Source organism: Actinomadura sp. KC06 (genome assembly GCF_004348735.1).
Taxonomy (GTDB): Bacteria; Actinomycetota; Actinomycetes; order Streptosporangiales; family Streptosporangiaceae; genus Spirillospora.
The window spans coordinates 1-57,671 of record NZ_SMKT01000026.1 but is presented as its reverse complement, the minus strand read 5'-3'; the positions used below and the strand labels follow the sequence as shown (position 1 = coordinate 57,671).

At 70.0% G+C, this 57,671-nt stretch carries 48 protein-coding genes (1 of these 48 running past the window's edge); 24 read left to right on the top strand and 24 right to left on the bottom strand.

Annotated elements, in window-relative coordinates:
- Positions 1–216, top strand: the final stretch of a protein-coding gene (locus tag E1287_RS11520; protein ID WP_131964875.1) for a class I SAM-dependent methyltransferase. Its footprint begins 477 nt before the window's first position; the window shows 216 of its 693 coding nt (coding positions 478–693); the start codon falls outside the window, past its left edge; it ends in the stop codon at positions 214–216.
- A gap of 3 nt (positions 217–219) precedes the next feature.
- On the opposite strand, the gene E1287_RS11515 is transcribed toward E1287_RS11520, so the two are convergent.
- Positions 220–1,494 carry an alpha-amylase family protein gene (locus E1287_RS11515; RefSeq protein WP_131964874.1) on the bottom strand — a complete coding sequence of 425 codons (1,275 nt, stop codon included), beginning with the start codon at positions 1,492–1,494 and terminating at the stop codon, positions 220–222.
- 52 nt (positions 1,495–1,546) lie between these two features.
- Positions 1,547–2,710 (bottom strand): lactate 2-monooxygenase, encoded by a 1,164-nt coding sequence (locus tag E1287_RS11510; protein WP_131964873.1) that lies wholly within the window; start codon positions 2,708–2,710, stop codon positions 1,547–1,549.
- A 147-nt stretch (positions 2,711–2,857) separates the two neighbouring features.
- Here E1287_RS11510 and E1287_RS11505 point away from each other — a divergent pair, with 147 nt between their 5' ends.
- A complete protein-coding gene (locus tag E1287_RS11505; protein WP_131964872.1) occupies positions 2,858–5,347 on the top strand; it encodes a DNA topoisomerase IV subunit A in 2,490 nt (829 codons plus the stop codon).
- A 149-nt stretch (positions 5,348–5,496) separates the two neighbouring features.
- The gene (locus E1287_RS11500; protein WP_131964871.1) at positions 5,497–6,063 is read left to right on the top strand and encodes a thioredoxin family protein; all 567 of its coding nucleotides are present in this window, start codon (positions 5,497–5,499) and stop codon (positions 6,061–6,063) included.
- Positions 6,064–6,119: 56 nt separating this feature from the next.
- Here E1287_RS11500 and E1287_RS11495 read toward each other — a convergent pair whose 3' ends face one another.
- The 4 genes from E1287_RS11495 to E1287_RS11480 form a co-directional block, all read right to left on the bottom strand.
- Positions 6,120–6,509: a hypothetical protein gene (locus E1287_RS11495; RefSeq protein ID WP_131964870.1), complete on the bottom strand. Its 390-nt coding sequence runs from the start codon at positions 6,507–6,509 to the stop codon at positions 6,120–6,122.
- A 66-nt stretch (positions 6,510–6,575) separates the two neighbouring features.
- A complete protein-coding gene (locus E1287_RS11490; RefSeq protein WP_131964869.1) occupies positions 6,576–7,235 on the bottom strand; it encodes a response regulator transcription factor in 660 nt (219 codons plus the stop codon).
- A 52-nt stretch (positions 7,236–7,287) separates the two neighbouring features.
- On the bottom strand, positions 7,288–8,442 hold the full coding sequence (locus tag E1287_RS11485) for a histidine kinase (protein ID WP_207934144.1): 1,155 nt from the start codon (positions 8,440–8,442) through the stop codon (positions 7,288–7,290).
- 131 nt (positions 8,443–8,573) lie between these two features.
- Positions 8,574–10,664 carry a DNA topoisomerase IV subunit B gene (locus E1287_RS11480; protein WP_131964868.1) on the bottom strand — a complete coding sequence of 697 codons (2,091 nt, stop codon included), beginning with the start codon at positions 10,662–10,664 and terminating at the stop codon, positions 8,574–8,576.
- Between the two features lie 357 nt (positions 10,665–11,021).
- On the opposite strand from E1287_RS11480, the gene E1287_RS11475 reads away from it, so the two are divergent.
- On the top strand, positions 11,022–11,252 hold the full coding sequence (locus E1287_RS11475; RefSeq protein ID WP_131964867.1) for a hypothetical protein: 231 nt from the start codon (positions 11,022–11,024) through the stop codon (positions 11,250–11,252).
- Between the two features lie 181 nt (positions 11,253–11,433).
- On the opposite strand, the gene E1287_RS11470 is transcribed toward E1287_RS11475, so the two are convergent.
- On the bottom strand, positions 11,434–12,159 hold the full coding sequence (locus E1287_RS11470) for a GNAT family N-acetyltransferase (RefSeq protein WP_131964866.1): 726 nt from the start codon (positions 12,157–12,159) through the stop codon (positions 11,434–11,436).
- A 23-nt stretch (positions 12,160–12,182) separates the two neighbouring features.
- Here E1287_RS11470 and yaaA point away from each other — a divergent pair, with 23 nt between their 5' ends.
- Positions 12,183–12,926 (top strand): peroxide stress protein YaaA, encoded by a 744-nt coding sequence (yaaA, locus tag E1287_RS11465; protein ID WP_131964865.1) that lies wholly within the window; start codon positions 12,183–12,185, stop codon positions 12,924–12,926.
- Positions 12,927–13,019: 93 nt separating this feature from the next.
- On the opposite strand, the gene E1287_RS11460 is transcribed toward yaaA, so the two are convergent.
- The 3 genes from E1287_RS11460 to E1287_RS11450 form a co-directional block, all read right to left on the bottom strand.
- Positions 13,020–14,693 (bottom strand): RNA polymerase sigma factor, encoded by a 1,674-nt coding sequence (locus E1287_RS11460; RefSeq protein ID WP_131964864.1) that lies wholly within the window; start codon positions 14,691–14,693, stop codon positions 13,020–13,022.
- A gap of 254 nt (positions 14,694–14,947) precedes the next feature.
- The gene (locus E1287_RS11455; protein WP_131964863.1) at positions 14,948–17,128 is read right to left on the bottom strand and encodes a SpoIIE family protein phosphatase; all 2,181 of its coding nucleotides are present in this window, start codon (positions 17,126–17,128) and stop codon (positions 14,948–14,950) included.
- Positions 17,129–17,466: 338 nt separating this feature from the next.
- Entirely contained in the window at positions 17,467–18,048 is a 582-nt protein-coding gene (locus E1287_RS11450) for an HhH-GPD-type base excision DNA repair protein (RefSeq protein WP_131964862.1), read from the bottom strand.
- 94 nt (positions 18,049–18,142) lie between these two features.
- Between E1287_RS11450 and E1287_RS11445 the strand changes: the two genes are divergently transcribed.
- From E1287_RS11445 to E1287_RS11400, 10 genes are all read left to right on the top strand, one after another.
- Positions 18,143–18,847 carry a molybdopterin-dependent oxidoreductase gene (locus E1287_RS11445; RefSeq protein ID WP_207934142.1) on the top strand — a complete coding sequence of 235 codons (705 nt, stop codon included), beginning with the start codon at positions 18,143–18,145 and terminating at the stop codon, positions 18,845–18,847.
- Complete coding sequence (locus E1287_RS11440) at positions 18,834–19,535, top strand: cytochrome b/b6 domain-containing protein (RefSeq protein ID WP_131964861.1); 702 nt, start codon at positions 18,834–18,836, stop codon at positions 19,533–19,535. Before E1287_RS11445 ends, E1287_RS11440 begins: the two co-directional genes overlap by 14 nt.
- 64 nt (positions 19,536–19,599) lie before the next feature.
- Positions 19,600–19,848 carry a hypothetical protein gene (locus E1287_RS11435; RefSeq protein ID WP_131964860.1) on the top strand — a complete coding sequence of 83 codons (249 nt, stop codon included), beginning with the start codon at positions 19,600–19,602 and terminating at the stop codon, positions 19,846–19,848.
- Between the two features lie 179 nt (positions 19,849–20,027).
- Positions 20,028–21,566, top strand: coding sequence for a hypothetical protein (locus tag E1287_RS11430; protein ID WP_165968966.1), 1,539 nt, complete (start codon positions 20,028–20,030; stop codon positions 21,564–21,566).
- 100 nt (positions 21,567–21,666) lie between these two features.
- The gene (locus E1287_RS11425; protein WP_243718868.1) at positions 21,667–23,148 is read left to right on the top strand and encodes an SseB family protein; all 1,482 of its coding nucleotides are present in this window, start codon (positions 21,667–21,669) and stop codon (positions 23,146–23,148) included.
- A 65-nt stretch (positions 23,149–23,213) separates the two neighbouring features.
- Positions 23,214–24,686 (top strand): SseB family protein, encoded by a 1,473-nt coding sequence (locus E1287_RS11420; RefSeq protein ID WP_131964858.1) that lies wholly within the window; start codon positions 23,214–23,216, stop codon positions 24,684–24,686.
- Positions 24,683–25,051, top strand: coding sequence for a hypothetical protein (locus E1287_RS11415; protein ID WP_131964857.1), 369 nt, complete (start codon positions 24,683–24,685; stop codon positions 25,049–25,051). Before E1287_RS11420 ends, E1287_RS11415 begins: the two co-directional genes overlap by 4 nt.
- Before the next feature lie 29 nt (positions 25,052–25,080).
- Positions 25,081–25,833, top strand: a complete 753-nt coding sequence (locus tag E1287_RS11410) for a 5-oxoprolinase subunit PxpA (protein WP_131964856.1) — start codon at positions 25,081–25,083, stop codon at positions 25,831–25,833.
- Positions 25,830–26,444, top strand: a complete 615-nt coding sequence (gene pxpB / locus E1287_RS11405; RefSeq protein WP_131964855.1) for a 5-oxoprolinase subunit PxpB — start codon at positions 25,830–25,832, stop codon at positions 26,442–26,444. Before E1287_RS11410 ends, pxpB begins: the two co-directional genes overlap by 4 nt.
- A gap of 13 nt (positions 26,445–26,457) precedes the next feature.
- Positions 26,458–27,306: a biotin-dependent carboxyltransferase family protein gene (locus E1287_RS11400; protein WP_131964854.1), complete on the top strand. Its 849-nt coding sequence runs from the start codon at positions 26,458–26,460 to the stop codon at positions 27,304–27,306.
- Positions 27,307–27,316: 10 nt separating this feature from the next.
- Here E1287_RS11400 and E1287_RS11395 read toward each other — a convergent pair whose 3' ends face one another.
- Genes E1287_RS11395 through E1287_RS11385 form a run of 3 tightly spaced genes read right to left on the bottom strand, consistent with a single transcriptional unit; the run spans position 27,317 to position 31,871 of the window.
- On the bottom strand, positions 27,317–28,051 hold the full coding sequence (locus tag E1287_RS11395) for a histidine phosphatase family protein (protein WP_131964853.1): 735 nt from the start codon (positions 28,049–28,051) through the stop codon (positions 27,317–27,319).
- Between the two features lie 57 nt (positions 28,052–28,108).
- On the bottom strand, positions 28,109–29,194 hold the full coding sequence (locus E1287_RS11390) for a winged helix DNA-binding domain-containing protein (protein ID WP_131964852.1): 1,086 nt from the start codon (positions 29,192–29,194) through the stop codon (positions 28,109–28,111).
- A 55-nt stretch (positions 29,195–29,249) separates the two neighbouring features.
- Positions 29,250–31,871, bottom strand: coding sequence for an AAA family ATPase (locus tag E1287_RS11385; RefSeq protein ID WP_131964851.1), 2,622 nt, complete (start codon positions 31,869–31,871; stop codon positions 29,250–29,252).
- Between the two features lie 267 nt (positions 31,872–32,138).
- Between E1287_RS11385 and E1287_RS11380 the strand changes: the two genes are divergently transcribed.
- Both E1287_RS11380 and E1287_RS11375 read left to right on the top strand, forming a co-directional pair.
- Entirely contained in the window at positions 32,139–32,813 is a 675-nt protein-coding gene (locus E1287_RS11380; protein WP_243718872.1) for a ribonuclease HII, read from the top strand.
- 74 nt (positions 32,814–32,887) lie between these two features.
- Complete coding sequence (locus E1287_RS11375) at positions 32,888–33,520, top strand: endonuclease (RefSeq protein WP_131964849.1); 633 nt, start codon at positions 32,888–32,890, stop codon at positions 33,518–33,520.
- A gap of 45 nt (positions 33,521–33,565) precedes the next feature.
- Here the strand turns inward: E1287_RS11375 and E1287_RS11370 are convergent, their stop codons facing one another.
- The 3 genes from E1287_RS11370 to E1287_RS11360 all read right to left on the bottom strand — a co-directional run bounded on the left by E1287_RS11370 (position 33,566) and on the right by E1287_RS11360 (position 36,959).
- Complete coding sequence (locus E1287_RS11370) at positions 33,566–34,228, bottom strand: nitroreductase family protein (RefSeq protein WP_131964848.1); 663 nt, start codon at positions 34,226–34,228, stop codon at positions 33,566–33,568.
- Positions 34,229–34,319: 91 nt separating this feature from the next.
- Positions 34,320–35,732, bottom strand: a complete 1,413-nt coding sequence (locus tag E1287_RS11365) for a TerD family protein (RefSeq protein WP_131964847.1) — start codon at positions 35,730–35,732, stop codon at positions 34,320–34,322.
- A gap of 177 nt (positions 35,733–35,909) precedes the next feature.
- Entirely contained in the window at positions 35,910–36,959 is a 1,050-nt protein-coding gene (locus tag E1287_RS11360) for a biotin/lipoate A/B protein ligase family protein (RefSeq protein ID WP_131964846.1), read from the bottom strand.
- A 106-nt stretch (positions 36,960–37,065) separates the two neighbouring features.
- Here E1287_RS11360 and E1287_RS11355 point away from each other — a divergent pair, with 106 nt between their 5' ends.
- Positions 37,066–38,034, top strand: coding sequence for a pirin family protein (locus E1287_RS11355; RefSeq protein ID WP_131964845.1), 969 nt, complete (start codon positions 37,066–37,068; stop codon positions 38,032–38,034).
- A gap of 19 nt (positions 38,035–38,053) precedes the next feature.
- Here the strand turns inward: E1287_RS11355 and E1287_RS11350 are convergent, their stop codons facing one another.
- Complete coding sequence (locus E1287_RS11350; RefSeq protein WP_131964844.1) at positions 38,054–38,512, bottom strand: OsmC family protein; 459 nt, start codon at positions 38,510–38,512, stop codon at positions 38,054–38,056.
- A 241-nt stretch (positions 38,513–38,753) separates the two neighbouring features.
- On the opposite strand from E1287_RS11350, the gene E1287_RS11345 reads away from it, so the two are divergent.
- Entirely contained in the window at positions 38,754–39,551 is a 798-nt protein-coding gene (locus E1287_RS11345) for a serine hydrolase (RefSeq protein ID WP_165968965.1), read from the top strand.
- A gap of 117 nt (positions 39,552–39,668) precedes the next feature.
- On the top strand, positions 39,669–40,382 hold the full coding sequence (locus E1287_RS45555) for a DoxX family protein (protein ID WP_131964842.1): 714 nt from the start codon (positions 39,669–39,671) through the stop codon (positions 40,380–40,382).
- Positions 40,383–40,463: 81 nt separating this feature from the next.
- On the opposite strand, the gene E1287_RS11335 is transcribed toward E1287_RS45555, so the two are convergent.
- The 4 genes from E1287_RS11335 to E1287_RS11325 form a co-directional block, all read right to left on the bottom strand.
- Entirely contained in the window at positions 40,464–43,283 is a 2,820-nt protein-coding gene (locus E1287_RS11335; protein ID WP_131964841.1) for a vitamin B12-dependent ribonucleotide reductase, read from the bottom strand.
- Between the two features lie 120 nt (positions 43,284–43,403).
- On the bottom strand, positions 43,404–43,877 hold the full coding sequence (gene nrdR / locus E1287_RS11330; RefSeq protein WP_131964840.1) for a transcriptional regulator NrdR: 474 nt from the start codon (positions 43,875–43,877) through the stop codon (positions 43,404–43,406).
- A 484-nt stretch (positions 43,878–44,361) separates the two neighbouring features.
- Entirely contained in the window at positions 44,362–44,523 is a 162-nt protein-coding gene (locus E1287_RS43650; protein WP_165968964.1) for a hypothetical protein, read from the bottom strand.
- A gap of 131 nt (positions 44,524–44,654) precedes the next feature.
- Positions 44,655–44,990, bottom strand: a complete 336-nt coding sequence (locus E1287_RS11325; RefSeq protein ID WP_165968963.1) for a LysM peptidoglycan-binding domain-containing protein — start codon at positions 44,988–44,990, stop codon at positions 44,655–44,657.
- Positions 44,991–45,164: 174 nt separating this feature from the next.
- Between E1287_RS11325 and lexA the strand changes: the two genes are divergently transcribed.
- Complete coding sequence (gene lexA, locus E1287_RS11320) at positions 45,165–45,866, top strand: transcriptional repressor LexA (protein ID WP_131964838.1); 702 nt, start codon at positions 45,165–45,167, stop codon at positions 45,864–45,866.
- A gap of 805 nt (positions 45,867–46,671) precedes the next feature.
- On the opposite strand, the gene leuS is transcribed toward lexA, so the two are convergent.
- Together leuS and E1287_RS11310 are read right to left on the bottom strand one after the other, a co-directional pair.
- Positions 46,672–49,140: a leucine--tRNA ligase gene (leuS, locus tag E1287_RS11315; RefSeq protein ID WP_207934140.1), complete on the bottom strand. Its 2,469-nt coding sequence runs from the start codon at positions 49,138–49,140 to the stop codon at positions 46,672–46,674.
- A 250-nt stretch (positions 49,141–49,390) separates the two neighbouring features.
- Entirely contained in the window at positions 49,391–50,005 is a 615-nt protein-coding gene (locus E1287_RS11310) for a TerB family tellurite resistance protein (protein ID WP_131964837.1), read from the bottom strand.
- A gap of 284 nt (positions 50,006–50,289) precedes the next feature.
- Between E1287_RS11310 and E1287_RS11305 the strand changes: the two genes are divergently transcribed.
- A complete protein-coding gene (locus E1287_RS11305) occupies positions 50,290–50,892 on the top strand; it encodes a lytic polysaccharide monooxygenase (RefSeq protein WP_131964836.1) in 603 nt (200 codons plus the stop codon).
- A gap of 302 nt (positions 50,893–51,194) precedes the next feature.
- A complete protein-coding gene (locus tag E1287_RS11300) occupies positions 51,195–52,739 on the top strand; it encodes a long-chain fatty acid--CoA ligase (protein WP_131964835.1) in 1,545 nt (514 codons plus the stop codon).
- 789 nt (positions 52,740–53,528) lie between these two features.
- On the opposite strand, the gene E1287_RS11295 is transcribed toward E1287_RS11300, so the two are convergent.
- Positions 53,529–54,776, bottom strand: a complete 1,248-nt coding sequence (locus E1287_RS11295; protein WP_131964834.1) for a cytochrome P450 — start codon at positions 54,774–54,776, stop codon at positions 53,529–53,531.
- Positions 54,777–56,191: 1,415 nt separating this feature from the next.
- Between E1287_RS11295 and E1287_RS11290 the strand changes: the two genes are divergently transcribed.
- Entirely contained in the window at positions 56,192–57,082 is an 891-nt protein-coding gene (locus tag E1287_RS11290; protein WP_131964833.1) for an alpha/beta hydrolase, read from the top strand.
- Positions 57,083–57,671 lie beyond the last annotated feature (589 nt).

Sequence of the window (57,671 nt, the reverse complement as noted above, 5' to 3'; positions counted from 1 at the left end):
GAGGAGGCCCCGGACCGCGTCTGCGAGGTGTTCGGCGAGGTCGAGGTGGAGCGGTGGGACGCGCCGCTGATCACGCTTCCCGACCACGACGCCGTCCGCGACTACCTGATCGCCCGCCACGTGCCCCGGTCGCAGGCGGCCGAGGCCGCCCGGCGGCTCAGGACGCCCCTCCCGGTGACGAAACGGGGAAGCCTGGTGCTGGCCCGCCGCTCGTGAGCGTCATGGCCGGGCGATGGCCCAGCCCGTCGGCGGCACGGTCGCGCCGTCATCGGCGAAGACGGCCTGGCCGGCGATGGTCGTCCAGTGGGCGGCGGGCAGGTTCACCTGGGCGGGCTCGTCGTCCAGGTTCAGGACGACCGCGAGCCGCTCTTCGCCATACCCGACCGTGTAGGAGAAGGCCGTGTTGGTCAGGGTCTCCGTCGTGCTGTGGGCGCGGACCAGCCAGGGATGGCGGCGTCTAAGCCCGATCAGTTCCTGATGCAGCCGGTGGTAGGGCTCACCATGTCCGGCGGTCTCGTCAGGGCGTTCTGCGAACTCCGGCCGTATCGCGTCGTCCCCGCCTTCCCGTTCCTCCTTGACGCCTTGGAACGCGAACTCGTCACCCGCATAAATGGACGGGACGCCACCAACGGTCAGCAGAATCACCAGCGCGTGGGCGAGGAAACGTCCGTCGCCCAGGCGGCTGGCCAGGCGGGTCACATCGTGATTGCCGAGGAACGTCTGAGGCACGAACGTGTCGAGCATCCCGTCGTGCCGGTCGAGGGCGTGGGCCAGTTCATAGAAGTTGCGGTCGTTCAGGGAGCTCCAGATGGCCTTCCACAGCTCGTACTGGGTGACAGAGTCGAATCCGGTGCGTTCGACCAGGCGCGCATAGTCGCCGTGGATGACCTCACCCACGAGCCATGCCTCGGGGAAGCGCGCGCGGAGACGGTCCGTGACCGTCCGCCAGAACTCGGGCGGGACGGCGTAGGCGGCGTCCAGGCGCCAGCCGTCTATGCCGCGCTCCAGCCAGTGGGCCATGACGTCGGTGACGTAGTCGGCGACCTCGGGCTCGGCGTGGTTCAGCGTGACGAGGCGGTCGTGCCCCTCGAACGTGCGCAGGTCGGGATGGAACCACGTCCGGTACGGGGACGCGTCGCCTCTGGCGGCGACGTCCGCGAACGGCGGGAAACTCCGTCCGACATGGTTGAAAACGCCGTCGAACAGAATGCGGACGCCTTTCTGGGACGCCTCGTCGATGAGCCTCTGCAGATCGTCCTCGCCGCCCAGCCGCGGGTCGACGCGGTAGTGGTCGACGGTGTCGTAGCCGTGGGTCTCGGACGCGAACACAGGCCCGAGCGCAAGCCCATTGCAGCCGAGCCCCAGAAGGTGGTCGAGCCAGCCGGTGACCCGCCCTAGCCGCGCCTCCCTAGGAGCCGACGTGACCTCGCGCTCGGCCCCGACGAAGCCGAGCGGGTAGACGTGCCACCAGATTGCGTGATCAGGCCAGCGCATGCGCCTCTCCCTACCCCAGAGGCGCGCCCGGTCACGCCGCACAAGCCTCCCGTCACGCGCGTACGAGAAACTCTGGGTTCAGTTCGTCCGGACGGGTGAAGCCCGAGAGCGCCAACGTCAATTCCAGTTCCGCCTGGAGGCAGCGCAGGACGTGCTGTACGCCCGCCTGACCCGCGAGCGCCAGCCCATAGGCGTACGGACGCGCGACCAGCACCGCCTTAGCCCCGAGTGCGAGCGCCTTGGCGATGTCCGATCCCGTGCGGATTCCGCTGTCGAACAGCACCGTCGCCTGGTCTCGGACGGCGTCGACCACACCCGGCAGTGCGTCGAGGGAGGCGACGGCGCCGTCCACCTGCCGCCCGCCGTGGTTCGAGACGATCACGCCGTCCATGCCCGCGTCGACGGCGTGGCGGGCGTCGTCCGGATGCTGGATGCCCTTGAGCGCGATCGGGCCGTCCCAGTGCTCCCGCACGAAGATCAGGTCGTCCCAGGTCAGGCTGGGGTTCCCGAAGTTGGCGACCCAGTGCAGGATCGCCTGGTCCCGGTTGGCGTCGGTGATCGGGCCGCCGACCATGCCCTGGAAGACCGGGTCGCTGAGATAGTTGGCGACGCCGATTCCGCGCAGGAACGGCAGGTACGCCTGGTCCAAGTCGCGCGGACGCCACGCCAGCGTGAACGTGTCGAGAGTGACGACGAGCGCCGTGTACCCGGCCGCCTTGGCCCGCTCCAGGAAACTGACGGCGAGATCCCGGTTCTTCGGCCAGTACAGCTGGTACCAGCGCGGCCCGTCGCCGTTCGCGTCCGCCACGTCCTCGATGTTGTGCGAGGACGCCGTGCTCAGCACCATCGGCACGCGCTCTGCCGCCGCCGCCCGCGCGACGGCGAGTTCACCATCGGGATGGACGATCGACAGAACGCCGATGGGGCCGAGCACCACCGGGGACGGCATTTCGGTACCCAGCACCTGCACGGACAGGTCGCGGTCGGCCACGTCCCTGAGCATCCTCGGGACGATCCGCCACCGGTCGAACGCCGCGCGGTTGGCTCGGGCGGTCGCCTCGCTGCCCGCCGCTCCCGCCACGTACCCGAACGCCTGCGCCGACAGCGAGCCCTCGGCGAGGGCCTCCAGCTTCGTCAGGTCCGTCGGCAGCGCCGGGACGACGTCGCCGAGCCCCTGCAGATAGATCGAGTTCTGGAAGTCGGCCAGCGCGCTCAAGGGTACCTCCACCTGCGGAGATCGGAACCGTCCGGCACCAATGTGCCAGGTCCGCGGAGGTGACGGAACGGCACCGATCAGGCGAACCGGACGCCACACCCGGTGGGGCGGGCGAAAGTTGTCCCTGGGACCGGCCACAATGTGGGCATGGCACGACGCGGATCCCAGGCACCTCCCCCGCCGCCGGACTTCGAAGAGAACATCGTCGACGTCGACGTCTCCGACGAGATGCGCGGCAGTTACCTCGAGTACGCCCTCTCGGTCATCTACCAGCGGGCGCTCCCGGACGTGCGCGACGGGCTGAAGCCCGTCCAGCGCCGGATTCTGTACTCGATGAACGAGATGGGGCTGCGCCCCGACCGCGGGCACGTCAAGTGCGCCCGCGTCGTCGGCGAGGTCATGGGCAAGCTGCATCCGCACGGCGACAGCGCGATCTACGACGCGATGGTGCGGATGGCGCAGTCCTGGGCGATGCGGATGCCGCTGGTCGACGGGCACGGCAACTTCGGGTCGCTCGGCGGCGACGACATGCCCGCCGCCATGCGGTACACCGAGGCGCGCCTGTCCCGCGAGGCGATGCTCATGGTCGCCTCCATCGACGAGGACACGGTCGACTTCCGCCCCAACTACGACGGGCAGGAGCGCGAGCCCGAGGTCCTCCCGGCGGCGTTCCCGAACCTGCTGGTGAACGGCGCGTCCGGCATCGCGGTCGGGATGGCGACGAACATGGCGCCGCACAACCTCGGCGAGGTCATCGCCGCGGCCCGGCACCTGATCGACCACCCCGACGCCACGCTCGACGACCTGATGCGCCACGTCCCCGGCCCCGACCTGCCCACCGGCGGCAAGATCGTCGGCCTGGACGGCATCCGCGACGCCTACGCCAACGGCCGCGGGACGTTCCGCACCCGCGCCACCACGACCATCGAGAACGTGACGCCGCGCCGCAAGGGCATCGTCGTCAGCGAACTCCCGTACGCGGTCGGCCCGGAGCGCGTCAAGGCCAAGATCAAGGAACTGGTCAACGCGAAGAAGCTCCAGGGCATCGCCGACCTGAAGGACCTCACCGACCGCAACGTCGGCCTCCGCCTCGTCATCGAGATCAAGAACGGGTTCAACCCGGAGGCCGTCCTGCAGGACCTCTACCGCCTGACGCCGATGGAGGAGACGTTCGGCATCAACAACGTCGCGCTCGTCGACGGGCAGCCGCGCACACTCGGGCTCCGCGACATGCTGCAGGTGTACGTCGACCACCGCATCGACGTCGTCCGCCGCCGCTCGATGTTCCGCCGCAAGAAGCGCGAAGACCGCCTCCACCTCGTGGACGGCCTGCTCGTCGCCCTCCTCAACATCGACGAGGTCATCCAGGTCATCCGGCAGAGCGACGACGCCGCGCAGGCCAAGCAGCGCCTGATGCAGATCTTCGAGCTCTCCGACATCCAGTCCCAGTACATCCTCGACACGCCGCTCCGCCGCCTCACCCGCTACGACCGGCTCGAGCTGGAGAAGGAGAAGGAGCAGCTCGCCAAGGAGATCGCGCAGCTGACCGCGATTCTCGAATCCGAGAAGAAGCTCCGCGGCGTCGTCTCCAAGGAACTCGGCGAGGTCGCCAAGGAGTTCGCCACCCCGCGCCGGACGATCCTCCTCGAATCCTCCGGGCAGGCCGCGGCGACGGCCGTCCCGCTGGAGGTGGCCGACGACCCGTGCACGGTGCTGCTGTCGTCCACCGGCCTGATGGCCCGTACGCACGAGCCCGGCCCGCTGCCCGACAGCGGCCCCCGCACCGCGCACGACGTGCTGACGTCCGTCGTCCCCGCCACGGCGCGCGGCCAGGTCGGCGCGGTGACGTCGCTGGGCCGCATGATCCGCGTGGACGTCCTCGACCTGCCGACGCTCCCGTCGTCGGCGACGCCGCCGTCCCTGGCGGGCGGGGCCCCGGTCACCGAGTACGTCGACCTGGAACCTGACGAGACGGTCGTGGGCATCGCCTCCGTCACCGACGAGGGCGGCGGGCTGGCCCTCGGAACCGAGCAGGGCGTGGTGAAACGGGTCGTCCCCGAGTTTCCCGCCAACCGCGACGAGTTCGAGGTCATCGGCCTCAAGGACGGCGACCGCGTCATCGGCGCCGTGCAGCTCCTCTCCGACGACCAGCACCTCGTGTTCATCACGACCGACGCGCAGCTCCTGCACTTCTCCGCCTCGATCGTCCGGCCCCAGGGCCGCGCGGCGGGCGGCATGGCGGGCATCAAGCTGGGCGCGGACGCCCGCGTCCTGTGGTTCGGCGCGATCGACCCGTCCCGCGAGGCCCGCGTCATCACGGTCTCCGGCTCGTCGTCCGCGCTGCCCGGCACCCAGACCGGCGCGATCAAGCTCGCCGACTTCGCCGACTTCCCGGCCAAGGGACGCGCGACCGGAGGCGTCCGCGCGCACCGCTTCCTCAAGGGCGAGGACGTCCTGCTGCAGGCGTGGGCGGCGCCGACCCCGCTCCGCGCCGCAGCGGCCAACGGAAAACCGGCCATGCTGAACGTGACTCTGGGACGCAGGGACGGCTCCGGCGAGAAACTCGACAAGCCCCTGACCGCCATCAGCGGCCCCCTGGGCCCACCGCCCCCAGAGGAGGACGCCCCCGAGGAGTGACCCCGGGCCCGCCACGAGCGGGTGCACTACGAACGGGTGCGCCGCGAGCCGGTGCGCCGCGACCTGGGGCGCGCCACGACCGGGTGCGCCACGAGCGGTCGCGCCACGACCGCGGCGCGCCACGAACCGTGTGCGTCAGAATGGGCGGCATGCCGATCGCATCGTTCATGGTTCCGCTCGGGTCCCCGGTTCCGGCGTTCAGCCTTCCGTCCATCGACGGCAGGACGGTGTCGGACGACGACTTCCCGGAGGCGTCCGCCCTGCTGGTGGCGTTCCTGTCCAACCATTGCCCGTACGTGCGCCGAATCGAGGACGCTCTCGGCGCCGTCACGTCCGAGTACGCGGACAACGGCCTCGCCACGGTCGCCGTGGGCAGCAACGACGTCGTCAACTATCCGGACGACGGCGTCGAGCACCTGCGTGAGCAGGCCGAACGCGCCGGGTTCGCGTTCCCCTACCTGGTGGACGAGTCGCAGGAGACCGCCCGGGCGTTCCGCGCCGCCTGCACGCCCGACCTCTTCCTGTACGACCGGGAGCGGCGGCTCGCTTACCGGGGCGAGTTCGACGGCGCCCGCCCGCGCAACGACGTCCCGGCGGACGGCGCGTCGCTCCGGGCCGCGCTCGACCTCGTGCTGGCGGGCAAGGACGTGCCGGAGCCGCACACGCCGAGCCTCGGCTGCGGAATCAAATGGAAGCCCGGAAACGAGCCGGTGTAATACAGCGCTTGTAATCACACCAGCGGAATCACAAAGGCTGAGTTACGCCGGTCGAGTTACGCGGGAGTGGCTTCGCCCTCGCGCGGACGCGGCAGCGCAACGGCTCCGACGTTCTTCGACCGCAGGCCGCGTTCAGCTGCCGCGGCCAGGGCTTCGAGCAGGTCGGACGGCCCGCCGTCGGCGTTGTCGTAATGCCAGAAGCGGATCAGTCGCTCGCCTTCGGCGCCCGGATTGAAACGGCCCGTGGTGAAGCAGCCGGCGACGGCCATGCGGACGATGACGCGGGCGCTTTCGTCCAGTTGCATCACATAGGCGGCCGCGTCGATGAGACCGATCGCGGCGCGTGCGTTGCGGCCGTCGTCGCATGGGTCGGGACGGTTGATCCGCCATTGCGCGTACGGGCGCAGGTAGTCCGCGATCATGCAGGTTCTGAGCACGGTCTTCATGCTCCCGGCCGCCGGGACGCGCCCGCCCGGCCTTTGACCGAGATCTTGCACCGTGGTGATCGACGATCAACCGGCGAGGCCGTGCCTGAACGCGTACGTGACGGCCTGCGCCCGGTCGCGCAGGCTCGCCTTGGCGAACAGGTTGTTGATGTGCGTCTTGACGGTCGCCTCGGAGATGAACAGGTCGCCGGCGATCTCGGCGTTGGAGCGTCCCCGCGCGATCAGGGCGAGCACCTCGGCCTCGCGGCGGGTGAGGCCGTCCGGCAGCCCGTCACGGCCGGGACCGCGGGGCCGGTCACCGGTCGCGACGGCCTCCACGAGGCGGCGCTGGACGGCCGGGTCGAGCTGCGCCGCTCCCCCGCGGACGGCGGCGATCGCCCGCGCGATCTCGTCCGCGCCGGCGTCCTTGGTGAGGTAGCCGCGGGCCCCGGCGCGCAGCGCCGCGAAGATCGACTCGTCGTCGGCGTAGGTGGTGAGGACGACGATCTCCACGTCCGGATGGGCCTCCTTGATCCGGCGGGTCGCCTCGACGCCGTCCATGCGCGGCATCCGCAGGTCCATCAGGACGACGTCCGGATCCAGTTCCGCGACCATCGCCACGGCCTGCTCGCCGTCCCCGCAGGCCCCGGCCACATCGAGGCCGGGCAGCAGTTCGAGCAGCAGCACCAGGCCCTCGCGCACGACGGTCTGGTCGTCGACGACCAGGATCCTCGTCTTCTCGCTCACCGCGCCCCGCCTCCCGTCACACCGGCACTCCCCGTCACACCGGCACCCAGCGTCATACCGGCACCTGGAGGGACACACGGAACCCCTTGCCGTCCGGGCCCGTCACCAGCGTCCCATCGATCAGTTCGGCGCGCTCCCGCATCCCGACCAGCCCGTACCCACCGCCGCCCAGCTCCACGACCTGCTCGGTGGCGCCGCTATCGGTCACTTCGAGTTCGACCCTGTCGTTCAGGTAGCGCAGGACGACCCGTGCGCGCGCGCCGGGAGCGTGCTTGCGAACGTTCGTGAGCGCCTCCTGCGCGGTGCGGACGACGGCGAGCCCCGCCTGCGGCGACAGTTCGCGCGGTTCGCCGGTCACCTGCACGTCGCAGGGGCGGCCGGTGCCCGCATGGAACTCCTCGGCCAGTTCCGCCAGGACCTCCTTGGGCTCCGGGATCTCCCCGCGGAGCGTGGCCAAGGCCCGCCTGGTCTCGTCCAGGCCCGAACGGGCGAGGTTCCGCGCGCGCTCTACCCGGTCCAACGCCTGCACACGGTCGCCGTCCCGGGACAGCAGCAGCCGCGCCCCCTCCAGGTGGACGATCTGCGCCGACAACGAATGGGCGAGGATGTCGTGGATCTCCCGCGCGATGTGCGACCGTTCGGCCAGCACGGCGTTGGCGGCCTCCGCGCGGCGGGTCGCCTCCTGCGCGGCCATGCCCTGGCGGCTCGCGGCGGCGCCCAGCGTGACGCCCATGAAGGCGATCAGCAGCCCGAGATCGGCGCCGTCGTCCCGGAAAAGCGCGCCGAGGACGCTCACCGCGAGGACCGTCACACCGCTCGCGGCGATGCCCAAGAGGAGCGGCAGCCGGAAGAACAGCGCCCAGAGGGCGATCATGGCGACGACGAACCCGCCGCCGAAATCAGGCTCGATCCCGTAGAAGGCGACCGAGGCCGTCACGGCGCCCACCAGCAGGACGATCGACGCCGTCCGCCACCGCGACTCCTTCTCCCGGCCGGTGCGCACGCCGCCGACCAGAAGGACGATCATGACGACGTTCAGGACGGTGATGACCAGGCCGATCCCGTGCAGCGCCGGCGGGTCCTCGGAGTCGAAGAGGGCGCGCACGTAGGAGAACCCCGCCCACGCCAGCAGCACGCCGACGATGGCCGCCAACGCGAACCGCTCGACATGCGACGTTCTGCACTTCACCGACTTCACGGACTTCACGCTATGAAGCTAAGGGACGGCGGCCGTGCGCGGATCGGCGTCAGGCTGGAATCCCGCTCTCCACCGCCGGGTGGACACGCCCCGCCAGGTGGACGCGACGTCCCGCCGGGCGGGTCAACGCACGCGGCGGGTCAGACGTCGATGCGTTCGGCGTCGAGTTCCGACGCTCCCGCGGTGATGAACGCGCGCCGCGGGGCCACGTCGCTGCCCATCAGCAGCTCGAAGATCTTGGACGCCTCGTCGGCGTCCTCGACGCGGATCCGGCGCAGGATGCGGTAGCGCGGGTCCATGGTGGTCTCCGCGAGCTGGTCGGCGTCCATCTCGCCGAGGCCCTTGTAGCGCTGGACGGGCTCCTTCCAGCGCTGGCCCTTGCGCTCGAACTCGACCAGCTTGCGGGTCAGCTCGCCGTCGCTGTAGCAGTAGACGTACTTGTCCTGGCCCTTCTTGGGCTTGACCAGCTCGATGCGGTGCAGCGGCGGGACGGCGGTGTAGACGCGTCCCTCCTCCAGCATCGGCCGCATGTAGCGGTACAGCAGCGTGAGCAGCAGCGTGCGGATGTGCGAGCCGTCGACGTCGGCGTCGGCCATCAGGATGATCCGGCCGTAGCGGGACGCGTCGATGTCGAACGTGCGGCCCGAACCCGCGCCGATGACCTGGATGATCGCGGCGCACTCGGTGTTCTTGAGCATGTCGGCGACGGACGCCTTCTGCACGTTGAGGATCTTGCCGCGGATCGGCAGCAGCGCCTGGAACTCGGAGTTGCGGGCGAGCTTGGCGGTGCCGAGCGCCGAGTCGCCCTCGACGATGAACAGCTCGCTGCGGTCGTCGGCGGTGCGGCAGTCGACCAGCTTGGCGGGCAGCGCGGAGTTCTCCAGCGCGTTCTTGCGGCGCTGGTTGTCGCGCTGGGTGCGGGCGGCGATGCGGGTCTTGGCGGCCCCGGCGACCTTCTCCAGGACGGCCCGCAGCGGCTGCTTCTGCCCACGCGGCGGGTTCTCGAAGATCGCGCGCAGTTCCCGCTGGACGACCTGGGACACGATGCGGGTGGCGGCGGACGTCCCGAGGACCTCCTTGGTCTGCCCCTCGAACTGCGGCTCGGGAAGCCGGACGGTCACGACCGCGGTGAGGCCCTCCAGGACGTCCTCCTTCAGGACGTCCTCGTCGCCGTTCTTCAGCAGCTTGGTGGCCCGGAGCTGCTCGTTCAGCACCTTCAGCACGGCGCGGTCGAACCCGCGCACATGCGTGCCGCCCTTCGGGGTGGCGATCACGTTGACGAACGACTTGGTGATCGTGTCGTAGCCGGTGCCCCAGCGCAGCGCGATGTCGACCTCGAGGTCGCGTTCGACGTCGGTGGGCGTGAGGTGGCCCTGGTCGTCCAGGACGGGCACGGTCTCGGTGAAGTGGCCGCGGCCCTGGAGCCGCAGGACGTCGACGACCGGGGCGTCCTTGGACAGGTAGGCGCAGAACTCGCTGATGCCGCCGTCGAACCGGAACGTCTCGTCGACGATCTCCTCGCCGCGCTCGTCGCGGAGGTCGATGGTGAGGCCGGGGACGAGGAACGCGGTCTGGCGCATCCGGTCGAGGACGAGAGACTGCTCGACCGTGGAGTCCTTCAGGAAGATCTGCAGGTCGGGCCAGAAGCGGACGCGGGTGCCGGTGACCTTCTTGGCGACCTTGCGAACCTGCCGGAGCCCGGACTTCTTCTTGAACCGGGCGTTCGGGCGGCCGTCGTCGGCGAACTCCCCGGGCACGCCGCGCCGGAAGCTGATCGCGTGGGTGTGGCCGTGGAGGTCGACCTCGACGTCCAGCCGCGCGGACAGCGCGTTCACCACGGACGCGCCGACGCCGTGGAGGCCGCCGGACGCGGTGTAGGACACACCGCCGAACTTGCCGCCCGCGTGCAGCCGCGTCATGACCAGCTCGACACCGGGAAGGCCCGTCTTCGGCTCCAGGTCGACCGGGATGCCGCGGCCGTTGTCGGCCACCTCGAAGGACCCGTCCGCGTGCAGCGTCACGCTGATGTGGGTGCAGTATCCGGCGAGGGCCTCGTCGACGCTGTTGTCGACGATCTCCCACAGGCAGTGCGCCAGGCCCCGGCTGTCGGTCGACCCCACGTACATGCCGGGTCGCTTGCGCACGGCCTCCAGGCCCTCCAGCACCGACAGGTGCCGGGCGGAGTAGCCGTGCGGGTCTTCGGTGGTCGCTTCAGCGGTCGCGGCGGTCAACGTGCGTGTGCTCCTCGGGGGTGGGACGGTCGGCAGCAGAGTACCCCCGGTAGCCGACAATCCTCCGAAAGGCTCGCCGCCGCGGACGTTCCGGCACGCCCGCGCGGCGGTTCCTGACGGTTCGCCAGGCTACCCGGAACGCCGGCGTCCGCATTGCCGCGATTAGGAGTCCCTGCTCAGGGTCATGATGGACGGCGCACTGATCACCATGACGCCCTTCCGACAGGACGACGTCCGCTGTGACGTCGGTCACTTATTGGGCCATTCTGCTGTGGGCGTACGAAGAACCAGGTTGGGAACGTCAGCGTCGGGTTAGATGTTGTCCTAAGTACCGACCCCGAGCATGAGGAAGGTGCCGTGACTGGAGCCCTTGCCCCAACCAAGCCGTTGACCGTCGCCGACCGATGCGACCGCTGCGGCGCTCAGGCCTACGTCCGTGCAGTCCTTGTAGGCGGCGGCGACCTTCTGTTCTGCGCCCACCACGGACGCAAGTACGCAGAGGCCCTCCGCGCCAACGGGGCCGACATTCAGGACGAGACCGACCGGCTCATCGAAACCCCGGCCGTCGCCCCGGACGACGAGCGGTGATCCCCATATAGCAGGAGCCTCGAACGGCGGCCATCGGAGACGGTGGCCGCCGTTCGCATTCCGCCCGTTCGGCGCTCCCCGCGCGAATTGAGACGCCGACTCCGCTGCGTAATCAATTGATCGCATAACGTCTCAGCGAATGGCGGGCCGGGTGATGTGGATCACCGATCCGGTCCCGCTCTCAGCCGCCGGTGACATTCTTCACCCGATAGTGATAGCCGCTGACGTGCGCGAATCCCTCCGACTCGTACATCGCGCGCGCCGGCGCGTTCCGTTCGACGACGACCAGGTAGGCCCGCTCGCATCCCTGCTCGCGTCCCCAGTCGAGCAGGGCGCGCAGGACGCGCCGTCCCAGTCCCCGCCTGCGCGCTTCTGGCGCGACGGCCATCGCGTAGATGCCGAGCCACTTTCCTTGGGGCACGGCGCGTCCGACGGCGACGCCGTCCAGTGACGCGTAGGCAGCCGGTACGCCGGTCAGGATTTTCTCCGCCGTCGGCAGTGCGTGGTCGAAGCGGCCGTCCACCGACCACCAAATGCCCAGCCACTCCTTGGACGGCGCGGGCGCGATCTCCACCCCGTCACGCTCGTAGCGCCCTGCTACGTCCGCCACCAAGGCAAGCGTCGGATCCACTAGCTCGTAACCGCGTCCCTCAAGGAACCCGTCGAGTTCCGCGGGCTTCGCCTGGGCGTCGATCGAGAACACGGTCGGCAACCCAACCGCGGCGTAGAAGCGCTCCGCCTGATCGACGGCGCGGCCCACGTCCCCCGGGTCGCCCAGAGGCAGGACGGAGTTGGCTCGCTTGGTCACCCCTGCGGCGTGCCGCAACAGCCAGCCGCCCATATCCTGGGTGGACGGCGCGGGCCACGCCTCGGCGACAAGCCTGCCGACCTCCGGGAACCGCGTCATCCATCACCGCTTTCGGGGGGATCGTGCACATCCTGCTGCCGCCGTCGGAGAAGAAGGCTACCGGCGGGGACGGTCCGCCCCTCGACATGGGCTCGCTGAGCTTCCCCGGGCTCAACCCGATGCGCGAACGCGTCCTGAAGGCGCTGATGCGGGCGAGCCGGCGCAAGAACGCGGCGGAGGTGCTCGCCCTTCCTCCGGGCCAGGCGGACGAGGCCCGGGCACGCAACCTCGCACTGCGCGAGGCGCCGACACTGCCCGCGGCGCGGCTCTACACGGGCGTGCTGTACGACAACCTGAACCTCGCCGACCTCGAAGCGGACGCCGCCGCCGAGCAGATCATCGTCTTCTCGGGCCTGTGGGGCGCGCTGCGGCTCACCGACCGCGTCCCGCCGTACCGGCTGAGCATGGCGGTGTCGCTGCCCCCTGCCGGACGTCTGGGAACGCTCTGGCGCCCGCCCATGCGCAAGGCCCTGCGCCTGGACGACGACCTGGTCGTAGACATGCGTTCCGGGCCGTACGCGTCCGTGTGGAAGGCACCAGGGCCGGCCGTGGCCGTCCGGGTGTTCCGTGAACGGGTCGTCGGCGGCGTCCCGAAGCGGACCGTGGTCAGCCACATGGCGAAGGCGACGCGCGGGCAGATCGCGCACGACCTGCTCAAGGCGGGCGCCGCGCCGCGCACCCCGGACGCGCTGCTGAAGGCCGTCGCCGACCTCGGCCACACCGCCGAGCTCAACGGCGCGAACCTCGACATCATCCTGCCCGACTGACCGCCCAAACCTCGACTGACCACACGAAACCCCGGCTGACCACACGAAACAGGGCCCCCGTCCGGGAGCCCTGAATCCGTATTGCGGGAAGGTTCAGTCGAGGTAGTCGCGCAGCACCTGGGAACGGGACGGGTGACGCAGCTTCGACATGGTCTTGGACTCGATCTGGCGGATGCGCTCCCGGGTCACCCCGTACACCTTGCCGATCTCGTCCAGGGTCTTCGGCTGGCCGTCGGTGAGGCCGAACCGCATCGACACCACGCCCGCCTCGCGCTCGCTGAGCGTGTCAAGGACGGAGTGCAGCTGCTCCTGGAGAAGGGTGAAGCTGACCGCGTCCGCCGGGACGATGGCCTCGGAGTCCTCGATGAGGTCGCCGAACTCGCTGTCGCCGTCCTCGCCCAGAGGGGTGTGCAGCGAAATCGGCTCGCGGCCGTACTTCTGGACCTCGACGACCTTCTCCGGGGTCATGTCGAGCTCCTTGGCGAGCTCCTCCGGGGTGGGCTCGCGGCCCAGGTCCTGGAGCATCTGCCGCTGCACGCGGGCCAGCTTGTTGATGACCTCGACCATGTGCACCGGGATGCGGATGGTGCGGGCCTGGTCGGCCATCGCGCGGGTGATCGCCTGCCGGATCCACCAGGTGGCGTACGTGGAGAACTTGTAGCCCTTGGTGTAGTCGAACTTCTCGACCGCGCGGATCAGGCCGAGGTTGCCCTCCTGGATCAGGTCCAGGAACAGCATGCCGCGTCCGGTGTAGCGCTTGGCCAGCGACACCACCAGCCGGAGGTTGGCCTCCAGAAGGTGGTTCTTGGCGCGGCGGCCGTCCTCGGCGATCCACTCGAAGTCTTCGAGGTCCTCTTCGCTCATCGCGGCGGCGGCGACGGCGAGGCGCTCCTCGGCGAAGAGCCCGGCCTCGATGCGCTTGGCGAGCTCCACCTCCTGCTCGGCGTTGAGCAGCGGGACCTTGCCGATCTGCTTGAGGTAGTCCTTGACCGGGTCGGCGGTGGCGCCGGCGGCCGCGATCTGCTGCGCGGGGGCGTCCTCGTCGTCGTCGCCGAGGGTGAAGCCCTCCTCCTCGGCGGGCGCGCCCTCGGCGGGCTTGCCCGGGGCGGGCGCCGCCTTCGCCGCGGGCGCGGCGACGACCTCGTCCTCCTCGGGCGTCTCGACGGCCTCGGGGGCCGGCTCGTCCTCGAGGTCGACGTCGAGGTCGGCGAGGTCGGCGTCGAGATCGACTTCCACCTCGTCGTCGACCTCGGGGTCGTCGGACGCCTTCTTGTCGGACTTGGCCGGGGCGGGCTTGGCGGCCTGCGGCGCGCCCTTCTTCGCCTGCGCGGCCTTCTTGGACTTGGCGCCCTTCGCGGGCGCGGCCTTCTTCGGCGGCGCGGGCTTGACGGCCGCGGGACGCGCCTCGGCCAGGATCTCCTCGGCGACCTCGTCGACGGCGTCGTCCCCGACGACCGCGGTCACCGTGTCGGGCTGCTCCTTGGCCGCCGCGGCGGTCTTGGGCCTGCGCACCGGCTGCGCCGCGCGCTTGCGCGAACGCTTGGGCGCCGCGGAGTCGGCAGCGCTCACCATGACGGTCACACCCTCCTTGCTGAGGCTCCGCAGAATGCTGGAGGCCGCTGACACGGGGATGTCGGCCTCCTCGAACGTACGTCGTACGTCGTCGGCTTCGAGGCGATTGCCCTGGGACCGTCCACGCTCGATCAGTTGCGCGATGACGTGATCGTGCAGATCTGACGCTTTCGAGGTCGAGCTAGCAGGCGACACAAATACCTCTCGAACGAACGTGTGGCTTGGCTGACCCAAGTGCCCTGACGGGCCCGGCCTCACACTGTGTGGGACCGCACACGGAGCGGACCTCCCGGTGCGGGACCGCAGCGTACCCGCTCTCATTGGGTCAAGCATTCTGGCACTGCTGCGCATTCCGCCTGTGAAGTCCTACCCGGTAACTCTCCACCTTAGAGGGCGCGGGGCGGTCCTTCGTACGTGCTGAGCCGTCTCCGCGTCGTCTTCGGCGCGGTTCAGGCGGGCTTGGGCGGGACGTGCAGGGCAAGCACGGTCACATCGTCTACCTGCTCATACCCGGCAAGCATCCGATCGACCAGGAAGTCGACGAGTCTTTCGGGATCTCCTACCACTTCAGGTGGGGCGTCCGCCGCCACGGCGACAAGCTCCTCCAGCCCTGCGTCCACCCCACGCCTACGGTTCTCCACAAGTCCATCGGAATAGAACACCACAGTGTTGCCGGTCTCGATGGAAAAACTTGTCTGCTGTCGCTGGCTCGGCCAGCCGAGGGGAGTTCCCGGCTCCAGGGAGCTGACGCGCGCGGGCGTGTCGGGCGAGATCAGGAGGGGTGGCGGATGGCCGGCGTTGCTGAACTCGCCGTGCCCGGTCTCGGGGTCGATCACCACGTAGGCGACGGTGGTGAACTGCTCCTCGTCCTCGGTGGCGCTGAACAGCCGGTCCAGCCCGGCGAGGACGGCGGCGGGACGCGGGTCGTTCAGCGCGAGGGCGCGCAGGGCGTTGCGGACGCGACCCATACCGGCCGCGGCCAGGACGCCCTTGCCCATGACGTCGCCGACGGCCACGGCGAGGCGGCGGTCGGGGAGCCGGAACACGTCGTACCAGTCGCCGCCGACCTGGACGTGGCGTGTCGCGGGGTTGTACCGGGCGGCCAGGACCATGCCCGGCAGCTGCGGGAGATCGCTCGGCAGGAGGCTGCGCTGGAGCTCCTCGGCCGTCTTGTGCTCGCGCTCGAACAGCAGGGCGCGTTCGACGGCCAGGGCGCACTGGCCCGCGAGCGCCTCCAGGAAGACCCGCTCCTCCTCGGTGATCTCCCTAGGGCGGGTGAACGAGAAACGGAGTGCGCCTATGGGCGCGCCCGCGGCCAGCAGCGGAAGGCCCACCCAGGCGCGTTCTTCGGTGTGCTGGGCGAACAGATCCTTTTCTCCCTGGCCCAGTTGCAGGCGCAGGCTGTCGGGATGCTCGGCCAGGAACGGGCGGCTCTCGCGCACAGCCACCGACATGACGGTCTGGTCACTGACCTTGATCGCGTCGCGGGACGCGGGACTGCTCTCGCCGTCTGCGCCCGGCTGCGACGGGGCCACGATGCTGAGGCGCAGCTTGTCGTCGTCCAGCAGCGCGACCGCGGAGTAGTCGGCGCCTATGGCCGACCGTCCGACTTCGGTGATGACCTGGACGACCTGTGACACGGTCAGCGCCTCGGCCAGCATCGAGGTGGCCTGCTGGAGGCGCGCCGTGCGCAGAGCGGCCGCGGACAGTTGCTCGGTCAGCCGCCCGCGCATCTCCTCGGCCTCGCGCTGCCCGGTGACGTCGGTGTTCGCGCCGACCCACTCGATGACCGCGTCGCCCTGCCAGATGGGCACTGCCCGTACGTCGAAGTGCCGGTAGGTGCCGCTCTTGGTGCGGATCCGGTAGTTGGTCTCGAAGACCCGGTTCTCCTCGACGCACTCGCGCCAGGCGGCCTCGATGCGGGGACGGTCCTCGGGGTGGACCACGGCCAGCCAGCCGCCGACCGCGTAGTCGTCCGGCGCCTGGCCGGTGATCGCGCGCCACTCGGGCGCGTCGTCGATCACGCCGCCGCCCGGGGCGGCGACCCAGACGACCTGGGCGCTGGCCTCCACGAGCGAGCGGTAGCGCTGCTCCTTACGGCGGATGACCTCCTCGGCCCTGCGTCGCTCGGTCACGTCCAGCGCGGTCAGGACGACGCCCAGGTGCTTGCCGTCGGCGCCCTTGGCGGGCAGCCACGAGCAGGCCAGGATGCGCTCTTCGAGCGCCGTCGCCAAGTCCGCCGCGTCACCGGGGCTGATCGGCGAGCCCGCCTGTGCGGACGTGCCGTCATGCTCGGCCGCGGCGGGCTCGCCGGCCGGGACGACCAGGTCGAGATCGCTCAGCGGACGATTCTCGTCGATCACCTTGCGGAGGGCCGACTCGAACGCCGTGGCCAGCGCCTCCGGCAGGACCTCGCCGGGCTGTCGTTGCTGCAGATCACTCACTGGCACGCCAAGTAGCGCGGCGAGCGCGTCGTTGGCCCTGCGGCAGCGCAGCTCGCGGTCGAAGAACGCGAGCCCGGCCGGGGCCTCGGTCAGCAGGGTCGCGTACAGCGCGGCGTCCGACGCATCCATGGGCTGCCCCTCCACCCCTGATACGCGGGGATGCGGGACGGACGTCTCGGTGCTCATGGACAACACCTCCGCCCCAGAGGGTCCCGTACCGCGCGGCAAGTTTTCATCACTATGAGTGAATGGGAGCAGGCTAGCGCTCCCGCCTCCATCACAACACCGTCGGAGTCAGGTATTCATCATCTCGATGGTTCGCCGCGTACGGAAGCCCTGATGAACATCCTTGTCCCCTTCGGCCGCAGGCGAACACGTCGGATCCGGACACCGTCGTGGAGGACACGGAGGCGGTCCGCCAGGACGGCGAGTAGGAGATGTTACGGCGCTCAAGGGTCACAGGGCGTCAACTCTGCTTGTTCGGCGAGTTCCGGCCAGCGTCTGCCGCCGGTAGGGGGACGCTCTTATTCGGCCGCCTTGGCCGCGGATTTCTGTTCCTGCTTGAAGGCGCGGACCTTGGCGAGCGACTCGGGACCGGTGATGTCGGCGACGGACCGGTGAGAACCCTCTTCCCCGTAGGCTCCGGCGGCCTCGCGCCATCCGTCCGGCCGGATCCCGTATTGCTTGCCGAGCAGCGCCACGAAGATCTGTGATTTCTGCTTGCCGTATCCGGGGAGGCCGCTGAGGCGCTTGAACAGTTCCTTGCCGCTGTCCACGCCCTTCCACACTTTCTCGGCGTCACCGTCGTAGTTGTCCACGAGGTACTGGCACAGCTGCTGGACCCGCTTGGCCATGGAGCCGGGGTACCGGTGGACGGCGGGCTTCTCCGACAGCAGCGCCGCGAAACGCTCCGGGTCGTATGCGGCGATCTCGTGCGCGTCCAGGTCGTCGGAGCCGAGCCGCTGGGCGATGGTGTAGGGGCCGGTGAACGCCCACTCCATCGGGACCTGCTGGTCGAGCAGCATGCCGACCAGCGCGGCCAGCGGGCTGCGTCCGAGCAGTTCGTCGGCTTCCGGACGCTGGGCTAGATGAACCTTCGTGGCCATGCGCCCAGCTTAGAGCCCGCTCCGGATCTGTCAGAAGTCTTACGGCCATGTCCGGAACCTGGTGCGGGGCGTTCCGCGGTGTTCGAATGAAGTGGTGAACGAGGACGAACGGGCGGAAGGAAGTCCCGTCGGGCGGCGGGTTGTGCTCGGGATGCTCGGTCTCGGTGCGGCGGGGGTCGCCGTGGGGGCGTCCATCCAGGACAGTGTGAGCCGTGCCCTGGCGCCGGTGGGGCCGATCGGGGACGTCCTGCCTGCGGCCGGAGGGTTCCGGTACTACTCCGTCACCGGGAGCGTGAAGCGGCGCAGCGCGGCCACCCATCGCGTGACCGTCAGCGGCCTAGTCGACAAGCCGCAGTCGTTCGGGATGGCCGACCTGGCGCGGTTCCCCCAGACGGTGCTCGACAAGGATTTCCAGTGCGTGACGGGGTGGCGCGTCCTGGACGTGCGCTGGGGGGGCGTGGCTCTCCCCGATCTGCTGGACGCGGTGGGAGTGTCGAGTAGGGCCCGTGCCGTGCGATTCACATCGTTCGACGGCGTCTACACGGAGTCGCTGACGCTGCAGCAGGCGCGCCGGCGGGACGTCCTTGTCGCGACGCAGATGGAAGGCAAGCCCGTGACGCACGATCACGGCGGGCCGACGCGCCTGTACGTGGCGCCCATGTACGGCTACAAATCGCTGAAGTGGCTCGGCGGCATCGAACTGACCGACAAGGTCATTCCCGGTTACTGGGAGAAGCTCGGCTACGACGTCGACGCCTGGGTGGGACGGTCGAACGGGCGGGACGATGCGCCGACGTGACAGGGCCTCGTCCGAACGGACGTGGCTTATGCGGTTCACCGTGGCGGAGCGGTCGATCCACCACGTGACGGCTCTGTTGATGCTGATCTGCCTCGTGACCGCCGCGTGCCTGTACCTGCCGATGCTGTCTACGCTGGTGGGCCAGCGGGAGACGCTCAAGATCGTCCACGTGTGGTGCGGGTTCGCACTGCCCGTGCCGATCGTGCTAGGTCTCCTGTCCCGCGCCTTCAGGGCCGACCTGAGACGGTTGAACAGATTCGCTCCGCACGACTGGGAGTGGCTGAGGCGTCGTGACCGTAGGGCCGTGCGGGACGGGCGCGGAGTCATTCCCGTCGGCAAGTTCAACGCGGGGCAGAAGCTGAACGCGGCGTTCACCGCGGGCGCGATCCTGTTGATGCTCGGCACCGGCGAGATCATGACGTTCCCAGACCCCTGGGGAGACCGGTGGCGGACGGGTGCCACGTTCGTCCACGACTGGCTCTTCCTCGTCGTCGTCGTGGTGACGGTAGGGCACCTGTGGGAGGCGTTCCGAGACCGTGGCGCGCTCAACGCGATGCTGACCGGACGTGTGGAGCCCGACTGGGCGGCACGGCACCACGCGGGCTGGGCGGCGGACGCGGCCTCCGGCGAGGACGGCGCAGAGGAGGACGGCGCAGAATTTGCCCAACGTCGTCCCGATATCTATTGACTCTCTCCGCAGAAACGCTGGAATGGGACATCTAGGTGTACCCCGTGCGCGGAGGTGTGCGCTGATGCCTGCACTGGCCGATCACCGGAGCGAGACTCGCGACGCACTCGCGCGACGGCTCTGCGAGGAGTTCGCGAGCTTCCACGCGGACAGGGTGCGGCGCTGTGTGGCCGACGTCCAGGCGTGCATGGCGCACCTCGGTCTGGAGGCCACGCCCGCCAGCGTCGAGCGAATGGCGCGTGAACACCTCACCGGCATTCTGAAATCGGAACCGCCCTCTGGACGCGCCCCGGTCAACGGGGTCGACGGCTGAGCAGCCCCTTCGCGTGTCGTGGGTCGCCGCCGTCCCGTGTTCGGACGTGTCCTGGACAGCGCCCGCGGCCGATCTGAGAGGCTAGGAGGGTGAATCCCCGTCGCCGCCACCGTTCCTCCGGGGAACCGGGCCGAGAGGGATCGACACCCCCCGACGAGGTCACCGCGATCTTCGACGGCATGCTGCAGCACGCCCGCGAACTGCTGGCCGTGCGCAGCCCCTTGGACGCCGAGCTCATCGTCAGCGAGATCCTCGGCGCGTGGTGGGGGAAGCGGGTGCCGGAGGGCGACGTCGAGGAGGTCATCGGCGAGGCGCTGGTCGACTACGCGGGAACGGCGGGAACCCCGGCCGCGCTGGCGCTGCTCATCGGAATGGCCTACATGGGCACTCCCCGCCAGGCCGCCAAGGCCGAACGCGCGGCGCTCGAACTGATGGGCAACGGCGTCGCCAGGCCGGGATGGGCCGACCGGGTGGGGATGGTCGCTCCCGAGGAGTGCTTCGTGTCCAGGGACGTCTACGGCGACCAGGACTCCATCGTCTGCACCTACACGTACGGGGGCGCCGAACGGCACGCCCTGATCATCCTGGTCGATCGCAACAAGGCCGGGGCCGTCCCGCCGGCCGGCGACCCGTTCGCCAGGGCCGCGCGTGCCGGACGGCCCCCGATGCCCGGGATGGTCAGGGACGCCTGGGTCTCGTCCAAGGTCGACACGCTCTTGGAGCATTGCCGCCGCGAGGGCCGCGACAATCCGCTGATGCGGTTCGAGCCCGTCGACTCGCGGGACGCAAGGGCACTGCTGCAGAGCGCGCTGGACCTCACCGACGACACCGACGATCCGCCGGTGAACGAGAACTTCGGCTCCTACCACGCCTTCGTACGCGCGCGTGTGGACATCCTGCCGCCGGGCGGGCGCCTCCCCCAGCCTCCGGTGTACGGGCGCGACAGGCGAGCGACGATCGCGGCGCGGTTCCTTGCGTCGGACGAGGCCGAGGACCTGTCCGACCGCTCCGCCGCGAGCCGGTGCGTCGACCGCATCATCGACTACGGCTGCACCCACGACTTCGGGCGGCCGTTGCGGGTGAGCCCCGTCAAGTGCGAGATGTTCCTGCTCGACTGGCTGCCGCGGAAGGTCCTGCTGTCCCCGACCGAGCAGGAGGCCGTCCCGCACGTGCTGGCGGCGTGGGTGCGGTGGGCGGGCAAACGCACGGGGCTGCCCGAGGAGGGCATCAGGGCGACGCTGGACGCCCTCTGGGACGCCACCGCGAAGTTCGCCGAGGCCTACCGCGACCCGTCCGCGTTCGGTCTCGACCGTGAGCTGGTCGGCCGGTTGCTGCCCGACGGCGACCTTGAGGCGCTGCCACGGCGGGCGTTCGCCCTGCCGTTCCTGTCCGGCACCCACAGGCGCACCGGACGGCACGGCTTCATCGACCTGTCGACCCTGGATCCGGCCGACCCCGACGACCGCCGCATCGTCCTGGAGTTCGAGCACCCCGGCGCGGACGAAGAACACCTGAACGCGCACGAACGCCTTGCCGAACGTCTGTGGGACGGGGAGCCCCCGCAGTTGTGGGATACCGCACAATCACTGCTCGACATCGGTTACGAACGCCACGAGATCCTGCACAAACTCATCGACGTCCTGGACCGCTGCGGGGACGACCCGGAGGCGCTCCGCGAGGCCCTGCATGTGCTGCGTCACGAACCCCCGCCGGAGTGAACTCCCGGTTTGCACGCGGCGTCCCCGGAGGTAATCATCGGTTCTCGGGCATGGTCTCGCGGGGGCCCGGGGGGCCGGCCTCCGGTCGTAGGGAGTGATCTTGTTGGAGTGGTCCGAGTTCGCCCGTCGGCTGGGTCGTGAGCTGGCGGGTCTCGAACGGGACACCATCCTCATCGTGCGGGAGCGCGATGAGAGCCGGCACTATGTGCAGGCCATGCGCGAGCCCGACCGGCTCTACGCGGAGGCCGTCAGCAACAACTTCCTCGAAGGGCCGCTGCTGCTCACGCTGGCCGACGAGGAGGTCATGAGCGACGCGGGCTGGCGCCCGCCCGCCGACCCCGCCCCGCGCAACTGGTGGACGGAGCTGCCGGGGTTCGGCACGCCCGGCGGGATGCGGTCGGTGACCGCCGGCGACTTTTCGCGGCTGGCCGACGTCATGGTCACCGCGCTGCGCGACGTCCAGGGCGTCCGGCGGCCGTCCGACCTCGTGTACGAGTCGTTCCACCGGCACGGCACCGGGCTGATCGAGCTGACCGACTTCGGCATCGACGTCGCGGACCCGTCGCGTGTGAACAAGCGCCGCGGTTCGTCCGGCAGCACGTCCGGCGACCCGCTCTCCGAGGCGGGTTCCCTGCCTGCCGGGGCGCTGCCAGGAGGTACCCCTGGGGCGCCGGAGGGCCGCCCAAGCGCGGAGACCGATCTGCTTGAAATCCGCCTGGCCGAGGCCAAGGCGAACGGCGACAACACCGCGTACTTCAGCCTGCTGGCCAACGCCGACCTGGTGCTCCCGGCGACGGCGCCCGCGGTGGAGGATCCCGACCGCGCCGAGTTCCCCACCATCACGATCGGCAGCAGCACCTACGTCACGGTGTTCACCTCGCCCGGCGCTCTGGCCCGTACCGGCGACCGGCACCCCGGCCTCTACCGGCGCACCTCGTTCGCACGCCTGGCGTCCGGCTGGCCTGACCCGACCTGGCGGCTGGCCATCAACTGGGGGCTGCCCAGTGAGGTGCTTCTGGACTCGTCCGTCATCTCCCGCATGGACGGAGGAGCGGGCGCGACGCCGTCCCTAACGCCGGACGTGCCCAACCCGTACGGGAAGGTCGATCCCAACGCGCTCGCCGGGCCCAACCCCGTCGCCGGTGGCTCGATCCCAGCGACCAATGGTTCGGCCCCTGCCGTGAACCGGCCGCACGAAGACTCCCACACCGCCATCGACCCGTATTCCACTGCCGAACTACGGGCGGCGCTTGGGACGGGCACCGGCGGGCCGGAGAGCGCCCTGCGGGAGAACTTCCCGGACGAGGCCGTCGCGCCGAAACCCGCCGAACCGGCGCCTGTCGAAGCGGAGAACGCCAAGGCGGAGAATGCCGCAGCACTCCCCTTGGGCGCGCCGACGAACAGGAAGCCTGCCGCAGACACGCAGCAGCCCGTCGGCATTCCGATGCGTCCGCCCCATGGCACCCGCCTCTGGCGCTCGGCCGGTGAGGGCGACGAGACACCGCTCGCGGTCTACGACGCCGTAGGCGGCGTGTGGGCGCCTCTGAAGGCCGACGCCGTTCCGGCACCGCGGACCGACTGACTCGCATTCGGCTACCGTCGGGTAATACATTTCCGTCGCCCCACGGACGTGAGAGTGGACCCCCTGTGGACTGGAACGACTTCGCCAAGCGGCTGACGCTGGAGCTCTCACGCCTGCCGGTCACGTCGTTCGTCATCGTGCAGGGTCCGAGCGGGCTGCCCTACGTCCAGGCGATGAGGTCCGAGGGGCTGTTCGACGCCGAGGCGGTCGGGAGCGCGTTCCTGCCCCGTCCGCTGGCTCCGCGACAGGAGCGGCGGTTGAGGGCGCTCGGCTGGGAGCCGCCGGACGAGGAAGAGCGCCAGAACTGGTGGCAGCAATTCACCCTGCGCGAGCGCCGCGACCGACGCGACCGCCGTGACCGTGGCGAGCGGGTCTCGGCGGAGCATCTGGAGACGTCCGCCCTCCTCGCCGGGCTGATGGTCGGTGCGTTCCGCGACGCCTACCACGTCGAATCGCCGCTCGAACTCGTCTATCAGGCGAGCCGGTCGGGGCCGGACGGTGGTCCGCTGGCGTTGCCGGGGCTCGGCATCCCGCTGGCCGTTCCCGAGGCCGAGAGCGATCCCGCCGACCCGCCCGGCTCCGATCTGGAGGCCGCCCTAGCGGACGCGCGTGAACGCGGCGACCAGCACGGGTACCTGGACCTGCTGGCACGCGCTGTCCTGTACCTGCCCGCCCCAGGGGACGCCGGAGCCGCCGACCACCAGTTCGCTACGGCCCGCTTCGGCGACGGCACGTTCGTGCTGGCGTTCACCTCTCTTGAGGCGATGAACCTCTCTCTGCAAGGGCAGGCCGCGCGCCACCGAGAGGCGTCCCTGAGGGAGCTGGCGCGCGGCTGGCCGCATCCGGAATGGCAGCTCGCGATCAACCCGGGCCTGCCGAGCGCGGCCTACCTGGACGCGAACGCGCTCTTGGAGCCCGGCGCCGGGCCTCGCCGCCCCGAACCCGTCCGCCCCGAACCCGTCCACGCCGAATCTGTCCACGCCGAACCCGTCCGCGCCGCGACCGTGGCGAGCGGCTCCGGCGCCGCTCCGACGGCTCCCAGCCCGCCGGAGAGCTCCTCTCCGGCGCCGTCCGAACCTCGGGCCCCGTCCGGGGTTCCCGAGGGCTCAGAGACGCTCACAAGCGCGCCACAGCTCGTGATCATGCAGAAGGCGGTGCGGCCCGAGCACGTCCAGCACTATCTGGACGGCGGCTACGACCTGGTCGCCGGGTACGTGCACCGGGTCGAGGACGTCGCGGAGATGACGACCCCGGCGGCGCTGATCGGCGGGCTCGGGCTGGTGTACCAGGGCTCGACGTTCACCCCGGCCGACGAGCAGGTCTTCGTGATCCGCTGGCCGGCGGTGAAGCCGCCGCTGTTCCGGCGGGTCGGCGCGGCGGGCGGCGGCCCGGCCGTCCCCGAGTTCAAGATCGAGAGCCAGCGGCTGCCGCACGGAGCCGGGCTGTACCGGCTCGCCGCCGGAACGGAGTCGCTGGTGGCGTCCTACGACGCCGATCTGCGCAGGTGGCTCGTGAAGCTCCCGGGAGGACCGGGATGAGCGTCCGGCACGGCTTCTACGCGTCCTGGCGCGGCACCGAGTACGAGGCGAATCCGGACGGCGACCTGGTCCGGCTCTACTCCGCGCAGCACACCGACGGTTTCACGCGGATATCGCCGGATCGGTACGTCCAGGTGGTGTCGCTGTCGGACGTGGAGCATCTGCGGTATGTCACGACGCACTGCACCTGGCACGGTGTGCCGTTCGTGATTCTGGGCGAACACGACGGCTGGCTACGCGTGGAGTACAGCGGCGGTGAGGCACCCGTAGCGGAACGGCTGGGGCTGGAGCTGTTCGACCGTGGCGTGTACCAGGCATGGGCGTCCAGGCACGAGGTCGAGGACGTGCGTGAGGAGGCCGTCTGAACCGCGACGATCGGTGGTAGGTCTTGGGCATGGCGGTCATCGACATCAACGCCGACCTAGGCGAGGGATTCGGCATCTGGGAGCTCGGCGACGACCTGGCCCTGCTCGACGTCATCACGAGCGCGAACGTGGCGTGCGGGTTCCACGCGGGCGATCCGCTCATCATGCGTCGGGTGTGCGCGGCGGCCGTCGAGCGCGGGGTGACGATAGGCGCGCAGGTGTCGTACCGGGATCTGGCCGGTTTCGGACGCCGTGAGATGGACGTGGCCCCACCGGAACTGACCGCCGAGGTGCTGTACCAGATCGCGGCATTGGACGGCATAGCGCGCACGGAAGGCGGACGCGTGGCCTATGTGAAACCGCACGGCGCGCTGTACAACCGGGTGGCGCGCGACGATGTCCAGGCCCGCGCGGTGGCCGATGCGGTACGGGCGTACGATCCTTCGCTCCCACTGCTGACACTGGCCGGTTCCGCAGTGCGCGACGTCGCCGAAGGGCTCATCGTGGTCGCCGAGTGTTTCGCTGACCGGGCCTACACGCCGTCTGGCCGGCTGGTGTCGCGCCGTGAACCGGGAGCCGTCGTGCATGACCGGGACGCCGTCGTCCAGCGCGCCGTCAGGATGGCTGTAGAAGGCACTGTCGTTTCCGTGGACGGCGGAGACGTCGCGCTGGACGCCCGTTCCATGTGCGTACACGGCGACACTCCGGGCGCCGTGGAACTGGCCCGGTCGGTACGGTCGGCGCTCTCCGAGGCGGGGGTCGCACTGGAGCCGTTCGCGTGAGAGTGCTGCGCGCCGGTGACGCGGCGCTGCTCGTAGAGACCGGCGACCTCGTGACCGCGCACCGCCTGAACGCCGCCTTGCGGAACGATCCGCCGCCAGGGGTCGTGGACGTCGTCCCTGGGGAGCAGACCGTCCTGGTGATAGTCGACCCGTCGGCCGATCTGGACCGTCTCGCCACACGGCTTCCGCAAATTCGGCTACCCGAGGATGCGGCGGGAGACATGGAGCCGGTGGAGATCCCCGTCGTCTACGACGGGGAGGACCTGGACGAGGTCGCCGCGCTCACCGGACTGTCCCGCGACGACGTCGTCCACCGGCACGCCTCCGCCTCGTACACGGTCGCCTATCTCGGGTTCTCCCCCGGGTTCGGTTATCTGACGGGTCTCGACCCTGCCCTGCACGTGGCGCGGCGGGAGTCGCCGCGAACCTCGGTGCCGGCGGGTTCGGTGGCGATCGCGGGGCCGTACGCGGCCGTCTACCCGTCCCGGTCACCGGGCGGCTGGCGCCTGCTCGGACGTTCCGGGCTGCGGCTCTGGGACGTGACGCGCGACCCTCCGTCGCTGCTCAGGCCGGGGACGCGCGTCCGCTTCGTGCCCGAGGAACCATCGTGATCGAGGTCGTGCGTTGATCGAGATCGTGCGGCCCGGGCCGCTGGCGACCGTCCAGGACCTCGGGCGGCCGGGCCGCGCGCACCTGGGCGTGCCGCGGTCCGGAGCCGCGGACGAGCGCGCCTTCCGGCTGGCCAACCGGCTCGTCGGCAACCCGGAGGGCGAGGCGGCCGTGGAGCTCACGCTCGGTGGGGCCGTCGTGCGCTTCCACAGGAACGCCTGGATCGCGGTCACGGGAGCGCCAGTGCCGCTCTGCGTCAACGGCCGTGCGTGTGGGACGAACGCGCCGTGCCATGTCCCGGACGGCGGGCTGGTCGAGTTCGGCACGCCGTCGTCCGGGCTGCGCAGTTATCTCGCCGTGCGCGGTGGGGTCGTTGTAGACGAGGTTCTGGGGAGCCGCTCGACCGACCTGCTGTCGGGGCTCGGCCCTGCACCGCTGTCGCCTGGTGACCTCCTTTCGGTGGGGTCCGCTAGAGGCTTCTGCGAAATCGCCGTGGACGTCGCGCCCGCGCCGTCCCTGCCTGAGACTCCAGTGCTGCGCATCCTGCCCGGCCCACGTGACGACTGGTTCGCCGAGGACGCGATGGCCACGCTCACGTCCACCGCGTACGTCGTGTCGCCGGACAGCAACCGCGTGGGCGTACGGCTTGATGGCCCGCCGCTGGTCCGCGTCCGCGAAGGCGAACTCGGCAGCGAAGGCATGGTCACCGGTTCGCTGCAGGTGCCGCCCAGCGGAATGCCCATCATCTTCCTGGCCGACCATCCGACGACCGGCGGTTACCCGGTGGTCGCCGTGCTCGCCTCAGCCGACGTGGCCGACGCAGCGCAATTGCGCCCGGGCCAGCGTCTCCGCTTCCGCATCTAGCGTCGGGCGTCTATGTCAACGGCGCGGCTACGGACCAGTCCAGGTGGGAGACGTCGTTGAACCCGCGGATGGACGACAGGTCACCGAGCCTCACCAGCGACGAGATGGACCCGTTGTCGGGGGTGAGGAATGCGAACGGCCTGGCCCCGGTCGCGGCCGCGAGCGCCTGCGCGATCACACCGCCGTGGGTGAACACGGCGATCCGGCCTCCTGTGTGCGCCGCTGCGAGCCGGGTGAGGCTGGCGTCGACCCGTCCCGCGAATGCCTCGTTGGTTTCCGCTCCGGGTATGACGTCCCAGCGCTCCTGGGCGAACATGCGCTGCGCGACCGGATCGCCTTCGGCGACCATCTTCCGGAACAGGCCGCCTTCCCATTCGCCGAGATATACCTCGCGCAGGCCGGGCTCGACGCGAGGCTCCAGTCCCAGGCGACGGGCCAGTGGGGCCGCGGTCTGGGACGTGCGTCGCAGGGGCGTCACATAGATCGCGTCGAGGTTCTCTTCGGCGAGCCGCTCACCGACCTGCTCCGCCTGTGCGTGTCCCTCCTGGGCGAGTTCGGGATCGCCTTGGCCGTCCACGAGCGGGAAGGGCCGGTCCGGATGGGCGGGCTCAGAGGCGCCGTGCCGGATCAGCAGAATCTCGGCCGCGCCGTCCGGTGCCTTGTACCGCGTCTGCCGGTACACGACCGGCTCGTCCCGCCCATCGGTCTCGTCGCGCCGATCGGCCGTGTCGTCGCGGTCGTCCATGGTCGGCACCCTAGATGAACGCTCTGCGCCCGCTGCGATCCGGGTCGCGCGGCAGTTTCAGGACAGCAGCGCTTCCAGCCGGGCCAGTTCGTCGTTGAGCGGGGCCGCGGGAATGTCCTCGAAGGCGGTGACGGCCACGTCGCCGTCCTTCGCCTCCCAGACGCCCGCGACACGTCCCTCGTACAGGACGACGGGAGATATCCAGCCTCCCGTGCGGCTCACTTCCTTACGGCGCTCCGCCGGTATGAGGTAGACCGCGCTCGTCCCAGCGCCTAGAACGTACTGGTCGAAGGCCCCGAGCAACCGGACGGACGTGCTCGGGGCAGTGTTCAGGAGCTCGTCCCGGTGCTCGTCCAAGACGTACATCTGCACGCCGTCCACGTCGATGGTGGAGAGCCCATCCTCAGCTGCGGCGAACCATGCCTTGACGTCCCTCTTGCGGTTCAGCTTGCGCATCAGCCAGTTGTCGAACATGTCGGGGGTCGCGGGCCCGTGCGCACCGAGGTACGCGTGGACGGCCGTACGCGCGGCCTCCTCTACGGACGGCAGGCCCGTCCAGCCCGGCAGCCACCACTCCGGCGACGCGAACGTCACGCGGGTGCCCTGCGACGGCCCGTGACAGAGGACGCCCCACCAGGCCAGTGGCTTGAGCAGGGTCCCCCACCCGGAGCCGAGCACTTCGGCCAGATGTCCTGAGCCGGTTTCCTCGACGACGGCCGCGGTCAGTTCTTCGCGCGTAAGGATCGCGCCGTCGGCCAGCGCGCCGGTAGCGGCTGCGGCGATCGCCTCCAGATCGGCGGGCGTGGCCCCGAAATTCCGCTGCCAGACGGGTTTCTCCCAGTTACGTACGGCGGCGCACAGGACGAGAAAGGCACCGGCCTCGTCCACGGGCAGCAGATGCAGGGTTCCGCGCATGGCCCAGGTCTTGACGAGAGTCCGTTCGTCCAGGAGTGCCCGCTGCACCGCGCCAGTCACCGGAGCCGACTGCCGTACCGCGACGGCAAATTCCGCCGCTGAGGCGACCTGCGCCTGCACACCCGCCAGCCGCCGCGCTATCTGCACCGCCGACGCGTCACCGGCGGATTCGATGAATTGCCGCCGCATCCGCCAGGCCAGCACCTGCGCCCACGTCACCGAGGTCATGCCCCGATTACAGCGCACGCCCGGGACAGGGTGGCACGGCACCCACGCTTCCGGGTCAGGTCAGGCGGTGGGTCAGTTCGGCGAATGCGTCGCGGACGTCCTCAGTGGTGAGGACCGTGAGGTCGGCTGTGGTCGCGGCGTCACCCAGACGTGCGGCCCGCAGCGCCCGGCGTGCGCTCGCCTTCTCGTACATGGAGCGGGCGAAACGGCCGTTGCCCAGCTCGTCTATACGGCCCGACCCGCACGCACGCTGGAATACCAGGGCGAGGTCGTCGAGAGCGCGTTCCTCCCACTGGTCACCGCCTTCTTCGGCGATGAGCTGGGCGATGCGGAGCAGTTCGTCCGGCCCGTAGGAGGGGAAGTCGACGCGGACGTCGAATCGTGAGGCCAGCCCAGGGTTGGACGACAGGAAGCGGTCCATTTCGGCTTCGTATCCCGCAAAGACAATGACGAGACGGTCGCGATCGTCCTCGGCACGCTTGAGCAGCGTCTGCACGGCCTCCGCTCCGAACGCGTCCCCACCGGTATAGCCAGGGTTGCTCAGCGCGTACGCCTCGTCGACGAACAGCACACCGCCGAGCGCGGAGTCGACCACCTTGTTCGTCTTGAGCGCCGTCGCGCCCAGATGTTCGCCGACGAGGTCCGCCCGCTGCGCCTCGACCACTTCGGGACGGGCGAGGAGCCCGGACGCGGCGAAGATGCGGCCGAGCACGCGCGCGACGGTCGTCTTGCCGGTGCCGGGCGGCCCGGTGAAGACGAAGTGGCGTGTCGGCGGGCGGGTGACCAGGCCCTGCGCCTGGCGCATCCGGGCGACCTGGAGCTGCGCGGCGATCTCGCGGACCTGCCGTTTCACCGGTTCCAGCCCGATCATCGCGTCGAGCGAGCCGAGGGCCTCGTCCAGCGTCGGCGTCTCGGCGTAGCCGCGGTAGCGCTCGGTGACCTCGGCGAACGCGGCCTCGACGTCCTCGGCGCGCAGGGTGACCAGGTCGTCGGCGCTGGGGTTCGCCGGGCCCGCGGACGCGGATACGGCGTCGACCACACGCACGTCCCGCGCGCGCGCCGCCGCCTCGGTCAAGGACCGGACGAACCGTCCGTTGCCCAGTTCGTCGACGATTCCGCGTCGTTCGACTTCTTCGAACCGTGCGGCTAGCCGCCTCCGCGCCTCCGGATCGAGCCGGTCGTCACGGAGGCCGGTGTGGTAGTCGGCGATCTGGAGCAGTTCGGCAGGGCGATACGACGGGAAATGCACGCGCGTGCCGAACCGTGAGGCCAGCCCTGGGTTGGAGTCGAGGAATTCGGCCATCTGCGCGTCGTATCCCGCAAGGATGATGACCAGGTTGTCGCGGTCGTCCTCCGCGCGCTTGAGGAGCGTCTGTACCGCTTCGTCACCGAACCGGTCCGGCTGGCCCTCGGCAGAGTTGGCGAGGCTGTACGCCTCATCGATAAACAGGACCCCGCCCAGCGCGGAGTCAACGAGTCGGTTGGTCTTCAAGGCCGTTGCACCAAGGAACTCACCGACGAGGTCGGCCCGGTGCGCCTCGACCAGGGCCGGCTCAGGCAGCAGCCCGAAGGCATAGAAGATCTTGGCCAGGACGCGCGCCACGGTGGTCTTGCCCGTCCCGGGCGGCCCGACGAACACGAAGTGCCGCATCGGCTTCTCCGTCGGCACCCCGGCGGCGGCGCGCATGTGCGCGGCCTCGATGGACGCGGCGATGGAGCGGACCTGCCGTTTGACCGGCTCAAGCCCGATCATGTTCTCCAACTCGGCGAGCGCTTCTGCCACAGAGATCTCCGGAGCCCTTTCCTTGCGGGTCTCCGTCGGGTTCGCGCGCTCCGCGGCGACTGCCGTGTCGGCCGCCTGCGCAGCGGCACGCTGGTCATGGCCCGCGTGCACGGCCGCTGAGACGCCCGCTTCTTCGTCGTCTGGGACACGCCTATCGGATCTGCCAGGCCGACCCGGTCTGTCGCCCTTGTCGAACCGTTCGGGCCTGTCGTGTTTGTCGATCCGGTCTGGGCGTTCACGCCTGTCGCTGCCGGACGGGTTCTTGCGCGGCCCGGCGTTGCCGTCCCCTTTCGGGCCTGCCTGTTCCTGGACCCAGCCCGTCTCGTACGCCTCGGCGGGCACAGTGCGCCGCGCCTGGTCCCAGCGATAGGCGAGGAAAGCCAGGGCCGTGACCCAGCCGGGCGCCACACTCGCCTCCGGGAGTGGATGCGCAAGGGCTGCGGTCACCACGCCCGCTGCGCTCAGCGTGAGGAGCGCGGAACGCCACGGCGTGTAACCGCGCAGCCTGAACGCGACGAACGCCACCGGGAGTGCGAGCAAGGCCAGGAGCAGTGCGGGGCTCAGGTACGACGGGTGCCCTTCGTCCGGGTAGAGGCTTCCCAGGGGCACCGACAACGCGAGCCAGGCCACGACCACCGCGACGACCGCCATGCCCGTGGGCGAACGCAGCGTCAGATGGACGACGATGAGCAGGATCACCGAGAACGCCGCGGCGGCAAGGAGAGGCCCTTCCAGCACCACCGTGGCGGACACGACCAGAGCGATGAGCAGCAGCCCGCCCAGGAACCTCACGCCCGGGGTGACCTGGAAGTAGCGCCATCGCAGGCGCTCGAAGAGATCCCGCGCGGCGGCATCCTTCGCCGGGCGGGAGCGGGACCTGCCGAACAAAGCCATCAGAAGCGAGTAAAGCGCAGGACCGCCCGGAACGGGACTCCCCGCGCCCTGTTCGTTGGCTCCGGTACGCCTGCCTGGTGCGGAACAGGCAAGACCTCCGTCCCGAGACCAGCCCATTTGTAGTGTCCGGAAGTGGACGGCCGCTGCGATGATGGGCGCATGCCGACCGACCCCACGCACGCCCTGCCCGGACTGGACCCGGGCCCTGCCGCCGCCAAGGAGATCTCGCGTGTCGCGGGCTACGAGATCGAGGACGAGCTCCGGGCCATGTCGTCCGGGAGCCGCCGTCCCGCCACGATCGCCGGAGTGGACGAGGTGGGACGCGGCGCCTGGGCGGGCCCAGTCGTGGTGTGCGCGGCGGTCACCGACCTGACGCCGCCGCCGGTCCTCCGTGGGCGCGGCAAGAGGACGGTCAGCCTCACCGACTCCAAGCTCCTCACCGAAGCCCACCGCGAGTCGTTCGCCGAGGTGCTGCCGGGTTGGCTCGCAGGCCACGCCATCGGCGCGTCCAGTCCCGAGGAGATCGACGAGGTCGGCATGACCAAGGCGTTGCGGCGTGCAGCGATCCGCGCGCTGGAGTCGCTGCCCGTCCCGCCCGACGTGGTCATCCTGGACGGCAAGCACGATTTCCTAAGCCGACCCTGGCGAGTGCGCTGCGAAGTCAAGGCCGACCAGAGGTCCGTCACCGTCGCGGCCGCCTCCGTCTTGGCGAAGGTTCACCGTGACCGGTTGATGGCAGAGCTCGACGCGGAATTCCCCGGATACGGATTCGCGGACAGTGCGGGTTATCCATCGCCTGCCCACCAGAAGACTCTCGAGGAGTCGGGGCCGACGCCGCATCACCGGCTGTCGTGGTCCTATCTGGACGACCTTCCACGCTGGCGGCATCTCAAGAAGCACCGTGACCCGCTCGCAGGAGAAGGGCAGCTCAGCCTTCTGTAACCCCTGCCCGGCGTCCGGGCATGAGTCATCCTCGCCGACTCGGGTAGGGCGGGCCACGACAGGAGGTACATGCCATGGACACCGTCGTGAAGAAGCTGCTGCACGAGTCCGGCGAAACGTTCGCCGAAGAGGCCGGCATACCGCTGAAGGACCAGCCGGCCGCGCTTTTCAAGCTGCTCGTCCTGGCCAACCTGCTGAGCGCGCGCATCTCGTCCGACATCGCCATGGCGGCGGCCCGCGAACTGTTCGAGGCGGGCGGCGGGACACCGCGCGGGATGAGCAAGCTGACCTGGCAGGAACGCGTCGACGCGCTGGGCCGCGGCCACTACGTCCGCTACGACGAGAGCACCGCGTCCCGCCTCGGCGACACCGCCGAGATCGTCCAGGACAAGTACCAGGGCGATCTGCGGCGGCTCGCCATCGAGGCCGGACGCGATCCGCGGAAGGCGGCCGAACTGCTCCAGGAGTTCCCCGGCATCGGCCCCACGGGCGTGGACATCTTCTGCCGTGAGGCCCAGTCCATCTGGCCCTGGCTGCGCCCCTACATCGACGGCCAGGTGCGGAAGGGCGCCGAACGGCTCGGCCTGCCCACCGACGCCGGCGAGCTCGCCTCCAAGGTGCCCGACAAGGACCTCGCGCGGCTCAGCGCGGCACTCGTGCGGGTGGCCCGCGACAAGAAGCTCGCCGACGCGGTGAAGGCCGCGTGAGCCGCGCGGAGGGTCACCGCCGGAGGGGTCGCGACGCGCGGAGGGTCACAGCTCGACGATGACCTCGTCGACCGGCTTGCGGGTGATGTCGGGGACCATCGCGTCGTCCGCCGGGTAGCCGACCGGGATCACCACGTACGCGCGTTCCTCCGGCGGACGGTCGCACACCTCGTTCAGGAACTTCATGGGGCTCGGCGTGTGCGTGAGGGTCGCCAGACCCGCCTGGTGCAGTCCGGCCAGGAGGAACCCTACGGCGATGCCCACCGACTCCTTCACGTAGTAAGGCCGCGGGGTCTCCGGACCCTTGTGCACCTCGAAGACGATGATGACCGCTGGGGCGTCCTCCAGGAACGGCTTGCGCCAGTCGGTGCCCAACGGCGCCAGCGCTTCGAGCCACTCCTGCGAGGCGCGCCGCTCGTAGAACTCCCGCTCCTCCTGCTCTGCGGCCTTCCTGAGCCTCCGCTTGCGTTCGGGGTCGGTGACGACCACGAACCGCCAGGGCTGAAGGTTGGCCCCGCTCGGGGCGGTCGCCGCCGCACGGATCGCGTGCTCGATGACGTCCGGTGGCACTGGACGGCTGGAGAAGTCGCGCACGGTGCGCCGCAGCGTCATCCTGTCGGCGAACGCCTGGACGCGCTCGACCGCCTCCTCCTGCGGAACGTCGAAACGGGGTGCTGGGACGACGGGGTACTGCCGCTCAGAGCTCATGCGACGTTCCTACCCTTGGCGCCGGGCCCGGGACAATCGGCAGCATCAGCCAACGTTCCGGACCCTTCCCAGTAATGCGCGACGGGGTCGTTCAGTCCTTGCCGCGTGAGGCGACCCATTCCAGGTTCCAGCCGTACGCCTGGTCGACCGACATCTTCCCCCAGCGCGGACGTCCGGGAGGCGGCAGGATGAACCGGCCCTCCCTGCGGACGACCAGTTCGCCGTTCACGTTCTCGATGAGCGCGAGGACGGCGTCGCGGGACGCGTCGACGCAGTCGTCCATCCGCATGTCGATCGGCGACGCGCCCACCGGGAACAGCGTGGCGATCGCGTCCAGGCCGCGGAAGTCCTCGGCGCCGTCGTAGATCTCGGCGAACACCAGGATCCGCTTGAAGTCCGCGGTGTGGTCGAGGTTGATGTGAAGGTTCTCACCCGACTCGACCGCTCCTGTCCGGTCGTCCTTGTCGAGCTTGATGTAGGGCGGGCGGTCCAGGGCGCCCATGTCGCCGAGCGCGTGGATGATCCCCTTGCGGCCGTCCCGGAGCTCCCAGAGGCAGCACAGGTCCAGGTCGAGGTCGACGCCGCGGCGGAGCTTGCCGAGCCGTCCCTTGGCGACGCCCGCCCGCGCGGTCCAGTTCAGGTTCACCCGCATGTACCCGGACGTCGCGCCGTGCTTGGTGAGCGACACCGACGGAGAGTTCTTGGTCAGCGAAATAGTGCCGCCGCCCTGCTGAGGCTGGGGTTGCGCCTGCTGGGGTTGCGCCTGCTGCTGGGGCGGCGGGGGCGGCACGTACTGACCGCCAGGCGGCGGTGGCGGAGGCGCAGGCGGCGTGTACTGGCCCCCTGGCGGCGGTGGCGGCGGTGGGGGTGCGTACTGGCCGCCGGGAGGCGGCGGAGGCGCCGTCTGCGGCTGCGGCGGCGCAGGAGGAGCCGGAGGAGCGGGCGGGGCGGGAGGCGGCGGAGCCGCGGCCTTACTGGGCTCGTCCTCCACCGAAATCCCGAAATCGGTCGCAAGGCCGGCGAGGCCAGAGTCGTACCCCTGGCCGACGGCACGGAACTTCCACGCGCCCTGCCTCCGGTACAGCTCGCCTAGCACGAACGCCGTCTCGGTAGTGGCGCCCTCGCTGTTGAACCGCGCGACCTCCGTCCCAGCCGCCGCGTCGACCACGCGCACGTACAGCCCCTGGAACTTGCCGAACGCGCCTCCGTCCGAGGACGCCGCGACGACGATCCTGTCGATGGCGGGCTCCACGCGGTCCAGGTCGATCGACAGGACGTCCAGGACGGTCGGCCCCTGCTGTTTGCCGTCGTGGCGGACCGCTCCCGACTTGTGCGCGGGCTGGTTGTAGAAGACGAAATCGTCGTCCGAACGCACCCGTCCCGTGTCCGCGAGCAGGAGCGCGGACGCATCCGCGTCGGGCACGCCAGGACCACTCTGCCAGCCGAGCTCGACCCGGACCGAGGGAACCGGCACCGCGGTGTTGGCGCCCTTCTGCAACGACATGAACGCTCCTCATCATCGATCGATGTCCTCAACCTACGGGCCGTCGCGCGGCCTCGCGACCTGCAATTGAGGGACGCGCCGAATCGTCGGGGAGTTCCGGCCTGGCCGTCGACTGCGTTTCGGCAGCCTGTTCGCCGTGAACCTTGGCCGTTCCGGGGGGTGTGTGGCACGAATGCGTCAGGGGACGCGGGCCGTCCATTCCGGCGTGCTGAACTTGTCCGTGACGTACTTGCGGGCGAGCCGCAGCTCGTCCTCGCTCACCTGATCGCCGACCAGGCCGTACCGGGTCCGGAAGTGCCCGATCATGCGGTCGATGATCTCCTCCCGGGGCAGGCCGGTCTGGCGGCGCAGCGGGTCGACGCGCTTGACCGCGCTGGCGATCCCCTTGTCGGAGATCTTCTCCCGGCCGATCCGCAGCACCCGCAGCATCTTCTCCGCGTCGATGTCGTACGCCATGGTCACGTGGTGCAGGACCGCCCCGGCGGCGAGCCGCTTCTGCGCCGCACCCGCGATCTTGCCCTGGTCGGACGCGATGTCGTTCAGCGGCTGGTACCACGCCTTGATCCCGAGCCCGCCGAGCGCGCCCAGCACCCAGTCGTCCAGGAACGCGTAGCTCTCCGCGAACGACATGCCCGCCACCAGCGTCTCCGGCGCGTACAGCGAATAGGTGATCGTGTTGCCCGGTTCGATGAACATCGCGCCGCCGCCGCTGATGCGGCGCACCACGTCCACCCCGTGCCGCTCCGCCGCCTCGGCGTCGACCTCGTTGCGCAGCGACTGGAAACTGCCGATGACCACCGCGGGCGACGCCCATTCCCACACCCGCAGCGTCGGCGGACGCCGTCCCGCGCCGACCTCCTCGGCGAGGACCTGGTCGAGCGCCATGTGCAGGGCCGGTTCCTGAGGCGGCTCATGGATCAGCCGCCAGTCGTGGTCGCGCCAGTCGGACGCGCGCGCGACAGCGCGCCGCACAGCGATTCCTACGGCCTCCGCAGTGATTCCCAGCATCACCGTGCCTTGCGGTAGCCCGGCTTCCACGCGCGCGCCCATCGCCTTCGCGTCGAGCCCGGCGGGGAGGCCGTCCAGGACGGCGTTGATTGCCTCCAGTGCGCGGTCCGGTTCCAGGAAGAAATCGCCGCTGATCCTCGGCTCGCGCAACAGCCCGTCCACGACGTCCACGTCGGCGACGACGAGCTTGCCACCGGGGACCTTGTACTCACCGTGCATCACATACAGTCGAACCCCGCCGTCCTACCGCTGATTCCGCCGTTCGGCTTGGCGGACGGGCCCCTGGGAATCGTTACGGGTGGCGGTCGTGGGAAGGACGGTGCCGGTGAGCAATCTCGACGTAAGGCCGAAGCCGGTCGAGTGCGGTGGACGCGACGACGTGCCAGGCCGTCCCGTGCATGAACTCCTGCCCCCGCGACGTGTGCCGCTCGGTGAGAGCACGGTCGTCCGGCGGCTGCTGCCCAGCCTCGGACGGCGGATGGTGGGCGCCTGGTGCTTCGTCGACCACTACGGCCCGGACGACATCACCGACGAGCCGGGCATGCAGGTGCCGCCGCATCCGCACATCGGGCTGCAGACGGTGAGCTGGCTGCACGACGGCGAAGTACTGCACCGCGACAGCCTGGGCAGCCTGCAGACCGTCCGTCCTAGGGAACTCGGGCTGATGACGGCGGGACGGGCCATCGCGCATTCGGAGGAGTCACCGCGCGACCATCCGGCCATCCTGCACGGCGCCCAGCTGTGGGTGGCTTTGCCGGACACCCACCGGCACACCGATCCCGCCTTCGAGCACCACGCCGACCTACCCGTCGTGCAGAAACCCGGCTTCGGAGCGACCGTCATCCTGGGGGAACTGGACGGAGCCGCCTCGCCCGGCACGGCCTTCACACCGATCATGGGCGCGGACATCACCCTGGCGGACGGCGCCGAAGCGCGGCTGCCGGTCGAGCCCGACTTCGAGTACGCCGCGCTCACGATGACCGGCATAACGGAGATCGACGGATTGCGGGTGGAACCCGGCTCGATGCTGTACCTCGGGTGCGGCCGCCGCGAGCTGCCGCTGAGGGCGGCCGACGGCGCCGGCGGGCTCGTGCTGCTGGGCGGCGAGCCGTTCGAGGAGAAGCTCGTGATGTGGTGGAACTTCGTCGCCCGGACGGGCGACGAGATCGGCCGGGCGCGCCAGGACTGGATGGCGGGCGACCGTTTCGGCGTGGTCCGCGGCTACGACGGGCCGCCCATCCCGGCGCCGGCCCTGCCCGCCACTCCCCTCAAGCCCCGCGGCCGCACCCGCTGACCGTCACCACCGGCGGGCGCTAGAAACTCGGTTCGTGGCGGACCGGGAAATTCACCGAGTTCGCGATGAAGCACAACTCGTTCGCCCGGTGATGCAATTCGGCGGCGCGGGCGGCCTGCCCGGGATCGGCCAGCGTCGCCCGGGGACGGAGGACGACCTCCTCGAACCGTCCGCCGCCGTCCGCGGTCTCGACCATGGTGCCGAGCGGGGTGTCCTCGTACGCGGTGACCACGATCTTCTCGACGGCGCACAAATGCAGGAACCACAGCATGTGGCATTCCGAGAGGGACGCGACGAGCAATTCCTCCGGATTCCACCGCGCGGGGTCGCCGCGGAAACTCGGATCGGCGCTGCCCTGGATCAGCGGTTTGCCATGCGCACGCACGTCATGGGCCCGCTCATAGGCACGGTAGGAACTCGTCCCCGTCCCGGTGTTGCCCGTCCAGGTCACCGACACCTCGTACTGGTGGCTCTTCACTCTCGGCTCACTCTCCCTCGCAGGCGGCGGATGGCTAACACAAAGGTAACGGCGCTCTCACGACACTCGCGATCATGCAGTCCAAGGCCGCACGACCGCACCCATGAGACGCGCACGGCTACCCGTCATCGCCAGGAGACGCGCAGGGCTCCTTTTCGCCGTCCTGCTCTCGGCGGCCGCCGTGCTCGTGGCCGGTTCTTCGACATTCGTGTACGAGCCCGCACCCGTCCCTACGATTGCGGTGACGACGCCCATTCCGCGAAAGAGGCCCACGCCCACGTTCACGCCCACGCCCACGTTCACCGCCGCGCAACGCGAAGCGCTCACGCGAACTCTCCGTGACTATCTCGACGGCCGTCCGGGCAGCCTGTCGCTTTCGGTACGCGACCTGACCACTGGCATCTCGTACACCTACGGGAAGGGCCTGCGAACAGCGACGGCCAGCATCGTCAAGGTCGATATCGTCATGGCTCTGCTGCTCAAAGCGCAGCGCCGCGAACGTCCGCTCACGTCCGCCGAGAAAGGCTTGGCAGAGCGCGCGATCACGCTGAGCGACAATGCCGCCGCGACCGCGCTCTGGCACGCCATCGGCGGATCCGCCGGCCTAGCGTCCGCCAATGAGGAACTGGGCCTTCGCGACATCGACCCTGGCCCCGGCGGCGCGTGGGGTTCCACAACGACGAGCGCCGCCGACCAGATCCGGCTGCTCACCGCGCTCGTCTCGCCGGACAGCCCCCTCGGCCCGGACGCGCGCCGCTACGTCCGCCGCCTGATGCGGGACGTCGCGCCTGACCAGGCATGGGGCGTGAGCGCCGCGGGCGACGACGCCGAGATCAAGAACGGCTGGCTGCCCCGCGACGCCCACGGCGGCCGCTGGACGGTCACCAGCATCGGCATCGTCCAGAAGGCAGGCCACCGGTACCTCATCGCCGCCGTCTCCGAACGCCACCCCACGATGCAGGACGGCATCGAAGCCATAGAGCACACCGCCGAAACCGTCACCGAGGCGCTGACCAAAACCGCCCCGACAGAACGATGACGCACCGCTCCCGAGGCGCATGGCACCTGCTCTCACCTGCACCGGTCGCCGAATCCGCGTGAAGGCCGTCATACTCTCCGATCGAACCGGGGATCACCGCACCCAAGGAGCGACGGCATGCGTCCTCGACCGTTGTACGACGTCGTGGCAGTCCTCGCGCGGCTCGGCGTGGGCCTCGTGTTCATGGCGCACGGCTGGCAGAAGATCGAGGCGGGCATCACCGCGACGGGCCGCTCGTTCGACGACCTCGGCGTCCCGCTCCCGACGGCCGCCGCCGTCTATGCCGCCTTCGCCGAACTGCTGGGCGGCGCCGCGCTGATCGCCGGGCTCGCCCTGCCGGTCACCGGCCTGCTGCTGTTCGCGGACATGGTCGGTGCGTTCGTGTTCGTCCACGCGGGCGAGGGCCTGTTCCTGGTGGACGGCACGACGGTCGAGAACGGCTACGAACTCGTCCTCGTCCTCGGCCTGGCGAGCCTGCTGTTCGCCGCGGGCGCCGGCGGACGGCTGACCCTCGACCAGTGGATCGTGACGAAGCGGCTGCGCCGTACGGACGACGACGAGGAAGACGCGGCGAGCTTCGTGAAATCGCTCCGCCAGGCCGAAACCCAGTCCGAGACGATGAAGCAGCCCCGGAAGCACCGGGCCCGGCGATCGGCGAAGAACCCGCCGCCCGCCGAGGCGTCCGCCGAACCCTCCGCAGCCGAGGGCTCCGAGGATGACCTGCTCGTCGCCGGCCCCCGCAAGGCGGCGCGCAAGCACCGCGCCCGCGGCGCCCGCCCGGCCGAAACCGCCGAGACCGCCCCGGCCGACGACAAGAACGACGCGACCTGACGAACGAATCCCCCGCCCGCCGGGTGCGCGGCGGGCGGGGGACGGCTCAACGCGGGTGCCACAAGCCGCCCGCCTCAGTGATCAGCTGCAGCCGCTGGTGGAGCCGCAGCCCTCGCAGACGTAGCAGCTGCCCGCCGGGCGCATCTTCGTGCCGCAGGTGAGGCAGAGCGGCGCGTCCGCGGTGCGTCCCTGGCGCGACTCGATGACCTCCATGGACGACCGCGCCTCCCCCGCGGGCGCCGCCGCCACCGGCGCGGGACGGGCGATCGCGGCGGACTGGGCCAGGGACTCGTGGTCGACCTCGTCCTCGGAGTGCAGGGCGGCGGGGTCCTCCCCGTTCGCCTGCATGGCGCGCTCGTCCGCCGTCAGGATGCCGAGACCCGCCCGCTCCTCGAACGGAAGGTGGTCCAGCGCCAGGCGGCGGAAGATGTAGTCCATCACCGAGGTGGCCATGCGGATGTCGGGGTCGTCGGTCATCCCGGCGGGCTCGAACCGCATGTTGGTGAACTTCTCCACCCACGTCTCCAGCGGGACGCCGTACTGCAGGCTGATGGAGATCGCCATGGAGAACGCGTCCATCACGCCGGCGAGCGTCGAGCCCTGCTTGCCGAGCTTGAGGAACACCTCGCCGACGCCGTCGTCCGGGTAGGACGAAGCGGTCATGTAGCCCTCGGCGCCCGCGACGGAGAAGCGCGTGACGGTCGCCGGACGCTGCTTCGGCAGCCGCCTGCGGACCGGACGCGTCGCCCCGGCGGCCTCCGCCGGCGCCTCCTTGGCCTCCTCCTTCTTGCCTGCCGCCGACAGCGGCTGGCCGACCTTGCAGTTGTCGCGGTAGATCGCCAGGGCCTTCAGGCCGAGCCGCCACCCCTCGAAGTACACCTTCTCGATGTCCTCGACGGTGGCCTGCTCCGGCATGTTCACCGTCTTGGAGATCGCGCCGGACAGGAACGGCTGGACGGCCGCCATCATCCGGACGTGCCCCATCGGGCTGATCGCCCGCTCGCCCATCGCGCAGTCGAACACCTCGTAGTGCTCGGTGCGCAGGCCGGGGGCGTCCATGACGTGGCCGTGCTCGGCGATGTACTCGACGATCGCCTCGATCTGCTCCTGCTGGTAGCCGAGCTTCTCCAGCGCGCGCGGCACCGTCTGGTTGACGATCTGCATGGACCCGCCGCCGACGAGCTTCTTGAACTTCATCAGCGCGAGGTCCGGCTCGATACCGGTGGTGTCGCAGTCCATCATCAGCCCGATCGTCCCCGTCGGCGCGAGGAGCGAGGACTGGGCGTTGCGGTAGCCGTGCTTCTCGCCGAGCTTCAGGCACTCCTGCCACTGCTTGGCGGCGGCCGCGTGGATCTCCTTGTCGATCGCGTCCAGCGTGCGGATGCCGTCGTTGGCGGCGGCGTGCTTGCGCATGACGCGCTTGTGCCCCTCGGCGTTGCGCGCGTAGCCCGCGTACGGGCCGACGACACCAGCCATCTCCGCCGAGCGGCGGTAGGCGACGCCCGTCATCAGCGACGTGATCGCCGCGGCGAGCGCCCGTCCGCCCTCGGAGTCGTAGGCGTGCCCGGACGCCATCAGCAGCGCGCCGAGGTTGGCGTAGCCGATGCCGAGCTGCCGGTAGTCGCGGGTCGTCTCCGCGATCTTCTCCGTCGGGAAGTCGGCGAAGGTGATCGACACGTCCATCGCCGTGATGATCAGCTCGGTGAGCTTGACGAACCGCTGGACGTCGAACGTCCCCGCGTCCGTGAGGAACTTCAGCAGGTTGATGCTGGCGAGGTTGCAGGACGAGTTGTCGAGGCTCATGTACTCCGAGCACGGGTTGCTCGCGGTGATGCGCCCGGTCTCGGGGTTGGTGTGCCAGTCGTTGATCGTGTCGTCGTACTGGATGCCGGGGTCGGCGCACTCCCAGGCGGCCTTCGCCATCAGCCGGAAGAGGTCCTTGGCCTTGACGGTGTCGACGACCTCGCCGGTCATCCGGGCGCGCAGGCCGAACTCGCCGTCCGACTCGACGGCGTGCATGAACTCGTCCGACACCCGGACGGAGTTGTTGGCGTTCTGGTACTGGACGCTGCCGATGTCCTTGCCGCCGAGGTCCATGTCGAACCCGGCGTCCCGCAGCGCGCGGATCTTGTTCTCCTCGCGCGCCTTGGTCTCGATGAACTCCCCGATGTCGGGGTGGTCGACGTCCAGCACGACCATCTTCGCGGCCCGCCGCGTCGCGCCGCCCGACTTGATCGTCCCGGCGGACGCGTCGGCCCCGCGCATGAACGAGACGGGACCGCTCGCCGTGCCGCCCGACGACAGCAGCTCCCTGCTGGACCGGATGCGCGACAGGTTCAGGCCGGCGCCGGACCCGCCCTTGAAGATGACGCCCTCTTCCTTGTACCAGTCGAGGATCGACTCCATCGTGTCGTCCACCGACAGGATGAAACACGCCGAAACCTGCTGCGGCGACTTGGTGCCGACGTTGAACCAGACCGGCGAGTTGAAGCTGAAGAGCTGGTGGACGAGCGCGTACTTCAGTTCGTGATCGAAGATCTCCGCGTCCTGCTCGGTGGCGAAATAGCCCTCCTTGAGCGCCGTGTCGGTGTACATGCGGACGACACGGTCGACCAGTTGCTTCAGGCTCCATTCGCGCTGCGGCGTGCCGACCGCGCCGCGGAAGTACTTGGACGTGACGATGTTGACGGCGTTCAGCGACCAGAAGTCGGGGAACTCGACACCGCGCTGCTCGAAGTTGACCGAGCCGTCGCGCCAGTTGGTCATGACGACGTCACGACGTTCCCAGCGCAGCTCATCGTACGGATGCACGCCGGGCGTGGTGAAAATGCGCTCGACCTTCAGCCCTTTGCGGCCCCCCTTGCCGCGCCGTGCCGCCGAGCCGCTCACCGTCTCCGTCATGACCTTCCCCCTCTCGGGCCCACCCGCCGGGCCCTGTTCAGGAACAACCCCGCCACCGCACAGGGCATGCCCTGCGCGGAAACGCTCTTACATGTGCTGATGTGTTTCCGGAACCCGCCCCTACCGAGGCGGGCCGGACTCCCCCGAGAAACCGGTTTTCCGCAGTGTTTCGATCTCCTTGGCGAAGTCGTCCAGCGACTCGAAGCTCCGGTAGACCGAGGCGAATCGCAGATAGGCGACCTCATCGAGCTCGCCGAGCGGCCCCAAGATCGCGAGGCCGATCTCGTGCGAGGGGATTTCCGCGGAGCCGGAGGATCTGATCTCCTCTTCGACCCGCTGACCCAGCTTCGCGAGCGCATCCTCGTCGACCGGGCGGCCCTGGCAGGCCCTGCGCACCCCGGCGATGATCTTTTCCCGGGAGAACGGCTCGGTGACGCCGCTGCGCTTGGCCACCATGACGAGCACATTCTCCTGCGTCGTGAATCGCCTGCCGCATTCGGCGCACGACCGGCGACGCCGAATGGCGCCCCCGTCGTCGGTCGAACGGCTGTCGATCACTTTGGTGTCAGGGTTGCGACAGAACGGGCAGTGCACGTTAGATCCCTCCCCTGACGATAACGCTTCACACCGCTTCACGATTCCATATATAGGTGAAGTACATCGATGTGACTACTAGATGTTGTGGTCCAACGGTACGACTCACCGCAGGCGTACGCAACCTGATCTCACGCCTCATGGATCACATCCGCCGCGTACATCCAGGTCAGGTCCGTCCTCCAAGATTTCCTCCCGGGCGTGTCGTCACCCAGAGTCCCCGCCCCTCACAGAACGCAAGCACCGCCCTAAATCACCCGCTCCCGACACCAGGCAACCTCCCCATCCCCATCGCCGCCGACGTTCGACACCGTCCACTTCCCCGATACGAACTCATCGGCCGCACCACTCAGGCATCCCGGGCCCCGCCACCAAACCGCGACGCCCCCGACATCTCTCCCCCTCGACGCAACCACCGATTCGCAGATCGCCTGCCAAGGAGCCGCAGACACTCGCCCATGCCGCCGAAGTCTGGACAGTTCCGTCACCTGATCGTCTTCGGACGCCCGCCCCGCTCGACGACCACGGCTACCTGCGGCCCGCCCGGCACCGACTCGTGCGTCTGGCGTAAGGACGACAACTGGGGTGGGACGAGCCGCTCGATGTAATCGCCGGTCGAACCGGCCGTGCCGATCGCGACCAGCATCTCGCGCCTGCGCCGGGCCGGGCTCGTACGGCCGGACGACCGTTCCGGCGTTCCGCGACGGTCGCTTGCCGAGTCGGAGAACAGGTATCCATCACCATCGGCGTCTCCGGCACTTGCATCGGACGGGCGACTCAGCCTGCGGGGAGGCGGAGTTCCTGGCCAGGTTGGACGGTGGGGTCGCCGCCCAGGCCGTTGAGATCGATGATGCGTTGGACGACGACACGCGGGTCGGCCTCGGGGTCGACGTCCGCGGCAATGTTCCAGAGGGTGTCGCCGCGTTCGACGACGACCGTTCTGGCGGGCTTGGACGGGTCGTTATGGGCTTCGCGGCCGCCGGCCAGGGCACCGGGCCCCACGGTCAGCCACAGACCTATGAGCGTGACCGTCGCGGCGAACAGGACCAGGACGGCGCGTCCGCGGCGGGTCAGGCGGATCGGGGCCCGGTCACTCTGGGGTGAACCCGACATCTCTCCCCTCCTCGACGTCGAATGCATTTTCGATCGAACGCCTGTACGATGTTCTACCAGGAGGCGCCGACAAAAAGCGAGCATCACTTCGAACAATTGTTTGATCATTGGGCTCCGACGCGATAGGTTCCATGACAAGGAGTGACCGATCGAGGCGCCGGGAGGCGACGAGCGATGAGCAAGGTCCGGGAGCTGCCAGACGGCCCCATGGACGAGACGGGGCTGACGCAACGGCAGCGCATGGTGCTGGAGGTGATCCGCGACTCGGTCCAGCGCCGTGGGTACCCGCCCTCGATGCGCGAGATCGGCGAAGCCGTCGGACTGACCAGCACCTCCAGCGTGTCGCACCAGCTCCGGGCGCTGCAGCGCAAGGGTTTCCTGCGCCGCGACCCCAATCGTCCACGCGCGGTCGAGGTGCGAGTGCCGGGCGCCACGCCGGTGCGGACTGACGAGGAGGCCTACGAGGCCGCCGGAGGGCAGCCCGCGTCGTCACAGCCCGCACCCGCGTACGTGCCGCTGGTCGGACGGATCGCCGCAGGTGGGCCGATCCTCGCCGAGGAGGCCGTCGAGGACGTGTTCACCCTGCCGAAGCAGCTCGTCGGCGAGGGCACCCACTTCCTGCTGAAGGTCACCGGTGACTCGATGATCCACGCAGCGATCGCAGACGGTGACTGGGTCGTCGTCCGGCAGCAGCCGGTGGCCGAGCAGGGCGACATCGTGGCCGCCATGATCGACGGCGAGGCGACGGTGAAGACGTTCAAGCGCCGGGAGGACGGCCACATCTGGCTGTTGCCGCAGAACCCCGCGTACGAGCCGATCCCCGGCGACGAGGCGACGGTCCTCGGACGAGTCGTCGCCGTCCTCCGCAAGATGTGAACCCGCGCGGCCCCGCAACCCCGGGGCCGCGCGAGACACTCACCCGCCACATCCTGGCCGCGACAACGCACGCATCCGCGTGCCAACCACCTCCGGCAGCTGTCAAACCGGACACCGGCAGGTCACCGCGAAAGATCCCCGGCCGCACTCACCGCCAGACGGCGCCCCGGTCAGCAGACCGCAGGCATCAACGCCCCGGACGATGAACGTCCCCGCGCTTCCGACACTCGGCGGGGCCATCGAACCGGGCATCCGACAGATCGTCACAGCCGCCAGACCAAGAAACTGGCGGGCGTCGCCAACAAGCCCGACACACTCACCGGCCCTACTGCGCCCGGCCGGTAGGCCGGGCGGATCAACGCCCGCACGTTGAGCATCCCGCGCGTCCAGCCGTCCCCGGCAGGGCCACCAGAACAGACGTTCCGGAAGTCGCGCGGAAATCTCGCCGTGCCGGGCACTGAACCACGCGGTCCAATGCTGGACGAAGGGGGCTTCCGCACGTCCGGACGCCGCCAGCGGCCAACAGACCGGGCAGCCGCGGCCGCCGCCAGACCAAGGAACCGGCGATCGTTGCGATCGAGCCCGGCGGCTCACTCATCGGCCGGACGGCACCCGGTCGGTAGGCGTGTGGGTCAACGCCTGCACGTTGAGCGTGCCGCGCGTCCGGCATCCCCGGCAGGGCCGTCAGAACAGGTGTTTCGGAGGTCGCCGCGGGAAGTCTCGCCGTGCCACTGCCGAAACGTCGCGCGGGTTGAGGGGGTTGTGTCCGTCAGGTTCGGGGCGGCGGGCCTGACGGACACGGGCGTCAGCGTTTGGGGACGATGTTGACGATTTTGGGGGGGCGGACGATGATCTTGGCGATTTCGGCGCCGGACAGGGCGTCCTGGATCTTGGGGGACGCCAGCGCCAGGCGCTCCAGGTCGGCCTCGGCGATTTCCGGGGGCACCTCCAGGCGGTCGCGGACCTTGCCGGCGACCTGGACGACGCACGTCACCGACTCCTCCACCAGCAGGGCCGGGTCGGCGGACGGCCAGCCCGCGCTGATGACCGGCGCGGTCCGTCCCAGCAGGTCCCACGCCTCGTCGGCGGTGTAGGGGGCGAACAGCGACAGCACGACCGTCATGGCCTCGGCGGCCTCGCGGACGGCGGGGTCGGCGGGGCCTGGGCCGGAGTCGATGGCCTTGCGGGTCGCGGTGACCAGCTCCATGACCCGCGCGATCGCCACGTTGAACCGCTGCGTCTCGATCAGCGTGGTGGCCTCGTGGACCGTCCGGGCGGTGACGCGGCGCAGGGCCGGGTCGCCGGACGCCGGGTCCGCGCCCGGGGCGGACGAGACCTCGGTGGCGATGCGGTGCACGCGGGACAGGAACTTCGACATGCCGTGCGGGGACACGTCCGCCCAGTCGATGTCGTCCTCCGGAGGTCCGGAGAACAGGATCGCCAGCCGGACGACGTCCACCCCGAACTCGGCGATCTGCTCGCCCAGGTCGACGCCGTTGCCCAGCGACTTGGACATCGCCTTGCCCTGGTTGATCACCTGGCCCTGGTTCAGCAGCCGCCGGAACGGCTCGGTGAACTCGACCATGCCCATGTCGTACAGCACCTTGGTGAAGAACCGGCTGTACAGCAGGTGCAGGATGGCGTGCTCGACGCCGCCCGTGTACTGGTCGACCGGCATCCAGCGGCGGACCTGGTCGACGTCGAACGGGCCGTCCTCGTAGCCGGGTGAGCAGTAGCGGAAGTAGTACCAGGACGAGTCGACGAACGTGTCCATCGTGTCGGTGTCGCGCTTGGCCGGGCCGCCGCACTTGGGGCATTCGACATTCACCCAGTCGGACGCGGCGGCCAGCGGCGACGTGCCCTTCGGGGCCAGGTCGGCGCCGCGCAGGCCCTCGGGCAGCGTCACCGGCAGCTGCTCGTCCGGGACGGGCACCTCGCCGCACGACTCGCAGTGGACGATCGGGATCGGGCAGCCCCAGAACCGCTGCCGGGACACCAGCCAGTCGCGCAGCCGGAAGTTCACCGCCGCGCGGCCGGTGCCGCGCTCCTCCAGGATCTCGATGATGCGGGCGATGGCGTCGGCCTTCGTCAGCCCGTCGATCGGCCCGGAGTTGATCAGCCGGCCGTCACCGGGGGTGGCGATCCCTGTCTGGGCGGGGTCGGCCTCACCGGTGTCCACCACGATCCGGACCGGCAGCCCGAACTTCAGCGCGAAGTCCAGGTCGCGCTGGTCGTGCGCGGGCACGCCCATGATCGCGCCGTGTCCGTAATCGGCCAGCACGAAATCCGACGCCCAGACCGGGATGCGCTCGCCGGTGACGGGGTTGATCGCGTACCGGCCCAGGAAGACCCCGGTCTTCTCGCGCTCGGTGGAGAGCCGGTCGATGTCGCTCTCCCGGGAGGTCTCCTCCCGGTACGCCTCGAAGGCCGCCCGGCGCTCCGGCGCGCACACCTCCTCGGCCAGCGGGGCGTCCGGCGCCACGACGAAGAACGTCGCGCCGAACATCGTGTCCGGCCGGGTGGTGAAGATCGTCACCGGCTCGTCCCGGCCCTCGATCACCACGTCGACGTCGGCGCCGGTGGAGCGGCCGATCCAGTTGCGCTGCATCAGCAGGACGCGCTCGGGCCACTTGCCCTCCAGCTGCTCCATGTCGTCCAGCAGCCGGTCCGCGTAGTCGGTGATCTTGAAGTACCACTGGGTCAGGACGCGCTTTTCGACCAGCGTCCCGCAGCGCTCGCAGTGCCCGCCGACGACCTGCTCGTTGGCCAGGACGGTCTGGTCCTTCGGGCACCAGTTGACGTGGCCGCCCTTGCGGTAGGCCAGGCCCCGGTCGTAGAAGCGCAGGAACAGCCACTGCGTCCACTTGTAGTACTCGGGGTCGGACGTGTGCAGCCGCCGCGTCCAGTCGAACGACGGCGCGAAGCGGTGGAACGAGGACGCCTGCGTGTCGATGTTGGCGTACGTCCACTCGGCGGGGCGCGAGTCGCGCTTGATGGCGGCGTTCTCCGCGGGCAGGCCGAAGGAGTCCCAGCCGATGGGGTGCAGGACGTTGAAGCCGCGCTGGAACCAGTACCGCGCGGGGACGTCCCCGATGGCGAACGCCTCCGCGTGCCCCATGTGCAGGTCGCCGCTGGGGTAGGGGAACATGTCCAGCGCGTAGCGGCGCTCCCGGCCGTCGTCCTTCTCATCGGCCGCGAACGGTTCGAGCTCTGCCCAGCGGGCCTGCCACTTGTCCTGAACCGCCCGGGGGTCGTAGTGCTCGTCGCTGCTCACGCTTCCAGACTCCGGTTTCTTGCTCGCTTGCTGGCTGCAAATGGTCGTGGCCGTCCGCTGACATGAAACGACCCCTCGCGCAGGAGGGGCCACCACGTTGACGTCAGTCCGTCAACGTGGTCGTTCGAGGAGCAGCCGTGCCGACATACATCAAAGGGTAGCGCAACCGCAAGCCCTCCCGCGGGCCTTAAAGCACATGCGCAGAGGCTCGCGCTGAGGCCGAGGAATTGACCGCGGCGGCTGCGGTCGGTCAGTGGCCGGACTCCTGGCGGGCCAGCGAGATGACGCCGGTCACCTGGACGCGGGTGAGCTGGAGGTCGGCGCCGACGGCGGACAGGGTCTCCTCCTCGGAGACGCTGAGCGGGCCGTCCACGAGGGCGATCTCGGCGGCGGCGCGCAGGATGCTCTCGCGCGCCTCGGGCGCGAGGGCCGAGGCCGCGTGGCCCATCTCGACGCGGACCTCCTCGAACGGACGGCCGAGGTCGGCGTTCAGGGCGGTGTCCTCGTAGGCGGGCTCGCCTGCCTGCCGGACGACGGCGACGGCGCGCGAGCGGGCGGCCGCGTTGGTGTAGTCGCCGGAGCGCAGGACCTGGGCGATCGCCATGCGCAGGAGCATCGCCGGCATCTGCGCGAGCTGCGCGGTGGTCGGCACGTCGAGGACGCCGGGGTTCCAGCGCCCGTGGCACGTGTCGCATTCGATGAATTCGCCGCCCGTCTTCGTCAGCGGGATGACGGGGATGAAGAACAGGGTGAAGAAGTTGCGTCCCTGCCGGCGCCGGTAGTCGCGGTCGCCGCCGCAGTCGGGGCAGTGGAAGATTCCCCTGGTCAGGGTGAAGAAGACCACCCGCCAGCCGAAGATGATCAAGATCGCGCGCCTTTCTCGGTGAAGCCGCACATCGTAACGGTGCCGGGGCGGGGAATGTGGTGAGACCCGGGAGCGGGGCCGGAGGGCGGGATCCGGACGTGGAATCGGGGGTTGACGCGGCGGGCGTCCATCCCTCATCCTCGATCTAATAGGAAGGTTTCCTATAAGAACCCTTCCGACTCCCAACCGTAGCACCGTCCGCCCGTCCGCCGATCACCCGTCCGCCCCGCGGCTACCGACTCCGTCCGACCAAGGTCGCCTCCACCCCCGCCAGGAGACCGAGTATGCCCGCCAAGCTCCGTCCACCCCGGAAACGGACGCTCGCCCTCGCGGCCGTCGCGTCCGCCGGGCTGACCGTGGCGACCGCCACGCCGGCCTTCTCGCACGGCTATACCAACGCTCCCATCAGCCGCGCCCTCTTCTGCAAGATGGGCACCGCGAAGAACTGCGGCGGCGTCCAGCACGAGCCGCAGAGCATCGAAGGCCCGAAGGGGTTCCCGGAACGCGGGCCCCGGGACGGCACGATCTGCGGCGGCGGCGGTTTCGCGCCCCTCGACGACCCGCGCGGCGGCCAGTGGCCGGCGAACAAGCTCACCGGCGGCCAGGCCTTCACCTTCAAGTGGACGCTCACCGCCGCGCACGCCACGACCTCCTGGCGGTACTTCATCACGAAGGACGGCTGGGACCCCACCAAGCCGCTCACCCGCGCCGCGCTGGAGCTGGAGCCCTTCCTCCAGATCAACGACGGCGGCAAGCGGCCGCCGAACAACGTCTCGCACCAGGGCACGCTGCCGAACAAGCAGGGCAGGCACCTGATCCTGGCCATTTGGGACATCCACGACACCGGCAACGCCTTCTACCAGTGCTCGGACGTGGAGTTCAGCTGACAGACCATCCCCCGCGGGCCGCGTCGCTCTCCGTCGCCCGCACCTGAGGGACCGGGCGGGACCGCGCTCCCGCCCGGTCCCTCCTTCTTTCCGGGTCATACGCCTTCGTGGCACTCCGTCTTCCCGGGGCTCCGTCCTCCCCGGCCCACCTTTCTCCCAGGTCTCCACTTCCCCGGGTGTTTCCGCCTTTCCCCAGCCCAGGGGATGGCGCGGGCGGATGTCGATGCAGCAGGATGTGCGGAACGGTTTCGTACACTCGCCGGTAACTAACCGGCCGGTCACCATTCCGCGCGAGGAGTGCCATGCTCAACCTGTCCGTGCTGCTGGAGGACGCCGCCAGGGAGACGCCCGATCGCGACGCGGTCGTGTTCGGCGACATCCGGCTCTCCTACTCGTTCATCGACTCGGTCGCGAACCAGGTCGCGAACCTGCTGCGGTCGCGCGGCATCCGGCCGGGCGACAAGGTGGCGCTGTCCTGCCCGAACCTCCCGTACTTCCCGATGGTGTACTTCGGGGCGCTCAAGGCCGGCGCGGTGGTCGTCCCGCTGAACGTCCTGCTCAAGCCGCGGGAGATCGCCTACCACCTGGACGACTCCGACGCGAAGGCGCTGTTCTGCTTCGAGGGGACGCCGGAGCTTCCGCTCGGGCAGATGGGACACGCCGGGTTCGAGCAGGCCGAGAACTGCGAGCACCTCTTCCTGCTGCCGGCCGACCCGGCGGCGGCCGAGTCCCCCATCGAGGGCGCGGAGCTGTTCTGGGCGGCGCTCGGCGGGCAGCCGAACACGTTCGAGACCGAGCAGACGGAGCCGAGCGACACCGCCGTCATCATCTACACCAGCGGGACCACCGGCCAGCCGAAGGGCGCCGAGCTCACGCACAACAACCTGCTGATGAACGCGATGGTGGACGACACGCTGTTCTACCGGACGCTGCACGACACGTCGCTGGTGACGCTGCCGCTGTTCCACATCTTCGGGCAGACGTGCGTGATGAACGTCGGGATCTACCGTCGCGCGACGCTCATCATGCAGGCGAGGTTCGACGCCGAGCAGGCCGTCCAGCTGATGGTCAAGGAGAAGGTGAACATCTTCGCGGGCGTCCCGACGATGTACTGGGGGCTGCTGACCCACGACACGTCCGACGAGGACATCGCGACGATCCGGGAGAACCTGCGGGTCGCGGTGTCGGGCGGCTCGGCGCTGCCCATGGAGGTCCTCAAGGGGATCAAGAAGAAGTTCGACGTGGACATCCTGGAGGGGTACGGCCTGTCGGAGACGTCGCCGGTGGCCTCGTTCAACCGTCCGGACCGTCCGACCAAACCCGGTTCGATCGGCCTGCCCGTGTGGGGCGTCGAGATGGCGCTGATCGACGACGAGTGGAAGCAGATCGAGGGCGAGGGCCCCGGGGAGATCGCCATCCGCGGGCACAACATCATGAAGGGCTACTACGGCCGCCCGGACGCGACCGCCACCGCGATCAAGGACGGCTGGTTCCGCACCGGCGACGTGGCCCGCCGCGACGACGAGGGCTACTACTACATCATCGACCGCTCCAAGGACATGATCATCCGGGGCGGGTACAACGTGTACCCGCGGGAACTCGAAGAGGTCCTGATGACGCACCCGGACGTGTCATTGGCCGCGGTCGTCGGCGTCGAACACCCGTCGCACGGCGAGGAGATCAAGGCATACGTGATCCGGACACCGGACGCCGCCGTCACCGAGGACGAACTGGTCGAGTGGGGCAAGGAGCAGTTCGCCGCCTACAAGTACCCGCGGATCGTGGAGTTCCGAGACGAACTCCCAATGACCGCCACCGGCAAGATCCTCAAACGCGAACTACGCTGACCCACCCGGGCCGGGCGACCCCACCGCCCGGCCCCTCCCAAACCCCTGCCACCCGGCAGCCTGACCACCCGATCACCCAGCGGCCCGATCGCCCGGCAGCCTGATAGCCCGGCGGCCCGGTCGCCCAGCCACCAAGGGGACTGCGCCATCCGGCTCCCAGGCAGCCGCGCCACCCGTCGGCCTGTCACCTGGCCACCGGGGGGCCTAGGGGCATCTGGCCCTTAGGCAGTTCGGCCACCCGGCGGCCTGGAACACAGCGGCCCGAACTCCGAACGGCCTGGTCACCCGCCACCCGGCAGCCTCCCAGCCGCTCGGCGGTTCGGTCACCCAGGGGCCCAGTCATCCGGCCCCTAGGCAATTTCGACGGCCCGGCGACCGTTCGCCCGGCCACCCGACCACCCGACCACTCGGCCGCCTTCCGCCCAGTGCACCCGGCAACCGGCGGCCCGGTCGCCCCCGGCGGCCAGTCACCTAGCGCCCAGTCATCCGGCCACTCGGCGGCCTGGAACACAGCGGCTCGAACTCCGAGCAGCCTGGTCGCCCGGCCACCGGCAGCCACCCGGTCACCCGGCGGCCGGTCACCCGGCGGCCGGTCACCCAGGGCCTAGTCCTCCGGCCAGTAGGCAGCTCGGCGGCCCGGCGGCCTGGAACACAGCGGCCCGAGCGCCAAGCGGCCTGGTCACCCGGCCACCCGGCAGCCTTCTGCCCTGCCACCTGGTCCCGGGGTCGCTTAGTCCTCCGGTTGCCATGCCGCACGGTCGCCATGCCGCACGGTCGCTTGGCTGGCTATCAGAACGTGTAGGGCAGGCGTTTGATGCCGTTGATGAAGCTCGACTCCAGGCGTTCGGGCTCGCCGGACGCGCGGATGCCGGGCGTCCGGTGCAGCAGCTCGCGGAACAGCACGGTGATCTCACGTCTGGCCAAGTGCGCGCCGAGGCAGAAGTGTGGGCCGGGCCCGCCGAATCCTACGTGCGGGTTCGGGTCGCGCAGGATGTCGAACTTCTCGGGCTCGGTGAACACGGTCTCGTCGCGGTTGGCAGACCAGTAGTACAGGAGCAGTTTGTCGCCCTCTTTGATCTCGTGCCCGTTGAGGATGGTGTCGCGAGTGGCGGTGCGGCGCATCCAGATGACGGGCGACACGTAACGGACGATCTCTTCGACGGCGCCGGGAATGCGGGCGTCGAAGTCCTCGGTGAGCAGGGCTCGCTGGCCGGGGTCGCGGGTGAACAGGTCGAGGCCGTGTGCGATGGCGTTGCGGGTGGTCTCGTTGCCGGCGACGACCAGCAGGATGAAGAACGAGCCGAGCTCCTGATCGGTCAGCGACTCGCCGTCGATGTTGGCGTTCACGAGCGCCGAGGTGAGGTCGTCGGTCGGGTCCTTGCGGCGCTGCCGTCCGAACTCCTCGACCAGGTTCTTGAGGGTCTCGCCCGCGCCGAGCAGCGCCATCGCGACCTGCTCGGGATCGTCGGACGGGAGGTACTCGGCATCGTTGCCCGCGAGGATGACGTTGGTGGCGTCGAATACGGTCCGATAGTGCTCCTCGGCGATGCCCATCATGTCGCAGATGATCTTCAGCGGCAGCCGGGCGGCGATGTCCGCGACGAAGTCGCCGGAGCCGCCGCCCGCCCTCACGTTCTCCACGATCTGGGCGGCGACGGCCTCGACCTGGTCCTCGAACCGCTGGATCATGCGCGGGGAGAACGCCCGGGACACGATCCGCCTGATCTTGGCGTGCCGGGGATCGTCCATGCTGATCATCGAGCCGAAGTACTCGTGTAGGTCGCCTGGCATGTCCCAGATGCTGGTGGCGCCCTTGCCGGAGCAGAAGTCCTCAGGACGGCGGGACGCCTCGACCACGTCGGCGTGCCGGGTCAGGGCGTAGTACCCAGGGCCCGGCGGCACGATGACGATGTCGGGTTCCTCGAAGCGCACCAGCTCGGGATGCCAGCGCAGAGCTTTGAACGCCTCGTGCCGGTAGTCGTGGGGACGCCGCCAGAACTCCCAGTCGGTCAGGTCGATGTCATTGACCCTGAGCACCTGCCCACCACCTCGTCGCTCCGACCCTTGATTCTCTTTACAGGCAGCCTCTCAAAGGTAAAGCGACATGTGCACCTTGATCGGCCTGGGTGATCCGCCTCACACAGTCCCGCCGATCCACCGCCACCAGACCCACAACCGCGCCATCACGAAGACAGCCCCGCGCCGTGCGCAAGACCGGCCCATGGCGTCGCGCAGATTGGCCCATGGCGTCGCGCAGACTGGCCGCCGGCGCGGGAGCGTCCGTGCCGTCACGCAGACCGACCAGTGCCGTCGTGCGACGGCCACGGCTTCGGACGGACGGCGGCGCCGTCGTGCGGACAGGCCGTGACCTCGCGAGTGCGGCCGTGGCATCGCGCGGACGGGCGGCAGCCTCGTGCCAGACGGGCCGTCGCCTCGTGAGATCAGCCGTGGCGTCATGCGAGCGGCCCACGGCCTCATGCGGACAGGCCACAGCGTCATGCGCGCAGGACCGCAGCCTCCTGCGAGCGGCAATGGCGTCGCGCGGACGGGGCCGCAGCGTCATGAGCGGGCCATGGCCTCATGAGAGCAAGCCGTGGCCCGTGAGAGCAGGCGTCATGCGAGCAGGGCCGTGGCCTCGTAAGAGCGGCCAGGGCGTCGCGCGGCCGGGCCGTGGCCTCAGGCGGACGGGCCCGTGGCGTCGCGCGAGCAGGCCGTGCCTCAGGCGAGCAGGCCGTGCCTCAGGCGAGCGGGCCGGGGCGTCGCGCGAACGGGCGGGGGCGTCGCGCGGACAGGCCGCAGCCTCGTGTGCCGGACGGGCCGTCGCCTCGTGAGAGCAGCCGTGGCGTCATGCGAGCGGCCCACGGCCTCGTGCGGACAGGCCACAGCGTCATGCGAGCAAGACCGCGGCGTCAGGCCAGCGGACCGTGGCCTCATGAGAGCGGCCGCGGCGTCGCGCGGACAGGCCACGGCGTCATGCCAGCGGGCCATGGCCTCGTGAGAGCAAGCCGTGGCCTCGTGCGAGCAGGACCGCAGCGTCATGCCAGCGGGCCGCAGCCTCATGAGAGCGGCCGTGCCCGCGCGGGACGGGCCACGGCCTCGTGCGGACAGGCCGCGGCCTCATGCCAGCAGGCCGCGGCCTCATGCGAGCGGCCGTGCGTCGCGCGGACGGACCGCGGCCTCGTGCGAGCGGCCATGGCCTCGTGAGAGCAGGGCCGCAGGTCATGCCAGCAGGTGAGGGCTCGCGCGGCGCGCCCGCGCCGCGGGCCGCGGGCCGCGGGTCATGCCAGCGGGCCGTGGCCACGTGAGAGCGGCCGCGGCCTCGTGCGGACGGGTCGTGGCCTCGTGCGGGCGGGCCGTGGCGTCGTGAAGCGGGCCATGGCGTTGTTTCGGGAGGTCCTTGTGTCGTGATGTCCGCGGGGCGGGTAGCGTACGCGGCGGTTTGAGGAGGCGGCATGAGTGATGTCATGGCCGGGTCGGTCGCAGCGAACGGGTTGGACTTCGGGTACCTCACGGCAGGGCCGGCGGATGGGCCGTTGGTGCTCCTCCTGCACGGCTTCCCTGACTCGGCGCACACCTGGCGACACCTCATGCCGGAACTGGCCCGCGCCGGATACCGCGCCGTGGCGCCGTTCATGCGTGGCTATGCGCCGACGTCCGTCCCGGAGGACGGCGTGTACCAGACCGGCGCTCTCGTCGCCGACGCCGTCGCCCTGCACGAGGCCCTCGGCGGCGGCCCCGACGCCGTCGTCATCGGGCACGACTGGGGCGCCTTCGCCGCCTACGGCGCCGCGAGCATCGCCCCCGGACGGTGGCGCAAGGCCGTCACTTTGTCGGTCCCGCCGCTTCCCGTGATGACCGGTGGGTTCTTCGAATACCAGCAGCTCAAGCGCTCGTTCTACATGTTCGTGTTCCAGACTCCTCTCGCCGAGGCCATTCTGGGCCGGGCCTTCATCGAGGGTCTCTGGCGCGACTGGTCCCCGTCCGGGAAATGCGACGTTGTGGATAACGTCGACCGCGTCATGGAGTGCCTGGCCACGCCTAAGAACGTCACTGCTGCGCTCGGCTATTACCGGGCCATGTTCGACACGTCGCGGCACTCCGACCGCTACGCCGCCGAGCAGCAGGCCGTTTCCGACTCTGGCGTTGTGCCCGTCCTCTACCTGCACGGTTCCGAGGACGGCTGCGTCGGGGCGGACGTGGTCGCGCCAGGTGGCGATCTTGGAGCCGTCCTAGCGGCCCTCCCGCCCGGCTCCAACGCCGGTCTGGTGCCGGGCGCCGGGCATTTCCTGCAGCTCGACCGTCCCGCCGACGTCAACGACCGAATCCTCGACTGGCTGCCCTAGCGGACGCGCCCCCGGTGGCACGCGGCTTGCACTTGCACGTTGCATGCGCGGTCACACTGGCGTGCGCATGCATCGGCGCGTGGGCGGCGCGTCCACGGGCGTTTGGTGATGCGGGCGCGTGGGTCGACGCCCCTGCGCCGCGTGCGGGCGGACGCGGCACGTAGGCAGATGCGGGCGCGGGCACGCAGGTGGATGCAGGCGCGCGGGCCAGCGCGTGCGGAGCGCGCGGCGCGGGAGACGCACGGCACGGTCAGACGCGGGCGCGGGTACGCAGGCGGGCGCGGGCGCGTAGCCGAGCGCGTGGTCAGCGCGTGCGGGGCGCGCGGCGCGGGAGACGCACGGCACGGTCAGACGCGGGCGCGGGCACGTAGGCAGATGTGGGCGCGTGGGCGAGAGCGCGTGTCGGGCGCGTGCGGGTGCGCGGCGTGGGGACGCACGGCGTGGGCGTGGGTGCGTAGGGGAGCGCGTGTGCGGCGTGTGGGCGGACGGCTGTGCGGGCGTGGCCGTGTGGTGCGCGTGTGCGTGCGCGGCGTGGGCAAACGTGGGGGTGGGCGCGTGGGTTGAGGCGTGGGTTAGTGGAGGCGCGGAG

Coding starts and splice junctions, on each gene's coding strand:
- E1287_RS11290 (WP_131964833.1), top strand. CDS start 56,192: ATGAGTGATGTCATGGCCGGGTCGGTCGCAGCGAACGGGTTGGACTTC.
- E1287_RS11365 (WP_131964847.1), bottom strand. CDS start 35,732: ATGTCGTTGCAGAAGGGCGCCAACACCGCGGTGCCGGTTCCCTCGGTC.
- E1287_RS11505 (WP_131964872.1), top strand. CDS start 2,858: ATGGCACGACGCGGATCCCAGGCACCTCCCCCGCCGCCGGACTTCGAA.
- E1287_RS11470 (WP_131964866.1), bottom strand. CDS start 12,159: ATGACGCGGTTCCCGGAGGTCGGCAGGCTTGTCGCCGAGGCGTGGCCC.
- E1287_RS11335 (WP_131964841.1), bottom strand. CDS start 43,283: ATGACGGAGACGGTGAGCGGCTCGGCGGCACGGCGCGGCAAGGGGGGC.
- E1287_RS11395 (WP_131964853.1), bottom strand. CDS start 28,051: ATGGACGACCGCGACGACACGGCCGATCGGCGCGACGAGACCGATGGG.
- E1287_RS11410 (WP_131964856.1), top strand. CDS start 25,081: ATGGCGGTCATCGACATCAACGCCGACCTAGGCGAGGGATTCGGCATC.
- E1287_RS11380 (WP_243718872.1), top strand. CDS start 32,139: ATGTCGTCCGGGAGCCGCCGTCCCGCCACGATCGCCGGAGTGGACGAG.
- E1287_RS45555 (WP_131964842.1), top strand. CDS start 39,669: ATGCGTCCTCGACCGTTGTACGACGTCGTGGCAGTCCTCGCGCGGCTC.
- E1287_RS11430 (WP_165968966.1), top strand. CDS start 20,028: ATGCTGCAGCACGCCCGCGAACTGCTGGCCGTGCGCAGCCCCTTGGAC.
- E1287_RS11455 (WP_131964863.1), bottom strand. CDS start 17,128: ATGAGCACCGAGACGTCCGTCCCGCATCCCCGCGTATCAGGGGTGGAG.
- E1287_RS11305 (WP_131964836.1), top strand. CDS start 50,290: ATGCCCGCCAAGCTCCGTCCACCCCGGAAACGGACGCTCGCCCTCGCG.
- E1287_RS11515 (WP_131964874.1), bottom strand. CDS start 1,494: ATGCGCTGGCCTGATCACGCAATCTGGTGGCACGTCTACCCGCTCGGC.
- E1287_RS43650 (WP_165968964.1), bottom strand. CDS start 44,523: ATGCTGGTCGCGATCGGCACGGCCGGTTCGACCGGCGATTACATCGAG.
- E1287_RS11360 (WP_131964846.1), bottom strand. CDS start 36,959: ATGCACGGTGAGTACAAGGTCCCCGGTGGCAAGCTCGTCGTCGCCGAC.
- E1287_RS11325 (WP_165968963.1), bottom strand. CDS start 44,990: ATGTCGGGTTCACCCCAGAGTGACCGGGCCCCGATCCGCCTGACCCGC.
- E1287_RS11450 (WP_131964862.1), bottom strand. CDS start 18,048: ATGGCCACGAAGGTTCATCTAGCCCAGCGTCCGGAAGCCGACGAACTG.
- E1287_RS11385 (WP_131964851.1), bottom strand. CDS start 31,871: ATGGCTTTGTTCGGCAGGTCCCGCTCCCGCCCGGCGAAGGATGCCGCC.
- E1287_RS11375 (WP_131964849.1), top strand. CDS start 32,888: ATGGACACCGTCGTGAAGAAGCTGCTGCACGAGTCCGGCGAAACGTTC.
- E1287_RS11390 (WP_131964852.1), bottom strand. CDS start 29,194: ATGACCTCGGTGACGTGGGCGCAGGTGCTGGCCTGGCGGATGCGGCGG.
- E1287_RS11495 (WP_131964870.1), bottom strand. CDS start 6,509: ATGAAGACCGTGCTCAGAACCTGCATGATCGCGGACTACCTGCGCCCG.
- E1287_RS11440 (WP_131964861.1), top strand. CDS start 18,834: ATGCGCCGACGTGACAGGGCCTCGTCCGAACGGACGTGGCTTATGCGG.
- lexA (WP_131964838.1), top strand. CDS start 45,165: ATGAGCAAGGTCCGGGAGCTGCCAGACGGCCCCATGGACGAGACGGGG.
- E1287_RS11435 (WP_131964860.1), top strand. CDS start 19,600: ATGCCTGCACTGGCCGATCACCGGAGCGAGACTCGCGACGCACTCGCG.
- E1287_RS11415 (WP_131964857.1), top strand. CDS start 24,683: ATGAGCGTCCGGCACGGCTTCTACGCGTCCTGGCGCGGCACCGAGTAC.
- E1287_RS11370 (WP_131964848.1), bottom strand. CDS start 34,228: ATGAGCTCTGAGCGGCAGTACCCCGTCGTCCCAGCACCCCGTTTCGAC.
- E1287_RS11300 (WP_131964835.1), top strand. CDS start 51,195: ATGCTCAACCTGTCCGTGCTGCTGGAGGACGCCGCCAGGGAGACGCCC.
- E1287_RS11500 (WP_131964871.1), top strand. CDS start 5,497: ATGCCGATCGCATCGTTCATGGTTCCGCTCGGGTCCCCGGTTCCGGCG.